Here is a 57671-nt window from a genome sequence, read left to right as displayed (position 1 = left end):
TTTTATTCACTGAAAAATAACGGAACGCAATCTATACTCCTTTCTGTTGTTATATGTGTTTCTGAATTTCATACAAAACTCATCTCTTCATACCAATACTGTGCTGCATGAAGCACGTCTGGCTATGTAAAAGAAGAAGTAAAAATAAAATTACAAACCTTATTTTGTCCAGGGCTCACCTGCACGCCTCATACATCAGAGCGGAAAAAATGAAAAAAATACTCGACCGAATTAATCTGCCAGCGAAATTCCTGTTACTGGGATCTTTTGCGCTGGTCCTGTTTATATTACCTACATTTTTGTTTATTCAGACAGGCAATCAGCTTATCAATACAAAAAAAGTTGAGCTCACCGGTATTCCGGTTGAGAAAAAAGTCCTTCAGTTACTGAACCTGCTACAGCGTCATCGGGCTGAAAGCGCAATCGCAATCGGTCAGAACAAACCGGATAATCCGCCGCGTATGGCGTTGGTGACCCAGATTAACAGTTTGTCTGAGAGCATTGCTGACGATTTGCGTCAAAGCGATGAGCAGGCACAGCCATTAAAGCGACTTGAGAAGGTTAATCAGGAATGGCGTCAGCTGCAAGAGGAGCTCAATGGTGGCCGACTGACGCTGGCGAGCAGCCTGGTGCAGCACACTCATCTGATTCAGGTGCTGCTGGACACTAATCAGGATGTGCTGGATTTCTATCAGCTGTCGCTGGATGCTGACTTAAATACCTATCAACTGATTGTTAGCATTTTTGGCCGACTGCCGCTGCTGACTGAAACGCTGGGTCAGATTCGCGGAAATGGTGCTTCATTGATTGCCAGCGGTAAAGCCTCTGATGCTGATCGCAGCCGGCTGGCATTTCAGATTGATAATGGCAAAACGGTACTGTCGCAGTTCAGCAGTAATATGGATAAGGTGTTTATGATTGAACCTGATCTAAAGGCGACTTTTGGTGACCTTGCGCAGAATGCAAAACAACAGGCCCTGAGTGCATTACAGCTGGCTGAAGGTGCCATCATAACCGGACAGGTCAGTATTACGCCGGTTGAATATGTGAGGGTCTTAACCGAGGCGATTAACCGCTACGCCATGCTGGGCAATCAGAGTAGTGGTCGACTGCAGGAACTACTGCAATCTCAAATTGATGAACGTCGTCAGGCGCAATACCTGCTGCTGGCAGGCCTGCTCACCGTCGCGCTGCTGGCTATTCTGCTGGCTGTCATGATCACCCGTTCAGTCACCCGTCCGGTCAAAGAAGCGGTCGAAGTTGCCAGCCGTGTTGCGGCCGGCGATCTGACGGCAGCGCTGACTGTTTCCGGCAGCAATGAAATGGCTGAACTATTGAATGCGCTGATGCGGATGCAGCAGCGTCTTGCCCAGCTGGTTTCGGATATCAAAGGTAACGCAGCCACTATCGCCAATTCCTCTGAAGAGATTGCTCGTGGCAATGGCGACCTTTCATCACGCACCGAACAGCAGGCTGCATCTCTGGCTGAAACAGCGGCCAGTATGGAACAACTGGCATCAATCATTCAGCAGAATGCGGATAACACCCGCTTTGCCTCTGATCGCGCAGAATCAGCCACTCAGGCGGCACTGTTAAGCGGTGCGGCGATGGATTCCGTGATGCAGACGATGCAGAAAATCCGGGGCAGTTCTGGACAGATTGAAGAGATCACCTCCGTCATTGACAGCATCGCTTTCCAGACCAATATCCTGGCACTGAATGCGGCCGTTGAAGCGGCACGTGCGGGTGAGCAGGGCAAAGGCTTTGCGGTTGTCGCGTCGGAAGTGCGTGCGCTGGCACAACGTTCAGCCAGTGCAGCGAAAGAAATCAAGAGCCTGATCGAGCAGTCGGTGACGCATGCGCATGAAGGGATCGCGATGGCCCAGAACGCAGGCGACAAAGTGAAGCAGAGCGTCAGCGCGATTGAACAGACCTCTCAGCTGATGCGCGATATCTCTGCTTCATCTGAAGAGCAGAGCAGCGGTATTTCGCAGGTTAATATTGCGGTGAACCAGATGGATCAGGTGACGCAGCAGAACGCCGTGCTGGTCGAAGAGTCTGCCTCCTCTGCAGAGGAGCTGGCTTCGCGCGCAGGTCAGTTGCGTACGATGGTCGCGGTATTCCAGACCGCATAAGTGAGTTAAAACAGCCGCCACCTGTGGGCGGCTGTTCTCTTCTCCGTGTTTATCGTCCGCTACGCCTGATGTTCCTGCAGACAGGCCAGATACTTCTCTCCTGACCGCATCACTTTCTCTTTTGCCTGATGATGAATATCCTGACCTTCGAACGCGCCATAAAGCTGTCCGAACGTCACGCCGGAAAGCCGATGCATGATGTCACTCACGGTCGCGGCTGACAGTGGCAGCATATTCGGGTAGCTCCACAAAAACGACACGCCATGCGCACCCGGCGTGACCTGAATAATATCACCCGCCAGCATCACGCCTTCGCCTTCATCCCAGTGCAGCACGCAGCCGCCGGGAAAATGACCGCCCAGCCGTAACAGCGTCACACCGGGCATCAGCGTCAGCGACTCACCCTGCCAGAGCTGGATATGCGGACTCTGCCGCACAATCCATTGCCTGTCGCGGGCATGCAGATGAATAGGCGCGTTAAAGACCTCAGCCCACTCCTGCATGGTGGTGTAGTAATGCGGATGTGAAATCGCGATAGCATCAATGCCACCCAGCGCGGCAATAAGCGTATAAGTTGCATCATCCAGGTTGGCAATACAGTCCCATAGCACGTTGCCATGCGGCGTACGCAGCAGAAAAGCGCGCTGGTTGATGGCAAACTCAGGCACAGTTTTAAGGCTTAATAGCGCATCGCTATGGGCCGTCCACTTATTGGCGTGGCTGCCGCGCAGTTCATCAAATGCGATCCAGCGCTGACCCGCAGCCGGAACATACTGGCGTTCATCCTCACAGATTTTACAGTGCTCATCAGGGGCAGCAGAGGGATAAGCGGTTCCACAGGCGGTACATAACATCGTCATAGTGATCTCCTTTGTTTCACTCAAGCTTATGCACACCTGCGAAAACCGCACTTTCGTGAGGCTATTTCGTCACGCGATTAGGGCTGGCGGCGCAGGGTAATCCGGGTCAGTTCGGAGGGACGACCCAGCCTGACCGCCATGCCTGGCCAGAGTGCCGTGCCGTTATTCACATAGAGCTGCATTCCGTCGACCTGATAAAGCCCGGACACAAAACCGCCATTGGGTTTAGCAAACAGCCGGTCCAGCCCGATAATCAGTCCGCCATGCGTATGGCCGGAGAGCTGCACATCTACCCCCTGCGCCGCGTTCTGGCGGGCATTTCGTGGCTGATGATCCAGCAGAATCACCGGCGCGCTTTCAGGTGCCTGTTCCAGTGCGCGGGCCAGATCCGGACCGGTCGCGTTCCTGCCTGGCGCGGAGGCGTCCGGCAGGCCAGCAATCACCAGCTTTGCGGCTCCGCGCTCAATAACGGTATGGTTGTTGAGCAGAGGCTGTAGCCCCAGTGAGGCCAGATGCGCCGTCCAGATTGCCTGATGGAAGAAATATTCGTGATTGCCGGTGATGGCCCATACGCCGTCGCGCGCGGCCAGCTTCCGCAGCGGCGCGACGTCATGCCGACGATGCTCCAGGCTGCCATCGATCACATCGCCTGTCACCACAATCAGATCGGCTTTAAGAGACATCGCTCTTTCAACCATCCTGGCGGTCCAGGCGGCATTAAATAACCGGGTGATGTGAAGATCGGTCAGCTGAAGCAGCTGATAGCCATCGAACTCTGGAGGCAGGTTGGGTAGCACCAGCGTCACCTCTTTGACCGGGGGCACCCGTATCGCCTGCTGAACACCAAAGGCAGCCAGCGCCATTGCCAGCACGACGGCCAGATAGCGAATACCGGGAACCAGCTCCAGCGGATGCCGTAACAGCAGGGCAATCAGCATGACCGCATCCATCAGCATCTGCAGCAGCGCCAGCAACAGTACGGTGCTGTATGCCCAGTTAAACAGGATGATGATGATGCGGGGCATTTCGGCGGAAAAAATTCCGCCTGAGGTAAAGCGGCTTACCAGCAGATACTGTGAAGCCAGCAGCACCAGTGCGGAGAGCAGGATCTTGATGGCCAGAGGCATAGATAATGGAATAATGACGCGCGCAATAACATACCAGCTGGGTAAGCTGAAAATCAGGTGAAACATGGCATTTTTCCGGTAGGGCGCTGAATATCCGCGCAGGCAAAAAAGAGACAAGGGTTTATAGAGCCGTTTTCAGCACTGTAGTGTATACGATGCTGCCGTCAGGGTTACTTCACGCCAGGTGCTTTAACGGGGATAAAGCAGAGAGAAAGGATGAGCAAAAACATCTCTGCAGGGCGGAAAAACAAAAAAGCGTGACCGGTGCACCGGCCACGCTGACAACATTCATATTCTGACATGTCCGATTAGCGTAGAACGCCTGAGGTCATCTGCGTCTCGTCGGTGACGCGCGTCATGGAGATAGGAATGCTTTTATAAGCGGGGATACCGCTTTTGGTATCGTGGCTGTCGAGCGGAACCATCACATTCGCTTCCGGATAGTAAGCGCCAACCGAACCTGAGGCCATATCGATAATCACGATAGTCAGGTTTTTCATCTGGCGAGAAGTGGGATTGCCATCCGGGTCCAGCGCCATCAGATCGACACGGTCACCGACCCGCAGCTGGCGTTTTTCCGCCTCTTCAGCATTGATAAATAGCACGTCACGCCGGCCCGTCACGCCCCGATAGCGGTCATTCAGGCCGTACAGCGTGGTGTTATACTGGTCGTGACTGCGCAGGGTGGTGAGTACCAGATCATGGCATTTCAGCGAGCGGGGATCTTCATTGATGCCCTGCATCACCTTAAACTGAGCACGGCCAGATGGCGTCAGCCAGACGCGTTCTGACGCAGCGTTATGAAGCCGGAATCCTCCCGGATGCTTAATCCTCTCATTGAAGTTTTCAAACGCCGGGAACACCGCTTCAATGGCATCACGGATGCGGCTGTAATCGGCCGCCATGGCTGACCAGTCAACCACGCTGTCTGGCAGAGTTGCCCTGGCAAGGGAGGCCACCAGCGCCGGTTCAGATTTGAGATGAGGCGAAGCCGGGTCCAGCGAGCCGCGTGAGGCATGCACCATCGACATTGAATCTTCAACAGTCACGCTTTGAACACCGGTAGCCTGAACATCGCTTTCAGTACGCCCCAGTACTGGTAGCAGATAGTTGTGCTTACCGAGTAACAGGTGTGAGCGGTTGAGTTTGGTGGCCATATGCACCACCAGATCCAGTTTGCGCATCGCCGGGAACGTGACCTGTGGGTCGGAAATCGCCTCTGCCAGATTGCCGCCCAGACAGAGCAGCGCTTTAGCTTTGCCGTCGCGCATCGCCTTAATCGCCTCAACTGCGCCGTGACCATGCTTCTGCGGCGGGTGGAACCCAAACACCTTCTCTATGCCATCCAGCAGCGACTGCGGCGGGATCTCCGTGATGCCCACCGTGCGATCGCCCTGCACATTGGAGTGACCGCGTAACGGACAAATACCTGCGCCAGGCTTACCGATGTTGCCGCGCATCAGCAGCAGGTTGGCAATTTGCTGCACGTTCTGGGTGCCATACTGGTGCTGGGTAATCCCCATGCCGTAACAGATGATGGTGCGTTCAGCACTGGCGTAGAGCCGGGCGATATGCTGGATCTCTTCGCGCGCCATGCCGGAGACGTTCAGAATATGCTCCCAGTCGGTACTCTCCAGGTCGGCTTTCAGGGCGTCAAAACCTTCAGTGTGTTCAGTGATAAAGGCTTCATCAATGACGCCGGGTTCGCCTTTGCTCAGCGCCTCCTCGTGCATAGTGAGCAGGATCTTCATCACCCCTTTCAGCATCGCCGCGTCGCCGCCTACCCGCACTTTGTAGTAGGTCGATGCCAGCTCAGTGGAGCTCATTGACAGCATCTCAATCGGGCTCTGCGGTGAAGTAAAACGCTCCAGTCCGCGTTCACGCAGCGGGTTGATCGCCACGATAGTCGCACCGCGTTTAGAGACTTCACGCAGCGTGCCCAGCATGCGCGGATGGTTGGTACCTGGGTTGTGGCCGATACAAAGCACCAGGTCGCAGTGATCAAAATCTTCCAGTTCTACCGTGCCTTTGCCGACACCAATTGATTCCGGCAGCCCGACGCTGGTCGGTTCGTGACACATATTTGAGCAATCGGGGAAGTTATTGGTGCCATATTCGCGGGCGAAAAGCTGCCACAGGAACGCCGCTTCATTCGAGGCGCGACCCGAGGTATAAAACTCCACGCTGTCCGGATCGTCATAGCTGCGCAGATGCTCACCAATTTCCCGGAATGCCGTATCCCATTCAATAGGCTGATAGGTGTCGGTAGCGGCATCGTACTTCATCGGATGGGTCAGCCGTCCTTCGCCCTCCAGATGGAGTGCGCTGCGCTCCCACAGTTCAGTCACGGTATGAGCCGCAAAGAACTCTGGCGTGGTGCGCTTGCTGGTCGCTTCCCACGAGACGGCTTTTGCGCCGTTTTCGCAGAACTCAAAGGAGGAAGCATGTTGCGGGTCGGGCCAGGCGCATCCCGGACAGTCGAAGCCCTGCGGCTGGTTGACTTTAAACAGGGCGATCACATCCTGCTTTACTGACATCTGGCCGCGGATCGCATCCGCAACTGCCTTAAGTGCGCCCCAGCCACCGGCAGCCCCCCCATAAGGAGCGATGCCATTTGTGCGATTTTGCTCTTTCATAATGCTCCACAGTGTCTCTATTGTTATCCGATAAGCCTGGTACAGAAACAGTGGCAACAACGTGGAAACTGGCTGTAATTCAGGGAAATTATTTCTCAAAATGTTTCGACAGCCCGAAACGTAAGCCGCACATCAGATGAAGCGCAGCGCATCCGGGCTGTTGCAGAGTAAGCTGCGCCCGAGTTCCGCCGACAGGATGATGAGGCAGGGAAAGGAGGAAGGATAAATCTTTACCATCAGGCAACGGCGGGTAAGTGAGCCCGTTTATTATGGCTGGACGGCGATTGCAGTAACGCACGCCATGTCTGAATAGATGCACCATAATCCGGAGAGCAACCTTATGAAAAGAGCCTTACTTTTGCTGGTTTTACTTTCCACTTATAGTCTGATGCCCGTTAAAGCCAGTGGCCCGGATCGGGCTGGAGAGCTGCGTCCCATGAAGATTATTATGACGATCAACCATCAGTCGTATGAGATTGCGCTGGCGGATAACCCCACCGCGAAAGCATTTTTACAGCAACTTCCGCTCACCATGACGATGGAGGAGCTGAACGGCAACGAGAAGTTTGCAGACCTGCCTGCTGCCCTTAAAAACGATCCGCATAAACCCGGCACGATCCAGCAGGGCGATGTGATGCTGTATGGCAATAAGACGCTGGTGCTTTTTTACGAGACATTCCAGACCTCCTATAGTTACACGCCGATAGGAAAGATGCTGTCGACAGGTAGCCTCAAAAAGAGTGTCGGTGAGGGGGGGATTGATGTACGGTTCACCCGGTCATGACGGATATCAAAATCTGAAATAACCGGCTGGTACAGGATTCATATCGCGCGGAGTCTGGTGAGGGTGGCATCTGGCATGACGGACTACGGTGCGTTGTGGCCGCGGCCAGACGTTGAGATCCTCTTCGGGAAGCGAGACTGTCGGGCCGATCGGCCAGCCTGACAGTTAAGCCATTACTTCTTCTTATTCAGCATCGACTTCAGGTCAGCAAAGGGGTTGTAGGTAGCCTCACCGACATCTTTTTGTGCATCCTCGCCTGCCACTACGCGGGTGCCATACTGGTCAGCCTCGGTGTACTTTGAGTGCTCATGGTCATGACAATAGAGACACAGCAATTCCCAGTTACTGCCATCTTCCGGATTGTTGGTGTGGTCGTGATCGATATGGTGAACCGTCAGCTCGCGCAGGTTTGAATAGACAAACTCGCGTGAGCAGCGTCCACACACCCATGGATAGATTTTAAGTGCTTTCTCACGATAGCCGCCTTCCAGCCGCGTATAGTTTTTGGGGATCAGAGCCATTGCCGGGAATACCTGTTATTCAGAGTAAATGTCACGAGAGTGCAGCTAATATATCCCACAACGGAACCGAAGGAGAAATCATCGTGTTCCGCGGGAAGGGAAGCGATACAATCCGGTATGACTATGCCACCTGGCTAACGAGGCCTGTTTTTAATCTTTATGCGCTTAAGCTCCACCGCCAGCCTGATAATCATCCCTTTGCATGCGTCTTGCTTTCCTCTCTGTCAGCGTTTTACCCGCCGCAGTTCATCATCTCCAGTCCGGCATAAAAGCGACGGTTTTACCCGGCTGCTCAGATCAGCTCAGAGAATCACCATCCTGCCAGCGCTAACCTGGCTTGTCAGCAGCTAAGGGGCAAAATATCGCTGCATTCAGCCTGGTGTAAGAAAAGGTAATGTCAGGATGTTTATCCGAAAGGTACAACCTATAATCAACGCAGTTTGTTGGCCCGCAGGAATGCAGGTCTTGCCCCCGCCCAAAGGAAGAGATCCCGCTGATGTTTTCTCGTTTTTTTATTTATCGTCCCGTCTTTGCATGGGTTGTTGCCATTTTAATTATGCTGCTTGGCGCACTCTCTATCACCCTGTTACCGGTAGAACAGTATCCCGATGTTGCACCGCCCTCAGTGAATATCAGCGCAACTTACACCGGGGCGTCAGCGGAAACGCTGGAGAACAGCGTCACGCAGGTGATTGAACAGCAATTGACCGGGCTGGATAACCTGCTCTATTTCACCTCCAGCAGCAGCTCGCAGGGGAACGTGTCAGTCACTGTAACGTTCAGCCAGGGCACGGATCCCGACACCGCTCAGGTGCAGGTACAGAATAAGGTGCAGCAGGCGCTTTCCCGTCTGCCCAGCGAGGTGCAGCAGCTTGGTGTCACCGTGACGAAATCGCAGTCAAATTTTCTGCTGGTGATGGGGCTGTATGACACCACGGGTAAAAGCAACAGCACAGATATCGGTGACTGGCTGGTCAGTAATATGCAGGAGCCGCTGGCCAGGACCGAAGGGGTCGGCGACATCCAGGTGTTCGGCGGTCAGTACGCGATGCGCATCTGGCTCGATCCTTTCAAACTAAACGCTTATGCGTTGCAGCCGTCTGACGTGTCGGCGGCGATACGCTCGCAAAACATTCAGGTCTCAGCCGGTAAAATCGGCGGCCTGCCATCACCCGATAATCAGCAACTCACCGCCACGGTCAGAGCGCAGTCGCGACTGCAGACGCCAGAGCAGTTCCGCAATATCATCGTCAAAAGTGATAAAAGCGGCGCGATCGTGCGGGTGGGTGATGTGGCGCGGGTGGAACTGGGCGGCGAATCCTATGACATGACCACACGACTTAACGGGCATCCTGCAGCCGGGGTCGGGGTGATGCTGGCACCGGGCGCGAATGCGCTGGCCACCGCGACGCTGGTGAAAAACAAAGTTGAAGAGTATCGCCACTCAATGCCGCAAGGCTACGAAGTGGCCTATGCGCTCGACAGCACCGATTTCATCAAAATCTCCGTTGAGGATGTGGTGATCACCCTGATCGAAGCGATCGCGCTGGTCGTGGTAGTGATGTACCTGTTCCTGCAGAACATACGCGCGACGCTGATCCCGGCGCTGGCGGTGCCGGTCGTGCTGCTCGGCACCTTCGGTGTACTGGCGTTATGCGGCTACACCATCAACACCCTGACGCTTTTTGCCATGGTGCTGGCCATCGGGTTGCTGGTGGACGATGCAATCGTAGTGGTCGAGAACGTCGAACGCATCATGCATGACGAAGGTTTGCCGGCACGAGAGGCAACGGAAAAGTCGATGAAAGAGATCTCCGGCGCGCTGGTGGCTATCGCGCTGGTGCTCTCGGCAGTCTTTCTGCCGATGGCGTTTTTCGCCGGATCGACCGGCGTGATTTACCGGCAGTTCTCCATCACCATCATTGCGGCTATGACCTTCTCCGTGGTGGTGGCGCTGACCCTGACGCCCGCGCTGTGTGGCATGCTGCTGCGGCCAACAACACCGCATCGTAAAGGCTTCTTTGGCGGTTTTAACCGCTTTTATGCCGCCACCGAGCGCCAGTATCGCCACAAAGTGGTCAGCACCTTGCGTCGTCCGCTGGTCATGGTGTCGCTTTATGCGGCAATGGGCGTGGTGCTGTTTGTGATGTTCACCCGATTACCAGGCAGTTTCCTGCCGACCGAAGATCAGGGCAGTATCATGCTTCAGGCTACATTGCCAGCGGGCGCTACGGCCAGTCGTACAGAGGCCGTCAACCAGCAAATAGTTGACTGGTTTCTGACTGAAGAAAAACAGAATGTTGATGTGATCTTCACCATTAACGGCTTTAATTTCAGCGGTGCTGCGCAGAATGCCGGTATGGCGTTTATCAAGCTTAAAAACTGGGACCAGCGACCCGGCAGTGAGAACTCCGCCGAGGCGATTGCCGGACGCGCGACCTATGCGCTGGCGTCGATTCGGGATGCGCAGATCTTTGCACTGACGCCGCCATCGGTGCCAGGTCTGGGACAGAACAACGGCTTCACCTATGAGCTGCTGGCCAGCGGTGGCACCACGCGTGAACAATTGGGTAACCTGCGCGATCAGCTATTACAACGCGCAGCGCAAAGCCCGGAGTTAACGGGCGTGCGGGCGAATATCCTGCCGCAGACCCCGCAGTTGCAGGTTGACATTGATACCAGCAAAGCGGTGGCGCTGGGACTGAATTTGGATGATGTGACCGATACGCTAACCAGCGCCTGGGGTGGTGCTTATATCAATGACTTCATCGATCGTGGACGGGTGAAGCGGGTCTATGTGCAGGGCGACAGTCAGTATCGTTCAGCACCGTCAGATCTGAATAAGTGGTACATCCGGAACAGTGAAGGCACTATGACGCCATTCTCGGCCTTTGCCTCGACCCGGTGGACCATGGGACCAGAAAGCCTTGATCGTTATAACGGCTCTGCCGCCTATGAAATTCAGGGTCAGAATGCCGAAGGGTTTAGCTCCGGCGATGCCATGAATACGATTGAGCGGCTGGCTAATCAATTACCTGCAGGCACGACGGGCGCGTGGAGCGGGCTTTCGCTGCAGGAAAAACAGGCGGGCGGGCAATCGACTACGCTTTATGCGATCTCGATTCTGGTGGTTTTCCTCTGTCTGGCTGCGCTGTATGAAAGCTGGTCGGTGCCGTTCTCAGTGCTGCTGGCGGTGCCGCTTGGTGTGTTGGGTACCGTGCTGGCAGTGGCGCTGCGGGGATTGAGCAACGATATCTATTTCCAGGTGGCGTTGCTGACCACGGTCGGACTGACCTCTAAAAACGCGATATTAATCATCGAATTTGCAGAAGATGCAGTGCGCCGGGGCAGTTCGCTGAGTGCAGCTGCATTGCAGGCAGCACGAACCCGTTTGCGGCCGATTATGATGACGTCACTCGCCTTTATTGCTGGCGTGATCCCGCTGGCGGTGGCAACCGGTGCGGGTGCTAATAGCCGCATTGCCATCGGGACCGGCATCATCGGTGGCACGCTGGCAGGCACGGTCCTGGCGTTGTTCTTTGTTCCGCTGTTCTTTGTGCTGGTGAAGCATTATCTGACCCGCCATCGCAAAGGCTAATCACGCAGACAGCCCGTCTGCAGTTTTCTGCAGACGGGCTGGAGTCGATGAGCAGAAGATTACAGATTCTGTTTAAAGAAAGCCGTCAGTTTGGCGAACGGGATCAGATCAGTGCGATCATAAAGGTCGACATGACCTGCATCAGGTACGATATACAGCTCTTTGGGCTGAGCTGCGCGCTGGAAAGCATCTTCACTGAACTCGCGTGAGTGCGCTTTATCACCGGTGATGAAGAGCATTGGGCGCGGAGAGATGGTCTCAATATCATTGAACGGATAGAAGTTCATGAACTTCACATTGCTGGTGAGCGTCGGGTGCGTGGTTAGTGCAGCTGACGAGCTTTTTGGGGTGAACTCGCCCCGAGGTGTCCGGTAAAAATCATAAAACTCTTTAGCAACTGGCGGTGAATCAGCATCAATTTTGTGTGGTGTACCGCCTGTGTAAGCGATTTTACCCCCGGTAAATTCCGCATAACGTTGCTGTGCTGCTGCTTCAATGATCTGCTTGCGCTGAGCCAGCGTCTGGCTTTTATTCAGCGCATTACGGTTGGCTGATCCCATGTCATACATGCTGACGGTAGCTATCGCTTTCATGCGGGGATCGATCTTTGCCGCGCTGATGACGAAACTGCCACTGCCACAGATGCCCAGCACACCAATCCGATTGCGGTCGACAAATTCGCGTGTCCCCAGGTAATCGACTGCGGCACTGAAGTCTTCGGCATAGATATCCGGAGAAACCGCATTACGTGGCTGGCCTTCACTTTCGCCCCAGAATGAGAGATCGATTGCCAGGGTAACAAAGCCCTGCTCAGCCATCTTTTGCGCATAGAGACTGGCGCTCTGCTCTTTGACTGCGCCCATCGGATGCCCCACCACTATCGCCGGAAGACGCGCTGTTTTACTCGCTTCTTTAGGTCTGAACAGGGTGCCGGTGACGCCCATCTGATACTGGTTTTTAAACGTCACTTTTTCGCGGGTCACTTTATCGCTTTGATAAAAGTTGTCGGCGCCGCGTGACATATCGGCAGCGCTGGCTGCAAATGAACTGATCAACAGTCCAAACATCAGGGTTAATGCTCTCATGAAAGGATCCTCAGGGTTGACGAGAAGTGGGCAACAGGCTGCCCGGTTAAACAATGAATCTGCTATCAGGCGGCGCTTTCTTTGCGCGCAGTGATCAACGCCAGTCCAGCGGCAGCGATGAGTAATGTGGCGCTGATGGCAAAGGTGAGCTGCCAGCCTGCATGGTCAAAGGCCAGACCGCCCAGCGTCGATCCCAGAGCAATCGACAGCTGGACAATGGCAACCATTAATCCGCCACCCGTCTCCGCGTTATCCGGGAAGGTTCTGGCGACCCAGGCCCACCATCCGGTGGGTGCGGCAGTTGCCACCAGTCCCCAGATGCCCAGCAACGGTGCCACCAGCCACAGCTGATGACCGAATACCATGAGCAGCCCTGCGACTGACGCCATGATCAGTGGAATAATCATCAGGGTGAGATAAAATCCACGCTGCAGAACAACCCCGACGATCAGTGTTCCGATAAAACCGGCAACGCCAATGGTCAGCAGCACCAGCGATAGCGTAGAAACGTCAACCTGCGTGACGGTTTCCAGAAACGGACGGAGATAGGTAAAGAGGGTGAATTGCCCCATAAAGAGCAGTCCGCAGGCGGCAAGACCTATTGTTACCAGCGGTGAACGCAGCAGCTGCAGGAGGTTTGCGCTTCGCTGCCGTGCTTTATCGACGGGCATTGACGGCAGCGTAACTCCTTGCCAGAGCAGGGCGAGCAAGGCCACCGGCACCAGGCTGAAAAAAGCGCCACGCCAGCCGATGACAGAACCGAGATAGCTCCCCAGCGGTGCAGCGATAACTGTCGCCAGCGCATTACCGCCGTTAAAAATAGCCAGTGCACGCGGCACCTGCCCGGTGGGGACCAGCCGGATAGCCACCGCAGCTGACATCGACCAGAACCCGCCAATCACCACGCCAATCAACGCCCGGCCAGTCATGTAGGTGAGATAGTTGGGTGCCATCGCGACCATCAATCCGGATAGCGCCATTAGAAGTGTCAGCGTCAGCAACAGGATTTTGCGGTCGAGATTGCCTGCAATACGGGTGATCAACAGGCTTGTCATCACCGCCAATGCGCCGGAGATAGCAATGCCCTGTCCGGCCTGACCTTCACTGACCGCCAAATCACATGATAACGGTGATAAGAGGCTGACTGGCATAAATTCAGATGCGATCAACGCGAATACGCAAAGCGTCATCGCCCAGACGCCACCCCAATGAGCGACGTTGTGCTGAGGGGAATATGCTGTTGTTTCCGGAGAAGTCATGCTGAATCCTGTTTCATTGTTGGGGGTCATGATGAACTCAGGAAATTTTACGGTTTAACTTTATATTGACTAGCTAATGAATCCTTAATGGGGTTATAACCAGCGGTTATGAATCCACCAATGGGAGCGCAACATGAAGCGCAACATGAATGATCTGCAGGCTTTTATTACCGTAGCGCGTGAGGGCAGCTTTACCCGTGCAGCGGCACTGCTGGGCGTTACGCAGCCCGCGCTGAGTCAGACGATTACTGCCCTGGAAAACCGGATGGAAATTCGGCTGCTGACCCGCACGACGCGGAACGTCTCACCGACCGCAGCAGGTGAACGGTTAATCCTGGCGATTGGCAATCGATTCGATGAAATTGAGGCGGAGCTGGATATGCTGACTGCGATGCGTGACAAGCCCGCCGGCACGGTACGCATCACTTGTGGCCCGCATATTCTCAGTTCACTCCTGCTGCCAAAACTGACGCCACTGCTGGAGGCTTATCCGGATATCCGACTCGAATTCGATGCGAATCATGGCTTGCGAAACATCGTGGCCGATCGGTTTGATGCCGGAGTCAGAATGGGTGACACAATTGATAAAGATATGGTGGCGATGCCCATAACCCCACCGTTACGAATGGCTGCGGTGGCGGCGCCAGACTATTTTCGTCGTCATGCTGCGCCTCAGGTCCCACACGATCTGCTGCATCACAACTGCATTAATATGCGACAGGCAACAGCGGGTGGGTTGTATGTCTGGGATTTTGACGGAGAAGAAGGGCCGTTGAATGTGCGGGTAAATGGACAGTTAACCTTCAACACTTCGGCACACATTGCAGAAGCGGCAGTGGCCGGTTTGGGAATTGCTTTTCTGCCTGAACAGGAAGTCGCAGAAGGGCTGGAGCAGGGCACGCTGATCCGGGTGCTGGAGCGCTGGTGCGAACCGTTTCCCGGTTATTATCTCTATTATCCCAGCCGCAAGCAGCATTCACCGGCTTTTAACCTGGTCAGAGAGGCGTTAAGGCTAAAAGAGGGGGAATGATGAACCTATTCTGAGTGTTAACGGAAGAGATGCCACTCCATGGCGTAATACGTCCTAAAGCGCTTTATTCAGAATTACTTAGAAGGACGTCGACTAATCTTGCCTCCTTTCCGACCGGCTTCCCTGGCCTTTTCAGGATCGTTTCTGAAGTTGCCCCCACTGACCTTGCCTCCTGCACTGCCAGCTTCACTCGCTCGTTCTGGATCGTTGGCAAAATTGCCGGCACCACCTCTGTACTTCTGTTGTGTCATAGGAAGACCTCATATCAATGTTCCATTAGATAAAAAGGACTAGCTAGTCACACCAGGAAGCATAGTCGTCCGCTTCGTTTATGCAAATGCACAGACTGAAGTTGTTGATAATGCTGACATTAATTTTTAATAAAGCGCTGGCGTCGGCATGGTAAGGAGAGATGAACTGCGCATAAAGGCCTGACGAAAAAGGAGAATGTTATGAGTAAAGCGACCTTGCTCGACACGCGGGGAGATTGGCGGGGATCTGCCCGCCGTAGCACGCAAACGCTGCGAAAAGCAGAGGCAACAGATGAGTGACAGATAAACAGGAATAGTGCCAGGCCCTCATTCTGGCTTATTTTATGCTACTAAAATGTAACAACTTCATTCATTAAACCAACTACAGCAATTGCTAAAGGTTTTCCCGCTAGTGGCGATAACCCAATGGCGTTGAGCGCGCCGATCAATGATGAACCCGGTACTCAGCGACGAGTTCTGAACGCGAACGGACCTGCATTTAGCCCTCCTTTTAAAAAACACCAGCAAGCGCGAGTTTAAGCGCAACCTACTCTGATAAAAGCGAAAATAATAATATGTCGATCATTAAGACGATCAAAAGTCGCCTGCCTGTTGCCCGTCTCAGGCGTAGCAGCCAGCCAGCGAATGGCACCTGGGATTGTCGTGCGCTGCCGGAATCACTCTCTTCCATCGGGTTAAGCTCGCGCGCGGGCGGGATCCTGATGACTTTTGTTCCGCCTGAAGCCGATTTTCAGCGGGTCAGTCAGGCCTGGCAACGCTTTAATTCCGCCGATTTGACCGTGCTGACACTCTCTTCCAACGGTGCGCTGAGCAGCAGCCGATCGCAAAGTACTTACTGTGATGGCAATGGCCCGGAGGGAAGTTATCTCTGGCTGCCTGACACGCTGATCGCCAGCCATGAGACGCACATTGTCGACCTGCATGTCGCGGACACTCAGACTGCCAGCCAGCGTATTACCGCCATCCAGCAGGAACTGATGCGGTTGCAGGTGCGGATGCCACTTTCGGCAGACCGTACTTTCGCGATGATTTATTGCGACGGATTGTCCGCGTCCGAAGGTTTTCTGATGCAGGCCTGGTACAACTGCGGACGTTTCCCATGCCTGGCGATTGGCGGTTCAGCGGGCGGTAAAATTACCTTTGATGGCACCTGGATCGGTACTGGTGGCAAGGTGCTGCAGGGCAAAGCTGTGATTATGTTCTGTCAGATGGCACCCGGAAAATCATTTGCTCCGTTTAAAAGTCAGAACTTTACGCCACGCGAACAGAGCTGGCTGATTGCCGAAGCCGATCCGGTTGCGCGCACCGTCACCTCTGTGTTTAATCGCCAGGGTCAGCAGCAGCCGTTTGTCGCATCGCTGTGTGAACACCTTAACTGCACTGAAGCGCAGCTGACCGAACGGCTGAAAGGGTTAACCTTTGGCGTTAAAGTCGGCGGGGAATACTTCATTCGCTCGATCGCCAGAATTGAATCGGGTGGCGTGCAGTTTTTTTGTGACCTCGAGTTTGGTGACCGGCTGTTCCTGATGGAGGAGAAAGACTTCAAACAAGCGACGCAGCAGGAGTGGCAGGCTTTTACCGCGCAGCATGGCAAACCGGCGGCGATTCTGATGAACGACTGTATCCTGCGTCGTGTCGGTAATGCTGATAAGCTTCACAGCGCCCACTTTTTTAAAGGCATCGCTGCCGCCGGCTTCTCCAGCTTTGGCGAAATTCTGGGCGTGCCAATCAATCAGACGCTCTCTGCACTGGTGTTCTTTAATCATGACGTTAAAGCGATGAGCCAGTTCCCGGTGGAGTATGCCGGTTACGCCGCACATTACGCGCAGCGTGCGTTGCGTCGCTGGGAAGCGCTAAACAGTATTCAGACGCGGGTCCTTGATCGGGTTATCAACTATCAGCAGGCATTGACGCCGCTGATGGAAGCGTTGCCAGTGCTGGAAACGGCTACCCAGAGCCAGGGTGAAACGTTGAGCCTGGCAGAAAGCAGCATCCGTAATATCAGCAATATCGCCACTGAGAGTCAGCAGGCTCAGGGACGACTGGACGATGGGTTGGACGATCTGGAAAAAATCTCCAACGGCATCAATGAGATTACGCATGGCATCAGCAATATTGCTTTCCAGACCAACATTCTGGCGCTGAATGCCGCAGTAGAAGCGGCACGTGCGGGCGAGGCTGGCCGCGGATTTGCCGTGGTCGCGGGCGAAGTCCGGCGTCTGGCGCATTCATCGAAAGAGCAGGCTGAAGCCACAGCCAGTAACATCGGTGAGGCAGTCAGCACCATCTCACGCATCCGGCTGGTGGCCAGTGATTCGGCGCAGACCGCCGCGCAGATGGCAGAGCGCAGTATTTCAGCAGCCGATACGCTGGCGGCGATGAACCAGCAGACGCGTCATGAGCGCGCCGACATCGCGAAGCACCTCGGCAGCCTGCGCGAACTGACGCAGGGAATGGATGCGATGCAGGAAGCCGTTGCGCAGCTCAAGGTGTTACAAACTCTTTCAGGTGCGCAGGTTAAAGGCTGAATTATCTGAATAAAAAACAAAAAAGTGCGGTGTAAGCGCAACGGCCAGGCAAGGCCGGCTTTCAGTTGTTACACTTGTCTGTGATTAATCACGCAGAGGTATGAATGAAAATTAAAAGTTATGCAGCCATGCAGGCTGGCCAGGCCCTTGAACTCTATGAGTACGATGCCGCCGAGCTGGCAGCCGAAGAAGTCGAAGTCCAGGTCGAATATTGTGGCGTCTGCCACTCAGACCTGTCGATGATCGATAACGAGTGGGGCATCTCTCAGTTCCCGGTGATTGCAGGACATGAAGTAATTGGTCGGGTTTCTGCCCTGGGCGAAGCGGCCAAAAATAAAGGTCTTTCAATCGGCCAGCGTGTAGGAATCGGCTGGACAGCAAAAAGCTGTCAGCACTGCGATGCCTGTATTAACGGCGAGCAGGTTAACTGTCAGCAGGGCAGCATCCCGACCATCATGAACAAAGGTGGTTTTGCCGAGAAGCTGCGCGCCGACTGGCAATGGGTTATCCCGCTGCCAGAAAAACTGGATGTAGCAAGCGCCGGTCCGCTGCTGTGTGGTGGTATCACCGTGTTTAAACCACTGCTGATGAGTAACATCACGGCGACCAGCCGCGTCGGTGTGATCGGTATCGGTGGGCTGGGTCATATTGCCATCAAAATCCTGCACGCGATGGGTGCAGAAGTCGTGGCATTCAGCTCAACGCCAGATAAGAAGCAGTCAATCCTGGATATGGGCGCAGATGAAGTGGTTAACAGCCGCGATCCTGAAGCCCTGAAGCAGCAGGCGGGTCGCTTTGACCTGATTCTGAGCACTGTGGCGGTCGATCTGGACTGGAAACCTTATTTCGCCGCGCTGGCACCTCAGGGTAAATTCCACACCGTGGGCGCAGTGATGAAGCCGATTGAAGTGAGTGCTTTTGATCTGATTCTGGGCGACAAAGCGGTAACCGGTTCATCAACCGGCTCACCAGGTCAGCTGCGCTCGCTGCTGCGTCTTGCTTCCCGTGCAGATATCGCCCCACAGGTTGAGTTCTTCCCGATGTCGGACATCAATAAAGCGCTGGATCACGTCCGCGCCGGTAAAGCCAATTACCGTGTCGTACTGAAAGCCGATTTCTGATGGGAATCTAAATGATATGCCGCAGCCTGCTGCGGCATTTTTTTTGCCTTTATTTTGTCAGCAGTCCATCAGACAGGCCAGCCGCAATCACGCTGATTGGGTTTAAGGGTCAACAGTTTAAAAAACCACGCTAAGATTATAATGTATTGTTTTTATTAACAAGTATTCGTTCAGAAAACCCGGCAAGCGCCAGGTTTGTTCTGAGGATTAATGTCCTGAATTTTTTGCGGTTTCTTGTCTGACTTCGTCAATCGTGTCACGCATATTGCTCAGACATTTTGCAGCAGCAGCTCCAGCTTTTTCCAGCACGGGTTCTGCCTTCGCGAAATACTCCTCAATTTTCATCTGATTTGCATGTGTGATTAAAGGTATACCGCATACCATTGATGTGCCAAATCGCTGCTTTAAGGCGTCGGTACTTTTGTCCAGCGAGTTGGCTGCGTTAATTACAGATATTGGATCTTTAATTAACGCCATGCTAAGAGCTGTGGTCAATTCCTCTGTATGAGCAGCGTCAAGGGTATCACCAATACTGTCAATTTTTCCCGGAAACGCATGGAGCGTTTTGTTGTCTGCCTGCTCAATCAGTTGGATATAAGCTTTCCATTCATTTGATGATGCTATGCAGGAGGACGGAATAGTGCAGGCGATCAGCAAGATGATTCGCAAAATCATCTCACTACCTCCAGCGTTTTATCTGTTGACTGAATGATTTTTGTGCGAATAACCGGCCCAAGGATTATGCAACCCTCAGAAGCGAATCCATGTACTTTCGGCGGCTTCCTTTCACCGTGTATACGAAATAAAGAGCGGCCATAACTTTCGCCAGAGGTTTGTGTCAAAATTATGGTAAATGGTCCCTTTGAACTGGTATGTCCGCCAATATGCCAGGTACCGCGAGGAATTGGCCCCATACCTTTAACGTGTTGACGATCCGGGTTTTTTTTTGGGTCAGGCTCCCTGAATAACCTTTACCCATTAACTTACCGCGGTGCCACAGTTCGCCGGTACTCTGGTGGTATATCCATGCCATATGTTGTTCTCCTATGCCGCGCTACGCTCTTTCCAGGAATCAGAGTGAATAATATTGCCGTCCAGATATTTCCAGGTGATTTTTTCATACGTCATTTCGAGCACTTCAAGGTGATCGTGACGTTCGTAATCCCGGTCCTTAACATCTTCCATAAAGGGTACGACACAGGTAATGCGGACATTTTCAATAAATACGTTAAAATATTCTTCTTTCTGTCCGGCGTAATTAATGCGATAGAATTTAAGCTCGGCAGACTTTAAAAGCTTTCCGGCGCTGACGAACTGATAAAGGTATGGACTTGAAGAGTCCAGCGCTTTGGTCAGCATAAAGGGCGCATGCTCGCGAGTGGCCGTTATCTTACCGGACAGATTATCCGTAGGGAGTCATATGCCGTGAGCCAGTGCGGTTATTTCTATACTTCCTTCTCGTTGCTGCACATCAACAGAGCCTTTGACGGGATTTCCACCATCATCCTTCAGCCATAAATAAACAGGGATAGCCATTCTGTGAACTCCTGTTTCGTGATTAAAGAGCAGGGATTATCGCCTTCTGTTCCTTTATGGCGGAAATGCCAATTGAGTTTTTATTGATTTAAATCAATGGAATGAATTGGTTTTAATTTTCGTTTCGGACGGAAATATGTGGCGCGGGATATGCCCGTTTTCTCTGCCGCTGTTTTAAATGACTGCCCCGGGCGGATGAATCTCAGTGCTGATAATGTCGCACTGTGTGGTTTTCAGCCGAACTTCACAGCGGACTCCCTTGCAGCAGCCCGACCGTCATTGGTCCGCTCTTTGAGACCAGTTCTCCCACCTGCCAAAAGATAATTTCACATTTTGGCCCGATCCCATCGAATGCTGACCTTTGGGCCTGTCATGCACACGATGAACAGTGACGTAAAGTAATCGCATAAGCGCCAGTAAAGCTGGCTGATTTTACTGAAACTGTTTATGGAGCCTGGCATGAAGCTAACCCAAATTCGCAACGCTACGCTGTTACTGGAGTATGCAGGAAAAAAATTCCTTATCGATCCTATGCTGGCCGAAAAAGAGGCCTGGCCAGGCTTTGCCGGCAATGCCCGACCTCACCTCAGAAATCCGATGGTAGATCTGCCAGTCCCGCTGGACGAACTGCTGGCAGTAGATGCGGTCATCATCACCCACACCCATGCCGATCACTGGGATGAAGCTGCGCAACAGCAGGTGCCAAAGAATATGATGATTTACAGCCAGAATGAAAGTGATGCTGCGCTGCTTCGGTCACAGGGTTTTGAAAACGTGCGGATGCTGCAGGATGAAAACCGTTTCATCGATGGTCTCACTCTATATAAAACCGATGGGCAGCATGGCAGTAATGCATTGTATGCTGACAAAGCAATGGGCGAGATTCTGGGTGATGCCTGTGGTCTGGTGTTTACTCATCCGGCAGAAAAAACGCTGTATGTTGCTGGCGATACGGTGTGGGTCAAACCTTATGTCAGAAGTCTGCAACGTTTCCAGCCGCAGGTTGTGGTGTTAAATATTGGCAATGCTACCAACGATCTCTATGGTCCGATTATTATGGGCAAAGAGGATACGCTGCGTACCCTGAACATCCTCCCTGGCGTGATAGTTGTTGCTTCTCATATGGAAGCCATCAACCACTGCCTGTTGACACGTGCTGAACTGCGCGCCTATACCTCAGAACAGGGTATTGCTGACAAAGTGCTGATCCCGGAAGATGGTGACTCCATGACGTTCTAATCGGCCCTTCACTAAACACAGGCGCTTTGTGAACGGCTTGTGCTTTACAATCGGTTTCCACCGCCATGCGTGTACAGTGAGGGAAGATAATGGCTGGGCTCAGAGTCGCAGTGCTGGCAACCGCAGGTTTTAGTCTATTTCACTTTTCAGTTCCCTGCATTTTATTTGGATCGGCTATGCCACAGCAGGCGCTGTTTCAGGTTGATGTTTTTGCAGAAAAACCTGGCGTGGTTCGTTCCGATATGGGACTGTCAATCACCGTAGAGCATGGCCCTGAACTCCTTGATCAGGCGGCGATTATTATAGTTCCCTACTGGCACAATCCGGCTGAAAAACCGGCGCAGGTGCTGCTTAATAAGCTGGTAGCGGCCTGGCAGCGTGGTGCGGAAGTCGTTGGACTGTGTCTGGGCACATATGTACTGGCTTATGCAGGTTTACTTGATCAGCACCGGGCTGCCACACACTGGGAATTTGAGCAGGACTTCAGTTCCCGCTTTCCGGCCGTTCAGCTCGATAGCAACGCGCTCTATGCCCGTGACGATCGTCTGATAACCTCTGCTGGTACCGCTGCAGGGATCGACTGCTGTCTGGATATCATCCGTCATCACTATGGTAGTGCCATTGCCAATCGGGTAGCGAGACGAATGGTGGTGCCGCCCTACCGTGAAGGCGGTCAGGCGCAGTTTATTAAGCGTCCGGTTCCGGAAACAACGCGTGACAGTAAGATTAATGCACTGCTGGCGTCACTGCGGGAGAATCTGCATAAGCCGCAGAATCTTGATTCCCTCTCGCGCAGGCTCAGCATGAGCCGGCGAACGCTGACCCGTCACTTCCAAAGAGCAACGGGCATGTCTCTGGGGGAGTGGCTGACGGCTGAGCGCCTTCAACGCAGCCAGTGGCTATTGGAAACAACCACTATGAATATTGAAAGTGTGGCCGAAAAGGTGGGTTTTGAGTCGCCGGTTTCATTTCGTCAGCGTTTTAAATCGCGGTTTGGTGTTTCACCCAGTGAGTGGCGTCGAACGTTTCGTGGTTCTGAGCCAGTGATGGCCAATAATAAAGTGGGAAAGAAGGACGCCAGGACACCAGGATAAATATCTGTGCCATGGGACGTTGCGGACCGGAATATTGCCGCCCATTGGCGGTCAACATTCCGGCAAGAAATTAGCGCGATTAAATCAGGAAATCATCCAGTGACTGGCCATTTTCGATCGCAGTTTTAATGGCTGAAGGGGTTCGGCCCTGACCCGTCCAGTAACGAACCTGACCGTTTTCATCATTGTAACGATATTTAGCCGGACGCTTCGCCCGTTTCTTTTTGCCGGTTACCAAAGGAGAAGCGCTATTTACCAGTTCCAACGGATTAATTCCTTCTTCCATCAGCAACTCCTGATAAAACGCCAGCTTTTCAGCTTTCTCACGGGCTTCTGCCTCTCGTGCACTTTCCTCTTCACGACGCTCATTTACCACTGTTTCTAATTTCTGGTGTAGCTCTGCCAGCAGATCCAGCGTCATATTGCGTGCCTCAGCACGCATTGTGCGGATATTATTCAGGCTGCTCAGATTCTTACTCATACCAATCCTCAAATACTCAAGTTAATCAATAAAGTGCAAATTATTCAGCCAGCAAGGGTAACATTTCCGTACGCGGTATTTGAAGGGCCAATGCGGGTTTATTCGCTGTTTATCAGGTGAGAATGGTGGTATCTAATCCAGTAAATCGTACAGTTTAAGCGTAATCTGCTGGCTAATGCCTGGTTTTCGTTATAGAAGCGGCGCTGGGTTTAGCATTTTCTTTTTTATTAACTGTGCGTGAATCAGAAATGAGGTTTTATTCAGGACAGGCATGATGCCTTGCCATGATAGTGGTTGGCCATCGCCAGAAATTCGTCGTGGTTTTGAAGCATTATCCTTTGAGATGTTCTGCTCAACATCTTGCAGTGCTGCGCTGGTGCGGGTGCAATCTGACAACAGTAAAGATACGCCGCCGGGTCCCTTTGGTTATATTGGTGTGGCCTTTACCCGTCGTGAAGGGATAGATGTCAACGTTGCCCGCGCACGGCTTGACGGTGTTTTGCCTAAGGGACGCTCAGCAATCTGATGCACCAATGGGTAACCGGGCGTTTTTTCCGACCCTGATGGCAATACGCGTGAACTCTCTTATAGTCAGCAGATCGGCCTGGAAATTATCAGCGCTCGTAACATGTAAGCGCTGAATAAATAAATCAGCTCAGGGGAAGAATGAAGCCGGGTGTCTGTTGCGGAAGATGTTCAGCAACTAAGTGTAGTGAAACGCCTGGGAAGAACTGTAGATTGACGGATGAAACAAATTGCAGAAGGGCGGGGTAAGGGCCGACGGATAATGTCAGAGCTACTACCGGATGTCGATGTGATATAAAACAGCCTGCTTAAAGCAGGCTGTTTTCATGTATGCAGACTGAGTTAAATCAGGAAATCATCCAGTGATTTACCTGCATCAACGGCTGATTTAATAGCTGAGGGTGTACGGCCCTGGCCAGTCCATTGCTTAACTTCACCATTTTCGTCGGTGTACTGATATTTAGCTGGTCGAGGTGCGCGTTTTTTCTTCTCAGCGGGTGCAGTTGGCATACCATTTAACAGTTCATTAGGATCGATACCCTCCTGCAACAGTAACTCGCGATATTTTGCCAGTTTCTCGGCTTTTTCACGATTAGCTGCTTCCGAAGCCTGAGCTTCTTCCCGACGCTCACTCACTACAACTGACAGTTTTTCCAGCATTTCTTCCAGGGCAGCCAGGTCAAGCTCGCGAGCGTTTGCGCGAAGGGTACGGATATTATTCAAGCTGTTGAGAGTGTCACTCATCAAAGTCACCATAGTCATGTTCAGATAATAAAATACAGAGCGGGTTCACGCTGATGCTTTTCGTCAGACCTGCTTTTTTAGAATGCTTGCCTTCGAAGAATCAAAATACAGAACCGATAGTTCAACGCTAACATATTAATCGCTTTCTACAAGAGTTTAAACTGTAATTACCGTATCACCCTTAAATTGAAGCAGAGTTACTCTTTGCGGTGCTCTTAGCTCAAAATGTCAAAAAAAACGACATCTGAAAAGTTAGTTAATTGGGAGCGGGTATAGGGAAATTGTGCTTTAACGCTGTTTTCAGCAAAGTCGCTTCGCAAATCCTGTACACGCATTGCTCTGAAAATTAAAGGTAATGATTCAGGGCAGACAGCTAAAACTGGATAAGATCATGATGTTAATCGTAATTTTGTTGAATGACTGGCACGGTGACGCTTTAAATAATTAGCCCACTGATTAACTGTGGTTATTTGTAACGCCATGATAATGGGTTGTTTTTTTCTTATGCAGCGCATAGGGTTATTTAAGAGCGGGCCGGCCTGCGTTATGGCTGATTTAAGCGTTTGCATCCACCTACAGCCATCAAATAAATGGATACAAACTCGTCAAAACGAGAGCCACCCGTTGTGGGCTAAAGTCAATTATTTACAAGAGTCATGATTTTTGAAGCTCTGTAAAGATTCAAAGAGGGAGGTAGTTTACAACGTAATCATAGACAGCATTATTTCCCCACGTTATTACCCTGTTGTCATTGATGCTGATAACGGAAGCGATAGCATTTTTCATCGATATTCATTCAGCTCAGTCCGTGAACCATGTGATTTTGCAATCACCTCGCCAGCCTGTCCCAAAACACATCGATGGACATGCTGCCAGACACTGAACTGAAAACGGTGTGCCAGGAAGCGGCTATTATTAACCTGGCTAATTAATTCGTCGTCAGCAGCGCATAATGCCAAAAACCTGTAATAGATATTTCACAGTACAATGTCAGAGCAAATGGGGTCGTCGAAGAATAATCATAGAACAAGAGAGTATGAAAAAAAGCAGTCTGCTAACTTTGCCGCCCATTGTCATCAGTTATCCAGTGCGACGGTTAGCTATACTGTATATGGCATAGGCTTTGTCAGTGTCCTGGGTTTTCTGGAGGATTGACGTGTTCAAAGGCAATAAAAAGTCACTACCGGTGCGCTACTGCAAAACGTGTAACAAACCGATGTCATGGCGAAAAAAATGGGAAAGGTGCTGGGAAGAGGTTCTGTATTGCTCGGAACGGTGCCGTCGGCAGCGTACTGCACAGCAGCAGCAGGATGATGCCCGAATAAATTCCGGCCACAATCGATAAAACCTGTCGGGTCAGTGCTGGCCAGGATTTTACCTGGCCTCTGACAGTTCAATGTCGTTAGTGCTGAATCTCAATCTGTTGCCAGCCTTGTTTGAACATACAGTCTTTCACCAATATGTCTCGCTGACTTTCATTAGCATCGCTGGTTGAGTAATTCGTATCAGTTGTCTTGTGTTTCTTGTCTTTTGAGGTGTATTTACCGCTAACGACATTGTCTGGCGGTAAATCCCTGAGTGCCTGAGCTTTACAGGCTGTTTCTGCCACGAACTCCTGCTGCTCAGATGCGTCAGGCTTGACCCATTTATACTGGACACATCCTGTCAGACAAAGGGTAAATAACATCAACATGAGTGGTTTCATCATCTGTTTCTCACTGCTTTCCGTCAGAGTCATAACGAAAAATGGGTAAAGAAACCGATCAGTCAAGCTGGCTGGTTTCCTCACCCTATAGAAGAGGAGCGTTATCTGATATTAAAATGTCAGGCCGCCACCAATGTAAGGCCCATCGATCAGGGTATGGCCCGGGCGTCCATCTTTGCCATCAACACCTGCATAACGGTAGCCGGCTTTCAAGACCAGCGGCCCCAGCGGTGACCAGCTTATGCCGGCGTTCGCTTCCACAAAATTCTTAACGCTGTTAGTCAGTTGTTCCGGAGCAGAATATCCCTCACCATAAATCGCAAAATCAGCGGGCAGATTGATTTTCACACCGCCACCGACAGGAAATGCGACGCCGTTATCCCCTTTCTTGCCACCAAGATAAGCGGCTTTGGCGCCAGCTGTCAGCATTACCGGACCAAGTTCAAGATTATAACCGGTACCCGCCTGACCAATCTGAACACCATCCGCCGTATTTTTGATCCACTGGCTATCCAGATAAATTCCGCTGGATGAGCGGCCAATTTCTGCGTCCAGCGCAGTGGTATTTTTACCTTGCTCCACATTCAAGCCAATGGCCATTGCAGACGAAGAGACGCACAGCAGCATACCCATGCTGATTACAGAAAGTTTCATTGTTCAGTTCCACTGCTTTTAAATTTTAAAATTAATGATTACGATTGCTGGCTGAATTGATTTATTTTTGTACAATTTCTTTAACGTCGTGCTGCTGCAACTGATGCATATTTCCGTCTGCATCTTTATACGAGATCATGCCAGTTTGTTTATCTTTGGCGGGTTTACCATGAGTCGTGATCATGTGCCCGTCATTGGTAGAGATGACATAATTGCTTGAGCAGGCGGTCATGGATATTACTGCAGCCGTCATCACAATAGCGCAGACGAATTTTTTGCCAGAATTGAAAGATGTCATTTCACTGTCCTGTCATTAGTTTTTAAGAAGATGTGGCATTATTAGCTAAAATTGTTAAACGACACGATAACAATTCCAGCCTTCGGAAAATTATCTGCCAAAAGACTGATGCAGATCAATTGTAATGTGTTGGGGTGTATGATGATTAAGCATGTTTTGTTAAAAAGCTGCAACAGAAAATCAAACATGTATTTGCGATAAATGAAACTTTCAATTCAGATAAAGAAAATCCTGAATGTGCCTCTGATTATAAAATGAACGACGCACTATTTAAATAAGCTGAACTTAAATTTATAACCGCTTTTCTCAGATGATAAAAAATCGGGATGTGAAGGGAATAAGTGTTAGCCGTTCCACAGGAAAATGGAAAGTATAATTTATATTAAGTGATAAAAGAGCAATAACGCGACAGGTTAGTTACAACACCCTGTTAAATTAGTTTCAATAACACGAGAAGGCCTGCTGATTTTGTGTGTTTATTGACGTACTAAAAACAAAGTTATTCTGGAATTCCGAGTGCCTTTTGACTAGCCGCCCCCGCGCCCCGAAGGGGCGTACATAGACGTGATAGACTTATGTATGATGTAACTAATTTTCTGCAAGATCCTGTTTAAGTGCTATTATTGGGTTCTGATTTTTCCCTTTAAATTGATGAATGTATTAACTTTTAGCAGCGATCCCGTAACTGTCCTCTAATCCTTAACAGCTACAACATTAAAACTTGCGTAAGGCTCATATCAGCAAACTATAAATACGTTCCAGCTAACTTCAACGGCGGTATAATCAGCCCTTAAACGCATAGGCCGTAGCCTCAAAGGGCATGTTTCGGTTTTGGCTCTGCCGTTTTATCAATGGGAGGATTAAGACTTGCTACATGCCATGATAATCAACCGTAAATGCCCTTGCAGCAAATAAAAGAGGGAAGATCAGTGTGTTTTTTCACTACTCAGAAACGATATCATCTGAATCGACAAAAACCACAGTTTTATAATCGGTAAGATTCTTTTACGAAGTCCAGTGAAGCTGGAGAAGCGTCATTTTTAACAGAGTGTCCGGGAATATTGTAGTGGTTACACATCCGTAATGCGCACTCCCCATAAATCAATACCGTGAACCGCTGGTGTATCCGCCATTTAAACTACGGTTATAGAGGATGAATTATAAAAATAACTTTTCAATAAAGCTCAAAGGTGGTTAAAAGACAAATTCCTCAGCCTTATTTCGAATGTAAGGCTGATGACGTTTATTGCCTCTCTGACCTCAATAGTGCAGTGGAGACGTCTGAAATGGCGCTGCCTGACCTGATAGATGGCTTAATGCTCAATTTACTGCATCATCCGAATGGTCTGTTTCAAATGCTAAGCTACTACCGGAACCTGATTAAGCCTACTTAGTTACTGTGTTCGGATACCCGTTTTTTACATCTCAAGGGTTCGTAAAAGCCAATCTCTGGATTTAGAGATGAGTGCAGGCAACCCTGAAAATTGCCAGATGTCACCTGAAGGACGGCATCGGCCACCATACCGCCCGCTGTAAATAAGCTAAAAATTATCGAGTGAAACTACCATCACCCACCTGCGCCTGTTCGTACCATGCCATCAGTTCCATGGTGCCAGGCTCATTCTCGGCGGGTGCCCATGGGGCAAGATCCTGTTCAGTAACTGGCTGGTAACCGCCATGCTTTACCTCAAAAATAACCCCGCCTTTATCCATGGAGAGTACCGCATGCCAGATGCCGGCATCCGTTTCGAGCACCTTGCACTCTTCACCCAGCATCACCCGCTGGGTCACATAACCATTGTCATCAAAATTTAATACCAGGAAGCGTCCTCGAAGAGGCATCAGCAATTCAAAAGTATGCGGATGGCGGTGTGGGCGCACATAAGTGCCCGGCTCCATAGCGATGGCCAGACGTTGAACCGGATCGCTTAATTCGGGATGTAGATTACGATTAGCTCGCAAGCGAGGAGAGTGTGCAGCCTGTTCGCTTTGTTTCTGGAGGTCACTCAACGTAATTTGTTTCATATAATCCTTATTGATCCAGGGCTGCTCTCTACCCCAAGGTTACCGTAAGATTTTGTGCCATTCATTATGGCCGAATAGCCTCTGTAGTTGCCTGACATTGTCACCGCTTATGATGCAGGTCTGACTCAGTGGCAACAAGCCATGATGTCTCTATTTACACGTATCAGGCCATCTCACCCGTCACCAGGCTCCTGTGAAAGGATACGTTTTCTTCCACATACGCATTGACGACATGTTTTCTCTCGATTGCTCATTCCAGATCAAAAAGCGAAACGCTTATCATTTATAAAATGAGTGCTTCTTACCTTGAGGCAGAGCGTGTTATGGCAATTAACATGGGCAGTACCTATCGAATTCTTGGCTATAAGCCGTCTGTAAATTTCGCCTGGCGTCAGAAATTACTGACGATGGGCATGCTTCCCGGCGCCGTTTTTGAGACGGTTCGCGTGGCGCCAATGGGGGACCCTGTGCAAATTCGCACGCGCCGTATCAGTCTGGCAGTTCGACAGCGGGACCTGTCCTCTATGATCCTGGAGGAAATCGTCTGATGAAAAAGATCACCATCGGGCTGATTGGAAATCCTAACACCGGCAAAACCACGCTATTTAATCAGCTTACCGGAGCCCGGCAGCAGGTCGGTAACTGGGCGGGTGTGACAGTTGAGCGTAAAGAAGGGCAATTTTTTACTGCACAGTCAGATGTCAGGCTCATCGACCTGCCCGGAACTCGTTCGCTGACGACGCTGTCTGCTGAAAGAGCCATTGATGAGAGCATCGCCTGCCAGTATCTCTATCAGGATCACGCCGATATGGTGATTAACGTGGTCGATGCATCCAGTCTGGAAAGTAATCTGTTCCTGACCCTGCAGCTACTGGAGCTTGGCGTGCCCTGCATTATCGCCCTTAACATGCAGGACGTTGCCGCCAGTCAGAACATCACTACTGATATTCAGGCGTTATCTGCACGTCTTGGCTGTCCGGTTGTTTCCGTGACCTCAACCCGGGGCGATGGTATTGCCCAGCTCAAAATCCTGATCGATCAGGCTCATGTTTACTGCGCTCCGGAACGGGTGCGTTACCCGGCCGCGATTAACTCAGCAATTGAGCAGCTGTGTCTGCAAATGCCCGAAACGATAGCGCCTCAAAAACGTTACTGGCTGGCATTGCAGCTGCTGGAGGGTGATATTAACAGCCAGAAGCTTTGCCCGGAGCTGCTCCCGCATTTGCCTGAGATGATGAAGCAGGCGGGCAACGACACCGGCGTACAGATTGCCGATTACCGTTATCGTGCCATCAACGCACTTTGCGCAGCCGTGAGTAATATTCATCAGGTATTACCTGCCGGTCGGACCCGTCAGATTGATAGTATCGTGCTGAATCGCTGGCTGGGCATTCCGATATTCCTGGCAGTGATGTATGTGATGTTTGTGCTCTCAATTAATATCGGTGCCGCACTGCAGCCACTTTTCGACAGTGGTTCTGTGGCCATATTTATTCATGGCATGCAATGGCTGGGCTATGTCGGCCACTTCCCGGACTGGCTGACCGTTTTTCTGGCCCAGGGCATCGGATCCGGCATAAATACCGTGCTGCCGATCATTCCTCAGATTGGCCTGATGTTCCTGTTCCTTTCTTTTCTGGAGGATTCAGGCTACATGGCGCGCGCTGCTTTTGTGATAGATCGGCTTATGCAGTCGCTGGGCCTGCCGGGTAAATCCTTTGTGCCGCTAATCGTCGGCTTTGGCTGTAATGTACCGTCAGTCATGGGCACCCGGACACTCGACACACCGCGTGAGCGCTTGCTTACGGTCCTGATTGCACCTTTTATGTCGTGCGGGGCGCGGCTGGCGATTTTTGCGGTTTTCGCTGCAGCATTTTTTGACGCGCATAGCTCCAGCCTGGTTTTCTCACTCTATTTGCTGGGCATTGTTGTTGCGATCATCACCGGGTTGGTACTCAGGCACACCCTGCTGAGCGGGGAAGCATCCCCGTTTATCATGGAAATGCCGGTCTATCACCGGCCTCATCTGAAAAGTCTGCTGTTGCAGACCTGGCAGCGGCTGAAAATGTTTGTCGTCCGGGCCGGACAGGTCATCATTTTGGTGAGCATGCTGGTTGGCGTACTGAGCAGCTTTGCATTTAATGGCCAGCTGGTCGAAGACATTAACCATTCTGCACTGGCGGCATCCAGTAAAGCGATTACACCTGCGTTGTTGCCGATTGGTATCACTCAGGATAACTGGCAGGCGACCGTTGGACTGGTGAGTGGCATTATGGCTAAAGAGGTCGTGGTCGGCACACTCAACAGCCTTTACACCACTGAAGCGCTCCAGAACAACGCGTTTGATCCGCAGACTTTTAACCTTAAAGCTGAGCTGACCGATGCGCTGACACAGACCTGGGCGGGGTTAACAGCTGCATTGAGAATTGATGCACTGGCTCATCCCATCGATGCCAGCAAAGGTGATGGTGAGATGGCATCCGGCTCTATGGGCATCATGTCAGCCAAATTTGGCAGTGGCTTCGCCGCATACAGTTACTTAATCTTTGTCCTGCTCTATGTGCCCTGTGTTTCAGTCATGGGCGCTATTGCGCGCGAAGCCGGCAGAAAGTGGATGATGTTCTCATTCTTCTGGGGACTGAATATTGCTTACACCACGGCCACGCTGTTTTATCAGACCGTCACGTTTACCGAGCATCCTGCATTTAGCGCAACCTGCCTGATTGGCATACTGTTGCTTAACATGGTCATTCTGTTTGCACTGCGAAAAGCAGGAAGCCGGGTGCAGGCAATACCAGGCATGATGCAGGAGGGAAAGGGACGTTGTCACGGCTGCCACGGCAGCTGCGATAAACAGAAAGGCTACGCACAATAAAAAGAAACAACAGATTCAATTACTTTATCCGCTGGGTGACGGGCTTTTCAGCGCCACAGCGGATAAGTGACGTTGATGATATTGTTCAGACAGATGTAAGCTGAATTAAAGTTATCTGGAGTGATGTAAACCGCCTGAGAAGACCTATTAACAACCCCTGTCAGGAGACATGATTTTCCAGTGTGGGAAGCTGATGTTATAGAAGGGTGTGATGCTGGCAGCATCCCTGATCCTGGCTTCTGAAGCGAAATATTTTTCCAGAACAGATGAGCCTAAAACAGCATACCTGGTGAATAAATGCTTTAAATCAGCGAGATAATGGGAACAAAGGCCAGATAACGACCTATTCAGTACAGGCTTACACACAGGCTGTCCACTTTTTCTGTGGATAACTTTAGCCTGAATATAGCTTCAGATGGCCTTTTTAGAAGCTATCAGTCAGATAAGTCAGTGTCAGCATACTGGTCCATAAACTCTACCATTGCGCCTTTATGTGCATCCACATGACGGATATACCGCATCAGGGTTTCCGGTTTTTTCCATGTGCCTTCCTGCATAATACGGGCAATCGGATAACCATTATCCGCCATATCCTGAGCGGCACCCACCCTGGCACTGTGGCCACTCCAGCCACTGTAGCGATTTTTGTTAGCTTTCACCGCGCCAACGTTCCCAGCGCTGCGCCATGCACGGTTAAAGATCTGTTCCAGAGCCCGGGTACTCATTGGCTTTTCGGCAACCAGTACGCGGCCAGATCGATGAACTGCGGTAAACAGATAAGCATCGGGCTGATTAGAGAGTCCGGAGGCTTCTATCCACTGTTCCAGACGTTGGGTTGAGCGGGTGCCGAGCGCCTTGATTAATCCACCGGTCTGAACAATCGTTTTTGTCCAGGCAACATCCAGAATGATACGGCCATCAACGGCGTGCATCACATCACGCACCCTTAATCGCGACAGTTCACTGATACGGAGTAGCGTGGCATAGGCTACGTGTAAAAAGGCCAAATCGCGCACTAACTGAAGGTTTTCAGATCCTGACCATTTTCCATCCAGTACCAGCAGGTCAGTAAGCCTGAAGGGAACAGCCTGGCCAGCACGTTCACCGTTCATCACGGCCACGCGATTTATCTTCTTTATGGTACGAAAAACCAAAGGAGATACATTCGGCACCGGCAATCCGGCGTTACGGTGTAACATCGAGATCAGGGCCGCGTGTGAAGTAATCGTTGAAGAAGCCCGACCACTTTGAGCAAGAAACGAGAGATAGTCGCGCAGGTCATCAGCGCTCATCGGCAGGAAGCTGCGCTGGTTATCTTCCGACCAGCGATTACAGATCCGCATGACGCTAATCAGCTGCCGCCAGGTGTTAGGTGAGAAAGCCTCTTTATCCTGGACGAATTGCCTGAGGCGTTCTGTGATGTCGCTGTTCGGATCCACACTCAAATAGGTGACAGGCTCTAACTCATTCATTTTTGCTCACTTATCAACCAAAACATGTCCAGACAACGCTACGTGAATTCTGAGAAGTTAGCAGGGGGATTACCTGCCAGAATTCACGTAGCGTTGTCATCTATCGGTGTGGCATTGTTATAGTTTCCATCATAACCCGGCAGCATCAGCCTGTCATAACTTCGTATAAGAATAATTATACGAAGTAAGAATGTCTGATACCGTTCAACGTATTGTTAGCCCTGCCGAGGGTGGGATCATGGGACGAGGAGATCTGCATCGCCTCATAGAGCAGTAAATCTCATACTCACTGAAGCATTTGTAGGTGCATCAGCTATGCGGCGAAAAATTGATGACTGTAAGTCATTAACGCTAATAAACATTCTGTAATACTGAATATTTAATTAATAACCCTATGAGCCATCATAAAAAAATAGTTGATAAAATTAAGGATGAAAACAGATTACAATTACGCTCTTGATTGAATTTATTTAATTATTCTATTGTCGCGCTAATGTGCAAAATAATTATGCGTTTTTCACATGGACTTGGATATTTCTTTATTACCTCACTTAGCACAGGCGGTGACTCCAGCCAATGGCGTGGTACAGCGATTACGCTGGAAAAAAATGAGGTGTCAAAATAATGAAAAAAAGTATACTCGCACTGTGCCTGCTGGGCTTTATCACTGCACCAGCGATTACGTTAGCACAGCAACCGGTTACCTGTATAAAAGTGTCTGAACAGGATGTCGCCAGCCTGTTTGATAAATGGAACGATTCTCTGGCAACCGGCGACGCGACAAAAGTCTCTGAGTTATATGTCAGCGATGCCGTTTTACTGCCAACCATTTCAAATAAAGTACGATTAACCGATCAGGAACGTATTGATTATTTCAAAGACTTCCTGAAAAAAGGTCCAAGCGGCAAAATCGATTCGCGCACCATCAGAATGGGTTGTAATAAGGCTATTGATACCGGCGTTTATACTTTCACCTTCAAGGACCATACGCACGTCACAGCACGTTATACGTTTACTTATGTCTGGGATGGTCAGGGCTGGAAGATTTCAACTCACCACTCCTCAGCAATGCCAGAGCCTGTGAGCCTGCCTTAACAGCACGTTCGGCAGGATGATAACCAGCTTCGCATTGCGAAGCTGGTTTTTTAACTCCGGCACTGCAGGATTATCATATAACTGCCCCCGTTCCCGGCAGGCAGTTAATTAATGACACAATCCAATTAAATTAATTTAACACCTGAAACTTATAAAAACCATTGGAGCTTAAAATCCTGGTGCGAATCTTTTTTTGCGGATTGCATCTGTAAAGCGAAAATAAACGCCAGATAGCGTTCGAATTAATTATCAGACTGAACGTTACTGCCGCACCCCATTTTCTATCGACAATATATTTAATCGCCGTTACCAATCTGCCAGATAAACGTCGGATCGTTACCGTTTACCTCCCAGTCACCCACGTTACGTATTTTGTAGATCACTGGATTATGTGATGAGACCGTCCGGGCATTGCGCCAGTGCCGGTCCAGCACCTTGCTGACACGGGTGTCGGAAGCGCCAAGGGCATTGAAGAATTCCGTGGCGGCACGCGTCACTAACTCAACCGCGACCACCTGCGCCCGGGCGGACTCCACCTCTGCCTGTACGTTAGCCGCGTGAAGCTCTGCTTCTTCAACACCGCTTTGTTGCAGTTCAAATGCCCGCTGTAATGAGTGGGTAGCCCGATCCACGGCGGCTTCAGCAGCCCAGGTCCAGCTGCTGATCTGACCGACCACCTGTAAAACCTGCACATCCTGTTTGACCTGAGACGCGTTGCCGTGGCTGTAAATCCTCTTACGGTGCGCAACACCCTGAGACACATCACGAACTATGGCCCGACCTATACCCGCCAGCGTGGCTAATAATACATGCTGATAAAATGCGGTCTGGTAACGAAAGCGCTCACTGAAATCATAAACGTGCGGCTGCTCCACATAGGCATGATTAAAGCGTGTTGTGCCGCTACCTGTCAGACGCTGCCCGAAGCCATCCCAGTCGTCATCACATTCCACCTCACTCTGATGGGTGTTTACCAGAGCAATCACGTCACGACCGTTGTCAGTATGCTTTGCATAGACATCAATCCAGTCCGCATAAAGTGTGCCGGTGCTGTAAAACTTTTCGCCACTGATCCGCCATCCTCCCTCTGTGGGTGAGACCTGAGTGTTGACCTCACCCAGCTTAACCGCCCCGATCTCGCTCCAGCCGCTACCCACCAACTCACCATCCACGAAACGTCGAAACCAGCGCCGCCGATCTTCACTTTCTGGCTGGTTCAGACGATCTTCGATAAAGGCAAAGTGCGCGCGCAGGGCCTGCGGCAGATTCGAATCAGCCTCGGCCAGGCCAGTCAGCAGGGAAAAGAGCTGCGGCAATGAAACACCAAAACCACCTTCCTCTTTTGGGATACGCAGGGTGCCGAATCGCGCCGCTTTCAGCCAGCGAATCGGCTCATGCAGCAGAGTGCGATCGGCTTCACGTGCGGCGGCACCCTCAGCAATGCGGATAAACAGTGGCCTGAACTGTTCGGTCAATGCGGCAAATTCAGTGCGACTTAATTCAGACATGATTTTCTCCTGATTCGGGGTGTTCATCAATGTCCTGTCGGGTCGGTTCAAACCGGATAATCAACAGGAAAATAATGGGAATAAGGGCGGCGAGAGATACGATCCAGAACATATTAGTGCCATAACGAGCCTGCAAAACTGGCAGGATAAACAACGCCAGCGCACTTCCGATGCCAGAGAGCGAGCGACTAAAACCAACACCGGTTGCACGAATGTGGGTCGGATAGGAGAGCGCCGGATAGATCATTAACTGCGCGCCAGGTCCAAATCCTTCGGCAAACAGCCAGAGTCCCAGCAACAATACAGCAAACACCACACCGAGGGTGGCCTGCGGATGACCGATCAGTGCCAGCGAAATCAACGCGATAAACTGCAGCGCAAAGCCGGCAATCGCTACATGCCGTGAAGGGAATTTCCAGGCCAGCCGCATGCCAAGCAAACCGCCGGTAAAAGCAAACAACGCATTCAGACCCAGCGAAGCGGAAATCGTCTCAAAGACGCCCGCCCCAAGGAACTGCGCCAGAATGGAGGGCAGGAAGAAAGCAATGGCAGTGTACTCAAACGAGATACAGACGTTCATCACTGCGCTGACGACGGTACGTTCCAGGTAAGGCTTCTGAAACAGTACGCGGATACGCACTTTCGGTGTCGCTTTAATAGTTTCGGCTTTAGCGGGCTGCTCCTCATGCGCAACAATGCCGTAGGAGTCACGCAGAATACGCACGGCACCGCTCAGATCGCCCTGATTAGCTGCCCACAGTGGTGACTCATTCATAAACTTACTGCGCACCGCGATAATCAGCAGCGCCGGTACGGCGCCAAACAGCAGCGAGGCACGCCACAGCCAGTCGATGTGTTCAGCGGGCAGCAGGAAATAGAGTGCAAAAATAATAAAGAAGCAGACTGATGAGGCGGCATACCACATCGGACACCACGCCGCGAGACGCGACGCTTTGTTTCCCTTGCCGGAGAATTTAGAGAACTCCGCCAGATAAGCCATGGCCACCGGCAGATCGATTCCTACTCCGACTCCCATCAGAAAGCGCGCTCCGATCAACACCCAGACATTGGGTGCCAGGCCCGCAGCTATAGCCGAAACCACAAAGAACAGCATGTCCGCCATAAACACTGAGTAGCGGCCATATTTATCAGTCAGCCAGCCGCCGACCAGATTACCGACGATGGTGCCAATCATAATCGAAGAGGTCACCAGTCCGGTCAGGACTGGGGTTAAGCCAAACTCTTTCACTACATCGTCAATACCATAGGAGAGCGTTGTGAGATCGTAAGCGTCGAGAAACACGCCCCCCAGTGCCAGGAAAACGATCCAGCGGGCATAGCTATTTTTCTCTGTATGACTGTTGATAAGCCGGGCCACATCACTCACCGAACCAACCGGTGAGGAGTGAGGCGGCGGGGCGGTCAGGGTGTCGTCAATATTTAATGTACTCATCGTATCCTCGTTATTATATTCAGCAGGTAACGAGGGTTTTATAGGCATTTGCGGCCCAGCTAACAAGCAACAAATAAAGATAACTATTTCAATATATTCAATAAGTTATTCACTCAAACTAATCACGAAAAAAGCCGGATGAATAGCTGGATTCATCCGGTAAGAAGCAAAGCATTTGTGTTTTTAAAACCTGAAAATCACGGTTTACTGCCAGCCCATAAAGCGTGGGTTCAGGCGTGACACCAGGCAGTGAACGTCCCGTCTCATCCCGACATTTCGGCGCTGTTTATCTGCTGTTCTGTGTCCGCGGTCCGACGATAACCGGCTCCGGGATGCGGCAAGGCCAGTCGTGGCCCCTGTCCAAACAACTTTTCACGCAGCGTGCGGGGCTGATAGTCCTGTTTGTAGACGCCACGCTTTTGCAGTTCCGGCACCAGCAATTCCACCACATCGGTGAAGGTTTCATGGGTCACGGCGTAGGCGAGGTTAAACCCGTCAACGTCGGTTTCTTCAATCCAGCTCTGCAATTCATCAGCCACGGTTTCGGCGCTGCCTGCCAGCAGCGGACCAAAGCCGCCAATGCCCACCCAGTCTGCCAGACCCTGCACCGTCCACTGCCGATGAGGATCGGCAGTAGAGAATGTCTCAACCGCCGACTGAATGGCATTGGTATGGAGATGCTTCAGTACCTGATCCGGCTGATACTGCCCGAAATCGATACCTGTCCAGCCCGAGATCAGCGCCAGCGCGCCTTCGTAACTGACATAGCTTTTGTACTCCTGCCATTTCGCCTGCGCCGCCAGGTCGGTTTCACCCACAATAACCGTCTGCAGATTGAAGATCAGTATTGAACGCGGATCGCGTCCTGCCTCTGCTGCCCTTTGTCGAATATCCGCTACGGTTTTCTTTAGCAGCACTTTTGACGGTGCCGCGACAAATACACATTCAGCATGCTCCGCTGCAAAGGCTTTACCGCGGCTGGAGGCGCCGGCCTGATAAAGCACAGGCGTGCGCTGCGGTGACGGCTCGCAAAGATGAATGCCCGGCACCTGGAAAAACGTGCCCTGATGATTAATCGGATGGATTTTTTTAGGGTCGCTGAAAATTTGACGTTCACGATCACGCAGGACAGCACCGTCTTCCCAGCTACCTTCCAGCAGCTTATAGATGACCTGCAGATACTCATCGGCATAGTCGTAGCGCGCATCGTGGTCGGTCTGAGCCTGATGCCCGATATTGCGCGCACCACTTTCCAGATAGGAGGTCACAATATTCCAGCCAATGCGACCTTTGGTCAGATGATCCAGGGTCGAGATCCGCCGCGCAAACGGGTAGGGATGTTCAAAGGAGAGCGAGGCAGTCAGGCCAAAGCCCAGGTGTTCTGTCACCATGGCCATCGGCGTGATCAACGCCAGCGGATCGTTTACCGGCACCTGCGTAGCCTGACGGATAGCGGCATGGTTATTGCCGTTGAGCACGTCATAGACACCCAGCACGTCAGCAATAAACAACCCATCAAACTTACCGCGCTCCAGCAGGCGCGCTAAATCGGTCCAGTACTCCAGGTCTTTGTACTGCCATGAGCGGTCACGGGGATGCGCCCACAAGCCGGGTGACTGATGACCGACACAGTTCATATCGAAAGCATTCAGGCGAATTTCACGTTGCGATGACATAGCGACTCCTGAGCGGATGCGGCAATCGCTTGCCGCCCACTATTAATAATGTGGTTTAAGGTCGGGGATTTAGTAAGTCAGTGAGCCAGGACATCGCTCGCTGAGCGACAGCGGCGAGGTGCTAAGCAGTTGCCGTGCGACAGATTCAGCATGTTCCGCCACCTGCGGTAATCCCATCAGCTCGCCAAAACGACCCCGAGCGGCAGGCCCGGCGACGTAAAGACTGGAATTCGCTTCACCGTTAACATTCAGCGTCTGTGACAGCGCATTAACATGGATTCCCAGCGCCAGCGGATCGGGCTGAATCACGCCGTCACCCTGCAGCTGTCTCAACAGCGCGTTGCTGTTAAGCAAAGCGTTGTGCGCGGGGCCGGTGGTGACAATCACTCTCTCCACCTCAAGCATGTGCGATTGCGCGCCACGCAGGCGCAGCGTCAGCCGGAGCGTTTCGCCACCCGATTCGGCTGCGATCAGGCGCGCCGCCAGCAACGACAGCTGACCGCTGGCCTGCTGCTGGCTGAGAACCTGGCTCACCTGCGGTGCAATCCGGTAGCGATGGACGTCCCACCAGGGGCGAAGATGATGCAGAAAGCGTTGCTGCTCGTGCAGCGACAGACTCTGCCAGATGCGCTGACCGTTACGGCGGATGTCATCCAGTACCAGCTGCCAGGGCAGATTCATCGCCGCCGCATTTCTGACTTCCTGACGCACCCGATGTAACCAACTGCGCGCGGTAGCAGTCTGCGGCTGACTGTAATCCAGCGTGTAGTTCTCTGAACTGCCACTGAGGTTTGCACGCGGAAGCTGTCCACGGCGGGAGAAAGCGGTGATCGCTCCACGATGCTTCTGACGATGTAGCGACGCCACCACATCTGACATCGTCAGACCTGACCCGATGATTGCGACCCGATCGTAAGGGGCGACTTGTGCCAGCGCATCGCTCTGCCACGGATTAGCAATCAATCCCGGATGGTCCTGAAGCGACTTCAGCAGAACAGGAAGGTCCGGCGGTGGATGGCTGATCGCCAGCACGACCTGATCGGCCCGGATCTGCTGCCCTGAAGCCGTGGTCACCACCCCATTCTTAAAAGCGACCGCACTGTCACGAAGATGGTTAAGTTTCACTGGTGAGCGCTGCTGTTGAGACTCAAACTGCGCATTGACCCAGCGACCAAACTCACCACGTTGCGGATAGACGTTATCGTCATGCCAGAGTGCCTGCAGATCGGCGCTAAAAGCCGGTGATGCGCGATAGTCGCGGTCGAATGCGCCCTCGTCATCACCTGCCAGCTGCATTCTGGCGGCTGGCACATTAATGCGGTGAGCTGGATCGGTAGTGCCATATGCCACGCCCTGCGCAAGCTGCGCGCGCGGTTCAATGACCGTTACCTGCAATCCCGACTCACCCAGCCGGGCCAGATGGATCGCCAGCGCGGTACCGGTGAACCCACCGCCGATAATGACAATCTGCTGTTGTAACATACACAAGCCTTCTCTTCTTTTAACTGGCTAACTGGCGCTGGCCTGTTTGTCAGGACGACGGTCACCGCCAATGGTTTCACCAAACGGACCTGTGTTCACGCTGCGCTGTTTCTTTTCGGTGTTGGCGGCCAGCGGCAATAGCGGCATCACCAGTTCAGCAAAGCGGTGTGCCTCTTCGAGATGCGGATAGCCCGAGAAAATAAAGTTCCCGATGCCCAGCGCCTGATACTCCCGGATGCGATCGGCAACCTGCTGCGGATTGCCCACCAGCGCGGTTCCGGCACCGCCGCGCACAAGACCGACGCCTGCCCAGAGATTAGGGGCGATGCGCAGGCTCTCTCGCGAGCCCTGATGTAATGCACTCATCCGTGCCTGTCCGGCTGAATCCATACGCGCAAAGATTTTCTGCGCGGCGGCGATAGTCTCTTCATCCAGATGAGAGATCAGCCGATCCGCAGCCGCCCAGGCCTCCTCTTCGGTTTCACGGACAATGACATGCAACCGGATGCCATAAGAGAGAGTACGGCCGCTCTCCTGCGGCCGTTGACGCACCACCGCCAGCTTTTCCGCCACCTGTTCAACCGGCTCGCCCCATGTCAGATAGGTGTCGATCTGATTCGCTGCAACATCGATTGCCGCATCCGACGATCCACCAAAATAGAGCGGCGGCCCCTTTTCCTGCACCGGCGGGAAGAGAATTTCTGCGCCTTCTACGCGGATATGCTCGCCCGCAAAGTCGACCTTCTCGCCTTTCATCAGGCGGGAGTAAACCTCAAGAAACTCCCGGGTCACTGTATAACGCTCTTCATGGCTCAGAAAGATACCGTCACCTTTGTTCTCCACCGGATCGCCACCTGTAACCACGTTAATCAGCAGACGTCCGCCGGATAGACGATCCAGCGTGGCCGCCATCCGCGCCGCCAGGCTCGGCGGTTGCAGACCAGGGCGAACCGCCACTAAATAGCGCAGCGTTTTGGTGACCGGCGCCAGGGCCGAGGCAACCAGCCATGAATCCTCGCAGCTTTTACCGGTCGGGATTAATACACCGTAGTAGCCCAGATTATCTGCCGCCAGCGCAATCTGCTGTAAATAGGGTAAATCAACCGCTCTGCCGCCTTCTGTGGTGCCCAGATAGCGCCCATCACCGTGGGTGGGCAGAAACCAGAAAAGGTTAAGATTTTCCTTTGTCGCATGGCTCATTAGCAGATTCCTTTATAACGATATTTTAATTTATTACATAGGGACTAACGCTTTGGTTATATCGCTATTTGCAGAATGTGTGCCAGTGTGTATTTTGTTTTTTTATCATTAAAATTCAATTGTTTATAACAAACAGGAATTGCGCTATCCTGCTGCATTTGCGGCAGATAAAGCTGCAGACTGCTGCAATGGCAACAACCCGGCTCGTTTCGCCCCCTCGTTTCCGCCACTGCCACGCGGTATGGTCATGGCTTTCCTGTTAATCCGGTAAACAAGATGCAGATATCCAGCCCTGAGTTAATTGATCCCGCATCGCGCGCCTTTAAAAGCGTACTGGATCAGCTCGCGCCTACCGATGCAACGGTATTGATCATCGGTGAAACCGGCACCGGCAAAGAGGTGATGGCGCGCTATCTGCATCATCATAGCGCCCGCAGCCGGCAGCCATTTCTGGCGGTCAATTGCGGGGCACTCACCGAGAGCCTGGCGGAGTCAGAGCTGTTCGGTCATGAGAAAGGGGCCTTTACCGGCGCGCAGGATCGCCATCGTGGCTGGTTTGAAGCAGCAGAAGGCGGCACGCTGCTGCTGGATGAAGTCGGTGAACTCAGTCCGTCGCTGCAGGTGAAGCTCCTGCGCGTACTACAGGAGCGCGATATCACTCGCGTGGGCTCGTCTAAAGCGATAAAGGTCAATGTGCGGGTAATTGCGGCCACCAACCGGGATCTGGCTGTGGCGATTCGTGAACGGCGGTTCCGGGAAGACCTCTACTACCGTCTCAATGTCGCCAGCGTCACATTGCCGCCGCTGCGCCAGCGCTGCGAAGATATTCCGGTGCTGGCCAGTCATTTTCTGCAACTCTATGCGCGACGTCTGGGACGTCCTCAGTTACGGCTGAGTGAAGATGCTGTCGCCACGCTAATGGACTACAGCTGGCCGGGTAACATCCGTGAGCTGGAGAACACGCTGCACAATGCGGTGCTACTCAGCAGGACCTCGCTGGTCACGCCGCAACAGCTGCGGCTGAACGCCATTGCTGGCAGCGATTTACCCTCCGGAGAGGAGGCGCTCGACCAGTTTTTACGTCAGCAGATGCAGCAGAGTGAGACGCCACTCTATCCACGAGTGATCGCCGCGCTGGTAAAAAATGCGCTGGAACTCACGCAGGGTAATCAGTTACAGGCGGCCGCGCTGCTGGGCATCAGCCGTCATACACTGCGTACCCAGCTGGGGCATCTGGGTGTGATTAAACCCCGCCGTACCTCATTGCGTCAGCGCGAGGCCTCTCCTCATCATCAGCCTCAGCAGGAGCGTGAACTGCGTATCGGTTATCAGAAGTTTGGCAACCTTGGCATTCTGAAAGCGCGTCAGTCGCTGGAGCAGCAGCTGAGCGATCAGGGCGTCAGCGTGCTGTGGAGCGAGTTTCCAGCGGGTCCACAGCTCCTCCATGCGCTGAACAATAAGGAGGTCGATTTCGGGACCACCGGCGAAGTTCCTCCCTTGTTTGCGCAAGCCAGCAACAGCCCGATGGTCTACGTCGCCTGGGAACCTGCCGCTCCGCAGAGCGTGGCGCTGCTGGTACCCACTAATAGCCCGGTTCAGCAGATTGGCGATCTCAGAGGCAAACGCATCGCCGTGAATCGTGGTTCTAATGTCCACTATCTGCTGCTGCAAATCCTGGATGAGGCGGGATTAGCGCTGGATGAGGTGCGCATTGTCTATGCACCCCCCAAATATCCACTGACGCCCAGCGACCTCAGCGCGGTAGATGCCTGGATGATGTGGGATCCGCTCCTCAGTGATGCTGAGAACAGCGGACAGTTCAGGGTAATTGCGGATGGCACTGGCCGGGTCAATAATCATCAGTTTTACCTTGCCGAACGCGGATTTGCGGCGCAGTCGGGCGATCTGTTGCAGATCCTGCTCACCGCCCTGGAACAGACGGGCCGCTACATTGATGCACACCATACTGAAGCCGCCGCGTTGCTCTCCAGCGAACTCGGCATTTCTGCGACCTCACTAATGCACGCCTTAGCCCGGCGCAGCCATCAGACTCAGCGAATGAACCTGGCCATCATCCGGGAACAGCAAACCATCGCTGACCGCTTTTATGCGCTGGGGTTATTCAGTCGGGCCATTCGCGTACGCGAGTCAGTCTGGCATCCATAGCGTTTTTTTAGCTAAGCATCGAACATTTCCTCGCTAAGCGCTTCAATCCGCGTTTGTTATGTTGCGCTGACAACAAACAAACTCAGGAATGAGAAATGAAAAAAGTTTTATTCAGCGCAATGATTATTGCCGCCCAGGCGGGTTTTGCATTTAACGCCCGGGCAGCTGCAGAGAAACCCGATACAGTGAATATCGGTTTTCAAAAAGCCAATATCTTCGCGCTGCTGAAGTATCGCGGCACGCTGGATCAGGAATTTAAGAAGCAGGGGATTGCGGTGCACTGGATTGAATTCCCAGCCGGGCCGCAGATGCTGGAGGGCTTAAACATCGGCAGTATCGATCTGGCTGCCACCGGCGATGCGCCACCGACATTTGCCCAGGCCGCACAGGCCGATCTGGTTTATCTGGGACACTCGCCAGCTAACCCTAAAACCGAAGCGATTGTGGTGCCTGCAGACTCCCCGATTAAAAGCGTGGCGGATCTTAAAGGCAAGCGGGTGGCGCTGAATAAAGGCTCTGACGTTAACTATTTGTTGGTCACGGCGCTGGAGAAGGCAGGGCTGAGCTACAAGGACATTACACCCGTCTATCTGCCGCCTGCCGATGCGCGCGCGGCCTTCCAGCGTGGCGCGGTGGATGCCTGGGTCATCTGGGATCCTTACTACGCCGAAGTGGAAACCACCGCTAAAGCCCGGCTGATTAAAAATGCCGAGGGACTGGTGCCGCACTACACCTTCTATCTTGCCAGTCGCAAGTTCGCAGATACTTATCCTCAAATCGCCGCTCAGGTGGTGGATGAGCTGGACACGCTGAGCTCGTGGGCCAATCAGCATCATGAAGAGGCGGCTAAAATCATGTCCTCCTCAACCGGTCTGCCCCAGCCGATCTGGCAGCAGGCGCTGGCAAGGATGCCGTTTGGTGCAGAGCGGATGACGCCTGAAGTCTTTACGCAGCAGCAGGCACTGGCGGATACCTTTACCCGGATTGGTCTGTTGCCGGTGAAGGTGGATATCCGCAGCGCGACCTGGTCGCTGGATAAGAAGTAAGTAAGGGCCGGGCGTAGTTTGGGTTGAGCGAATTGAAGTCGGTGATTATGTCTGCTTGCCCTTTATATGCCGGCGGCGGATTCTGCGGAAATTACGAGAAAGGATTAACCGGTTAGGGTCTGACGGCAAATCCGGTGTACCTCTACATGGATTTAATGTTTTTTTGATGTGCTTTAAGATTGTCTAATGGGAATGAAATGCAATCAAAATCAGATGCACTGAGCTCTGCTCAGAGTCCGTGAAAGAGTTGCTGGCCAACAGTGCCAGTCAATCAGAAACGGACGCAGCAAGAGCGGTTTCCCTTTAACTGATGCCTACAAAAGAATAAAGTTATCTCAACATTTTCTCATTGATGAACCTGAAGGGAAGCTCCATGATCAATCTGATAATTAAGTCCAATGATGATGACTGGATGGTTCCAGTGGGCGAACTTGCCCATAGCTCGATGCCCCTGAGCCGCTATCTGGAATACACAAGTGAATCGCTCTCGGTCGTCTTCAGAGAGGTAAATGAAAAGGTCCTCGCAAACCTGAAACTCATTCCCTGCGTGCTGATGACCGAGTTCGATAATGAGCAACACCAGGACGGGCGTTCACACCTGTATTCCAATGTCCGGGTGGCCATGATTGAAAGCATTAGAGTCAGCGGGAAAAATTTAGAATATGCAGCGCGCATACACTATGATTTCGGGAGAGTGATCGTTGATAACTACAAAGCGCTGGCCGACCGCTTCTTCTATCATCAGTTTGAAGCACAACGAACCCACTGGGCTATCAAAGATGTTAGCCTTCCTGAGGTCATGCACGCTTTCGGGTTAACAATCCCGGTTCCCCGCCCGCAAGGACCAGTTCTGGTCCCGCCACTGCCTCCTCCAGCCCCGTCGCTTCCAGGAGTGACAGAGCGTGAAGAGAGCGTGACGTCAGTTGAGAAGTTTCTGCAGAAAATTGACGAATTTCAGGCACAGGATGGTCATGAGGTGTTTTACCGGGGGCACAGTAATTTTAAATATAAGCTTGAACCATCCCTGTTCCGCGAAGAAGATGCCGTGCCGTTGTACAGGTTTAAAGAAAGGCACATGATTAACGAGATTCTGACTGCTCATCCGTCCGAGTTTTATCAGGACCATTTCATGCTCGATAAGCTGGTCCGCATGCAGCACTACGGCCTGCCTACGCGGCTGCTGGACGTCACGGCCAATCCGCTTGTCGCCCTCTATTTCTGCTGCGCAGACATGCTCGATAAAAACGAGGAAGATGAGAAGGTCGGGGATGTGAAAATTTTTTCCGTCCGGACGGATGACATCAAATTTTATAATTCTGACACCGTCAGCAGCATCGCTAACCTGTCCCTGCTTAATATGGAAGATAAAAATAAGGTCATACCTGAAACGGACGTCCCCCTAAATGAGCGAGGAGAAGAATCGCCAGAGATGAAAAGGCTCATTCATTTTATCCGGGCGGAAAAACCGTACTTTGAAAACGCCATTCGACCGGGTGATTTGAGCCGCATCCTGTTTGTCCGCGGCAGGATTGCCAACCAGCGGATCTCCTCTCAGTCCGGCGCGTTTCTGCTGTTCGGGCATGAGGCCGTGCTGCCGGATACCGGGCACAGCGGCCTAACAGTTAAGCGCATATACGTCAGCAATAAGAAGGCGATCCTGCAGGAGCTCAGCCGGCTCAACATCAAGCCCAGCACCATTTACCCCGGCATTGAAGAGACGGCGAGAGAAATTGCCCGCCGGACGAAAGGCGAAGAGATCCTGAACCGGGTGAAATAAAAAAAGCCGCAAGTGCGGCTTTTGGTGCAGAGTGGGCGGGGTTCCGCTCCGGTGGGGCGATGGCTTTGAGACCCTGTTTGGCCTTATGTAAGTATAATTATATAAGGTTTGCGGAAAGTAACAGTCTTTGGCACGAGAGAGATATGAGGCAATCAGAGTTTGTAAGGATTATTGATAAATGAAGTTATAATTGCACTCTGACTGCTTTAAGTGACTGAGTCAGAGTGCTAAGCTTGATGGTAATCAGGCATAACTATAGACTGTTTAGGTTTTAGTTTAAAGTTAGCTTAAAAATCAAAATAAAATAAGATTTAAGTACAATATCTATACATTTAAGTTATAGAATTAATATTTTAAGAAAGAATGTACTAGTCTGTATAATGATAGCTTACTCTGATCTTGAGATTGATTTTAAAGAATTGTAATGGCTTTAGTGATTAATTAAGTCATTAGCAAGTTAAAAAATAGGAATGTAGATGGCTCTTACAAAAAGACCTGAAAATATAGTTCAGGATTCGAACAATGAACTTTTATCAATCCATTCATCATGGAACCGGGTTAAACTTGGTGATGTATCATCCATTACAAATGGATATGCATTTAAGTCAAGCTTATTTTCAACTAAATATCAGTCGGGCATCCCATTAATTAGAATTAGAGACATAACAAATAATGAAAACACAACCTATTACGTTGGGGAATATGATGAAAAATATTTAATTTTCAGTGGTGACATTTTAATAGGCATGGATGGTGATTTTAAAGTAGCTATATGGGGTGGCCCTACATCATTACTAAACCAGAGAGTATGTAAAATTTCAGTTGATGAGGAAAAATATAATAAAAAATTTTTCTTCTATGTGCTTCAACCATATTTAGATGCTATTAATGCTGAAACTTCTTCGGTGACAGTAAAACATCTTTCATCTAAATCTTTAGCTCAAATTCCACTTCCTCAGCCACCGCTTGAAATTCAAAAAATAATCTCAGATAAAATAGATGAGCTGTATGAAAAAATTGATAGGGGTACTGGCAAGTCTGAATTAGCCCTAACTAAGCTAGAAGAATACAAGAAATTAATATTGAACAGTTACACCCTCGGTATTTATAAATGTGAACTACCTAACAACGAACGAAATGGTGCTCTGCCAGAGGGTTGGAAATGGACAAAGTTAAGTTCGATTGGTGAAGTAAGTGGTGGCTTAACAAAAAGCAAAAAGAGAGAGAGTTACAAATTAAGCATTCCTTATCTCAGGGTTGCTAATGTTTATTCAAATGAGCTCAGGTTGGATGATGTTCATAGTATTGGAGTGTCTGATTCCGAACTAACTAGAGTATTACTCCAAAAAAATGATTTACTTATTGTGGAGGGTAATGGCAGTGCAGACCAAATTGGACGCATGGCATTATGGGATGATTCTATAAGACCATGCGCACACCAAAATCATATTATTAAAGTACGCATTAAAAAATCGCAATTATCGATGTTTCTTATTTATTGGTTTATGTCTACAAAAGGTAGAGAACAGATCGAAAGAGATTCTAGCTCAACCTCCGGACTGTATACTTTGAGCATAAGCAAAGTATCAAAATTCCTTGTTCCACTACCACCAATTGATGAAGCGGAAAAAATATCCGAATTAATAAAGGAAAAGCTTTTTCGGATAGAAAAAATCAAAGAAAAAATAATTGAAAAAAAATTTTTATCATCAAAGTTAAAGTGTGAAATTTTAAAAAAGGCGGTGACTGGCAAGTTAATATCTGGCACGGCCATTTACGAAATAAAAAATAATAAAAATAAAGAATTGAGCCATGACGCAGAATTTGAAAAGAAGGTGAAGGAGATAGAAATTACCCAAAACAGGGTTGAGATTAAGGGTATGAAAAACTTGAGTTTATTTGATCTATTAAACGAGCGGGGGAAATTGACAACAGTTGAAGAGCTATTTTCAATTTCAAAATATCAAGAAACATTAAGTATTTTATCGATTGAAGAGTTTTATGAAGAATTGAAGCTCTTAGTCGATAGCGGCAAAATTGAATATTTGCGAGATGAAAATGGAGACTTTTTGATTTCTAAGGATAAAATATGAAACTTGATAAATTGTGGATTAGTGAATTTAAAAACCTGAAGGATGTGTTGGTCGATTTTGAGCAAGACGAATTGGTCACAGTTATTATTGGGTGGAATGGCTCTGGAAAGTCAAATATAATTGAAGCACTTGTAATAATTTTCAGCTCGCTTGATTTACGAAAAGAACCAACCTTTTCCTATCGAATTGAATATTCTTGCAGAAATTATGTCATTAAAATTGATGCAAAAGAAACAAGCATAAAAAAAGAACAATATAAGATTGAAGTCTTTGAAAAAGGCAACCTTAAGAACAATATCCTTAAAAACTCAAATTCATTCTTCAAAGAAACAAGTAGAAAATACCTGCCATCGAATGTTTTCGGATATTATTCTGGCCCTAGCGATAGATTGGCAATGCATTTCTATGAGCACCAGCGTAAATTTCGTGACCAATTGCTATATCCAAATAAATATGGATTAGATGAAAAAACTTTGCCTTTACGCCCTCTATTTTATGCTCAAAAAGTACATAGCAATTTTGTACTTCTTGCATTTTTCTTGGGTGACGATAATAAAGTAAATGAATTTTTAAAAGAAAAACTTTTTATTGAAGAAATTGAATCTGTTCTTTTTGTACTTAATAAGCCAGATTGGACGAGTAAAGAAGGTGACCCGCGTTTTTGGAACGCTACTGGTGTAGTTAGACCATTCTTGGATAGACTTTATAACGCATCATTAGCTCCGATGTATAAAACAATTCCAATCCCACATCCAATGAAGCGCAAGCCGGATAATATGGAGGCATTATTCCTTTATTTAAAAGATTTAAATGCTTTAAAAGATGTTGGAAACTGCACTACTGAAAAGGACTTTTTTAAATTACTTGAAAGTATATATTTTTCAAATTTAGTTCATGAAGTAAGGATTAAGGTAAAGGTAAAAAATAAAAACGGAACGAACGAAACGCTTACTTTTAGAGAGTTAAGTGAAGGTGAGCAACAGTTATTGACAGTGCTGGGCCTTCTCCGTTTTACTCGTGATGATGAATCTTTATTTTTACTCGATGAGCCTGATACACATTTAAATCCAGCTTGGAGCATGGAATACATTAGATATTTAAAAGAAATTGCAGGATTTAAACTTGATGATGGCCTAAACACTAATGGCGCTGTAGAAAATAGCCATATTGTCTTAGCTACACATGACCCAATAGTGATTTCTACTTTAAAAAAATCTCAAATTCAAATTATGAAAAGAGATGAAGAGAGTTTGAAGGTTTATTCTTCAACCCCTCTATATGAACCCAAAGGAATGGGGTTTTCGGGGATTTTAATGAGTGATATGTTTGGTCTAAGATCTGATGTTGATGTTGAAACTTTGGAAAAACTTGATGAACATGCAGTATTGTTAGCCTCTGAAAATAGAACTCAGAAACAAGAAGAGCGATTTGAATCCCTCCAATCACAACTGTCTGAGCTAGGTTTTCTTGAATCCTACTCAGACCCATACTTTTCTGCCTTCGTCAAAGCATGGTCACGTAAACATGGTGATAAGTTAAATACCAATACATTCCTAACAGACAGTGACCGTGAAGAATTAGCTAGAATGACCGATGATATACTATCACAACTTGACGAAGAAGATGGTAAAAAATAATGCGCTATATCGAACTTGATGAATTAGAACTTAATCTGCCTGACGACTGGGAGAAGACTGTTGACAATGCATGGGTTTATGTAAACAAAAAAATAAATGAGGCAGAACAAAAAACCCTTCAAAAGTCAGTTAGAGAAGCTTGGGATATTAATAGATTAAATGCCGAGTTGGAGACTGCAAAGACTAATGCTCGTAAAAGGGCAATCTCTGCTAAGAGTGATGTGTGGTCTCAGTTAGGCGAACAAATGTCAAAAATATCGAACGGAAAATGTTGGTATTGCGAGACAAATGAACTGAGGTCAGATAAACCAATTGATCATTTTAGACCTAAAAATTCAGTAGCGGAGTGCCCAGATCACCCTGGTTATTGGTGGTTAGCATTTGAGTGGAGAAACTACAGGTTTTGTTGTACTTATTGTAACTCTAGAAGGGTAGACGTTAAAACTGCTGGAGGGAAACAAGATCACTTCCCTATAATCACTCCTCCACATTGGAACACATGTAAAACGGATGTAAACAGAGAACGTCCTAAACTTCTCGATCCTACTAATCAGAATGATTACAGTTTGCTCACCTTTGACAAAAATGGTCAGGCATGTCCTAATAGTAATGATGAAAATTCAGAAGATTATTTGAGAGCCAAAGAATCTATAGAAAAGTATCATTTAAATCATAAGCCTACTAAAATGGCACGCCAAGCTATAAGGCAACGAATCGACCAGTTAGTTGCGAGCACAAATGAATCATTTAAAAATGGCCACCAAGTCAGCTCTGAGCAAATTACGACCAATATAAAAGAAATAATAAAGTTGATACGTTTCACATGGCCAGATTCTAAATTTATTACTGCAGCGAAATTGTACTTGAGGCAGCATTACCATGAACCGTGGGTAAAAACAATACTTGATAGAGAATAAAATGACTAATATCAGTACAACAGACATTGTCAATCGCGTTTGGAACTATGCGCATGTCTTAAGAGATGAGGGGATAGGCTATGGTGACTATGTAGAACAGCTAACTTTCCTTATATTTCTTAAAATGGCTTCAGCTATCAATGAATCTACGCCTGGCTTAAATGTTGAGGTCGTAGACGTCTGGGGTTGTCTATTAGACTGTGATAAAAACAGTATTATTAATTACTACTCAGAATCTCTAAAAAAATTAAGTGGTGAAAAAGGAAGTATAGGGGTTATTTTTAAAAATGCTGAAAACAAAATCAGAGATGAAGCCAACCTTAGGAAGTTAATTAACCTCATTGATAAGGAATCTTGGTCTTCTCTAAGCTTCGATATTAAAGGTGCTATTTATGAAGGTTTATTGCAGCGGTCTGCTGAAAGCGAAAAAAAAGGAGCTGGACAATACTTCACTCCTAGACCAATAATTGAAGCCATTGTTGATGTAATTAAACCTAAACCTAATGAGTCAATTTCTGATCCAGCATGTGGGACGGGTGGTTTTTTAATTGTTGCACATGACTTTCTGTTGAATGATATTGACAGGAAGTCGGGGTTAAGAAAACCAAAAATTCTTAGCGATAAAGAAACAAATTTTATAAACAATCATACCTTCACTGGCAATGATATTTCTCATTCAGTTACACGATTGTGTGCGATGAATTTATATTTGAATGGTATAAACCTAAATAGCTTTCCAATTTCTAACACTGATGCATTATTGAATAGACCTAAGAGTAAAGTTGATATAGTTCTTGCCAATCCACCTTTTGGTAAAAAAAGCAGTTTGACTTTTACCAACATTATGGAGAATAAATCTCAAAAGGATAAATCATTCTATAATCGTGATGACTTCTGGACAACAACTTCAAACAAACAGTTGAATTTTATCCAACATATTGCAAACATGCTGAAAGTGGAAGGTAGAGCTGCAGTTATTGTTCCAGATAATGTGCTATTTGAAGGCGGACCTGGTGAGATAATCAGAAAGAAATTATTAGATAAGTTCAATTTACACACAATATTACGCTTGCCAAGTGGCATATTTTATGCTCAAGGCGTTACCGCAAATGTCATTTTCTTTGACGCATGTAAGCCCGGATTAAAGCCTGGAACCAAGTCTGTTTGGATATATGATCTAAGGACAAATATTCATAAAACACTAAGAAAAAATAAATTAACATGGAATGATTTTGAAGAGTTCATCACTTTGTATAAACCATCTGATTACAGATCAAGAATTGCAAACTGGAGTGCATCCCAATCTGATGATGGGTCGATGGGGCCAAGTGGCAGGTGGCGAGAGTTCACTTATGATGAAATTATGTCTAGGGAAAGAACAAATTTAGATATTTTTTGGATTAATAATGATCTTTCAGATTCTTCACTTACTTTAAGTGCTGAACAAATATCATCTGAAATTATAGAGCTATTAACGTCCGCTCTTGGTGACTTTAAAGATGTTGAAGATTTACTGTCTGATGACTGATTATTTCTTTCATTATATTTTCTGACTTGAAAGACATCGCACCATGGAAGGTGATTTAAATGTGTCACTAAGGACATATACATCGAACAATATTATTTAACATAATAAGTATTATGCGCATAACTAATTTTCTGAATCACATCAGGTTTTCCAGTTTGATTTCTAACTATCGCAGCACTCGATATTGAGCAATCCTCACCGGTGTTCTACCTTCAGAGAGCGTCTTTAACGCCTCACCTGTCACATCCATTAAACCAACCGGAGGCACGATGACCGACAGTCATAACCCCGCACCCTACAGCGGCACCCTGTTTTTTGATGTCAATGAGACCCTGCTGGATACCACTGAGCTGAACCGGGTTGTCGCGCAGCGACTCGGTGACCGACCGGAGCGTGCTGAAGCCTGGTTTACCTCGCTATTACATCATTCACTCGTGGAGTCGGTGACCGGCAGCTGGCATAACTTTGGTGATATCGCCGAAGCAGTGCTGCAGATGACCGCCACACGCTATGGTATTACTCTGCCTGCAGACGCAACACCGCTGGCTGACATTATCGCAGCCATGCCAGCCCATCCTGATGTCGCCGCAGGACTGAGTGCTCTGCAGCAACAGGGATTTACACTGGTCGCGCTGACCAACTCTTCTGCGGCACTGGCCGAAAAGCAGCTCAGTTCTGCCGGACTGGCTCGGCTGTTCACGCGCATTCTCAGCGTGGAACAGGTTCAGGTTTATAAGCCCGATCTGAAAGTGTATCAGTGGGCAATGCAGGAAATGGATCAGCCTGCATCACAGTGCATGATGGTGGCCGCTCATGGCTGGGATGTGGGTGGAGCAAAACGCGCAGGAATGAAAACCGCATTTGTTACCCGCAAAGGACAGGCACTTTACCCGCTGGCACCTGCACCGGATTTGATTGTCAGCGATATAGGTACGCTGGCTGCAAAACTTAAACCGCTCTGCTAAATGCAGTGCTCAGCGACCTCACATGACACCTGAATACTTAGTCTGTGTGGGTCTCAAACGCTGACCTGACCGCTTCCACAATCTGTTGTGCAGTAGTTGTATCATCCAGCAGCGGGAACGTTTTTTTGAGCTTGCCAGAAATCTGCCAGCCATTTTCTTTCAGCGAACGGATAATACGACTGGCGTCCTGATCAGGCATCTCAACGACCTCCTTCAACTGCTGTTGAGCGCGCTGAAATATCACCAATACGCGCGCTTCATCAGCCATTTCAGTCCGGACCGTGTGCTCGATGACTCTGCAGGTATAAAGCACATGCTCGGTTAAGTCGGGATAACGCCAGGCGAAACGGGCATCCTCATACTCGGTGAAAGTGAAATTACTCCGCGTGCCATCTTCATAGGTTTTCAACTCGCCAAACCGATAGCAGCCTGCATAGCGCCGCATTAGCCGTTTAGAAAATACGTCCAGCGTGCGATCGTAACCGACCCGAAAATCCATCGAACTGGTAATGGTGGCTGAAACAGGCAGGATCACGCCATCCGGTATCGCTCCATCACGAATCAGTGTGTCATTGATTAAAAAACGGTGGATGCGGCCATTGCCGTCGCGCATCGGATGGATATAGACAAAGCCAAACGCGATAACCCCCGCACGAGCCAGTGGTGCGGCCCCCCGCGTAGCCTGTTCAAAGACTTTAAGCCCATTCATAAAGCGCGGAACGTCATCATAGTGTGGTGCAATATAGTGGACGATATCTTCACGCATGGTCGACTGTCCGACAAACACGGGCGAACGTCGCAGCCCCAATCCCAGCGCATCCTGGCCAAGAATGCCCTGCTGTATGGTATGCAGGCTGGCATCGCTGAGCGGATCCTCAAGCTGGCCGCAATACTGCGCGATAACGTGGGCAAATCGCTGGATACGATCGCCCTGGTCCGCCTCTTTCTCAATCAGGAAACTGGCACGTGACTCTTTAAATGTCAGCCAGCTGGCGGTGCGCATCAGAATATCCGCGCCAAAGGTGTTATCCAGATCATGCAAAGCATCGTTGAGATCGAACGTGAGCGCCTGCTCAATGGCTGCGGTTTTGCGTACCAGTGGGCAGAAATCAGCGGATCCTGGCAGATTATTATTGATGCGCCAGCGCCTGTTACGGTTCACGGTCGTTCGGGTCAGATACGCTTTGGATGAAATCGCCTCAACATAGCCTCCGTTGGTGACGTCCGGTACCTGTAAGGTATTACCAGTCAGCCATTCATAGAGAAAGCCGGCCCGTCGCGCATACTGTCCGAACGGTTCCTGCCGACACCACGCTTCCAAAGGTTGTGGTCCGATGGTCGTAAACAGGCGTGCGAAAAACTCCAGATGGATCTCTTCGTACTTGAGACCAAAGGCAAAGTGACCCGCAAAATCATCTTCCGGCTGATAGCCTGGTGGATAATGATTTTCTACCTGTCCCTGGCCCTCATGATGTGAGCGTACGGTTCCAATAGCTGACTTTACGCGTAAGGGCTGCGCCAGTTTGATAGCATAACGTTCGCACAGTGCGCTAAAGCCAACCAGCATGTCGAATCCTTTATCCGTCGCCCGAAAACGATAACAAAATGGATATTTATCATGAAAACGCTAAACAATCCATCATGACGGCATTAACTACCGCCCGGAAACGTTAATAAAACGGTGTTCATTGCGGAAATGGTAAAAGACGGAATGTTCAGGGCTTAACAACAATGCACAGTAGCCCGATTAAAATAATCACCACACCAGCTAAGCTACGCCAGCTAAATGCTTCGTGAAATACCGGTAAGCAAACCGCCACCAGCCAGACCAGCACGTAACTCAGGCTGAGCAGTGGATAGACCCGATTAAGCGGAAAATAGTGCAGCGCCCGAATCCAGCAGAGCATGGAAACAGCATAAGCTCCCAACCCGGCCAGCAGCAACAAGGCAGGCAGTATGGCAACTGTTGGCAGCGACGTCAGGCTACTGACATCAGGCAGGCGCGGCATCGCCCAGCGCATCATCAGCTGTGCCGCTGAGACCAGCAGCACGCTGCACGTAACCCATCCATATCCTTTCATAGCTGGCTCGCCATTAGCGCGACGCCCGTCACCACCAGCAGCGTGCCTGCAATCTGACGAAGCGTTAGCCGTTCGCGCCACAAAATGCGTCCGGCCAGCGCAACGAAGATGAAATTAAGGCTCAGCATGGGATACGCCTGGCTGACGGGCACCCGCTGCAGCACCAGCAGCCAGAGGAGCATCGCGATACCCAACAGCAGCACGCTTACGCCAATCCAGCTTAAGCGGATGCGGCCTGATACCGCGTGGGTCGCCTGTTTCTGACACAGCTGCGCGCTGCAGCTGAGCAGACTCACCAGCACAATCAGCAGCAGCATTTACTTCATCTGACCGTAATAAAGGCAGACAAGCCTGCCCTGGCGATAGACCGCATCCGGAACCGGCACATCCTCGCCGATATCACTGTGTGGGGAATCAACCAGTAACAGCAGGGACACGCTTCCCATGCGGCGATGATCGGCAAGCCAGCCGCCAAAATCCGCCTGAGAGACAAAGCGGGATTGCGCATCCGGGTAGCTCAGCCCATATTGCAGCTCACCTTTATTATCATAGAAGCCGATATCACTGCGTTGCAGGTGCCAGGCTGCGGCAGATGCCACGCCCGGATTGTCCGCCAGAATAAAATGACTGGATGCCAGACGCTCGCTGATCACAGAGACAAAGTGTTGCGGCTGTTTGGCATCACGGATTTTATCCGGGATAGCTGAGCCAATAAACAGAGCGACCCCCAGCGGGCAAAGCGCGGCCACCAGCCAGCGGCGTTGTGAAAATCGGCAGCTGTATGCGCCCGCCAGTCCCCAGATGAGAAACGCCAGCGCTCCCAGTCCCAGCTTCAGCATCTCATGAGTGGCAAACAGGGGGTGATGCGTTACGCTCCAGGGCGCGAGTACCAATAGCACGGTTGCCAGCGTGAGGATGCCGAAAATCAGGTTGATCCAGCCATTAACGGTTAATGCGCGCCCTGCCCGCTGCGCCGCGTTCAGCCCATAATGGGCCATAAGCAGCGACAGCGGCACAAAACAGGGCAGGATATAGGTCGGCAGCTTGCCTTTTGCCAGACTGAAAAACAACAGCGGCATCACCGTCCAGCTCAACAGATACAGTGCGCCGGGATTCTGCTGACGCTCGCGCCAGCCGGTTATCAATGCACCCGGTAACAGCGCCAGCCACGGCAGCGTTCCCAGCAGCAGAACCGGCAGGTAGTACCAGAAAGGGGCTTTGTGCTGTGCATTCTCTTCTGCAAAGCGCTGAATATGCTCAACCCAGAAGAAGTAGTGCCAGAAATCAGGGGCCTGATGATAGATCGCCAGCGCCCAGGGTGCACTGATTGCTGCGGCAGAGAGAATCGCCAGCGGCCCGAAGCAAAGCAGCTCAGGTATTCTCTTTCGCCAGATCACCCATGGCAGAATCGCCAGCACCGGTAGCGCCAGTGCCAGAAATCCT

The 57671-nt window shown here is 50.3% G+C and carries 45 protein-coding genes and 2 pseudogenes (1 of these 47 only partly in view); 21 read left to right on the top strand and 26 right to left on the bottom strand.

The genetic code is table 11. The features are described from left to right. The first annotated feature begins 209 nt into the window (after positions 1-209). On the top strand, positions 210-2135 hold the full coding sequence (locus tag EE896_RS21780) for a methyl-accepting chemotaxis protein (RefSeq protein WP_003850672.1): 1926 nt from the start codon (positions 210-212) through the stop codon (positions 2133-2135). Between the two features lie 59 nt (positions 2136-2194). Here EE896_RS21780 and EE896_RS21775 read toward each other — a convergent pair whose 3' ends face one another. The 3 genes from EE896_RS21775 to EE896_RS21765 all read right to left on the bottom strand — a co-directional run bounded on the left by EE896_RS21775 (position 2195) and on the right by EE896_RS21765 (position 6758). Then, entirely contained in the window at positions 2195-2995 is an 801-nt protein-coding gene (locus EE896_RS21775) for an MBL fold metallo-hydrolase (RefSeq protein ID WP_003850675.1), read from the bottom strand. Between the two features lie 77 nt (positions 2996-3072). Then, a complete protein-coding gene (locus tag EE896_RS21770; RefSeq protein ID WP_039661930.1) occupies positions 3073-4188 on the bottom strand; it encodes a metallophosphoesterase in 1116 nt (371 codons plus the stop codon). 242 nt (positions 4189-4430) lie between these two features. Beyond that, positions 4431-6758 (bottom strand): FdhF/YdeP family oxidoreductase, encoded by a 2328-nt coding sequence (locus tag EE896_RS21765; protein ID WP_110412150.1) that lies wholly within the window; start codon positions 6756-6758, stop codon positions 4431-4433. A gap of 340 nt (positions 6759-7098) precedes the next feature. Here EE896_RS21765 and EE896_RS21760 point away from each other — a divergent pair, with 340 nt between their 5' ends. Beyond that, entirely contained in the window at positions 7099-7542 is a 444-nt protein-coding gene (locus EE896_RS21760) for a cyclophilin-like fold protein (protein WP_110412151.1), read from the top strand. A 173-nt stretch (positions 7543-7715) separates the two neighbouring features. On the opposite strand, the gene yajD is transcribed toward EE896_RS21760, so the two are convergent. Further along, positions 7716-8063: an HNH nuclease YajD gene (yajD, locus tag EE896_RS21755; protein WP_008926775.1), complete on the bottom strand. Its 348-nt coding sequence runs from the start codon at positions 8061-8063 to the stop codon at positions 7716-7718. Positions 8064-8559: 496 nt separating this feature from the next. Between yajD and EE896_RS21750 the strand changes: the two genes are divergently transcribed. Next, positions 8560-11661 (top strand): efflux RND transporter permease subunit, encoded by a 3102-nt coding sequence (locus EE896_RS21750; RefSeq protein ID WP_105100061.1) that lies wholly within the window; start codon positions 8560-8562, stop codon positions 11659-11661. 59 nt (positions 11662-11720) lie between these two features. Here the strand turns inward: EE896_RS21750 and EE896_RS21745 are convergent, their stop codons facing one another. Both EE896_RS21745 and EE896_RS21740 read right to left on the bottom strand, forming a co-directional pair. Then, positions 11721-12746, bottom strand: a complete 1026-nt coding sequence (locus EE896_RS21745; protein WP_105100062.1) for an alpha/beta hydrolase — start codon at positions 12744-12746, stop codon at positions 11721-11723. Positions 12747-12811: 65 nt separating this feature from the next. Further along, the gene (locus EE896_RS21740; RefSeq protein ID WP_231001661.1) at positions 12812-13936 is read right to left on the bottom strand and encodes an MFS transporter; all 1125 of its coding nucleotides are present in this window, start codon (positions 13934-13936) and stop codon (positions 12812-12814) included. Positions 13937-14138: 202 nt separating this feature from the next. Here EE896_RS21740 and EE896_RS21735 point away from each other — a divergent pair, with 202 nt between their 5' ends. Beyond that, a complete protein-coding gene (locus tag EE896_RS21735) occupies positions 14139-15035 on the top strand; it encodes a LysR family transcriptional regulator (protein ID WP_039661915.1) in 897 nt (298 codons plus the stop codon). Between the two features lie 74 nt (positions 15036-15109). Here EE896_RS21735 and EE896_RS21730 read toward each other — a convergent pair whose 3' ends face one another. Beyond that, entirely contained in the window at positions 15110-15286 is a 177-nt protein-coding gene (locus EE896_RS21730; RefSeq protein WP_008926846.1) for a con-10 family general stress protein, read from the bottom strand. 575 nt (positions 15287-15861) lie between these two features. Here EE896_RS21730 and EE896_RS21725 point away from each other — a divergent pair. Together EE896_RS21725 and ahr are read left to right on the top strand one after the other, a co-directional pair. Then, complete coding sequence (locus EE896_RS21725; RefSeq protein ID WP_008926845.1) at positions 15862-17835, top strand: methyl-accepting chemotaxis protein; 1974 nt, start codon at positions 15862-15864, stop codon at positions 17833-17835. 104 nt (positions 17836-17939) lie between these two features. Continuing rightward, the gene (gene ahr, locus EE896_RS21720; protein WP_039661912.1) at positions 17940-18956 is read left to right on the top strand and encodes an NADPH-dependent aldehyde reductase Ahr; all 1017 of its coding nucleotides are present in this window, start codon (positions 17940-17942) and stop codon (positions 18954-18956) included. A 207-nt stretch (positions 18957-19163) separates the two neighbouring features. Here the strand turns inward: ahr and EE896_RS21715 are convergent, their stop codons facing one another. The 3 genes and pseudogenes from EE896_RS21715 to EE896_RS21705 all read right to left on the bottom strand — a co-directional run bounded on the left by EE896_RS21715 (position 19164) and on the right by EE896_RS21705 (position 20492). Beyond that, a complete protein-coding gene (locus EE896_RS21715; protein ID WP_140915419.1) occupies positions 19164-19631 on the bottom strand; it encodes a hypothetical protein in 468 nt (155 codons plus the stop codon). Beyond that, positions 19628-19989: pseudogene (locus tag EE896_RS22755) on the bottom strand (tlde1 domain-containing protein). Before EE896_RS22755 ends, EE896_RS21715 begins: the two are co-directional and overlap by 4 nt. 11 nt (positions 19990-20000) lie before the next feature. Then, positions 20001-20492, bottom strand: a pseudogene (locus EE896_RS21705) (Hcp family type VI secretion system effector). A gap of 459 nt (positions 20493-20951) precedes the next feature. Between EE896_RS21705 and EE896_RS21700 the strand changes: the two are divergent. Then, positions 20952-21731, top strand: coding sequence for an MBL fold metallo-hydrolase (locus EE896_RS21700; RefSeq protein WP_140915420.1), 780 nt, complete (start codon positions 20952-20954; stop codon positions 21729-21731). Between the two features lie 89 nt (positions 21732-21820). Then, positions 21821-22825 carry a GlxA family transcriptional regulator gene (locus EE896_RS21695; RefSeq protein WP_140915421.1) on the top strand — a complete coding sequence of 335 codons (1005 nt, stop codon included), beginning with the start codon at positions 21821-21823 and terminating at the stop codon, positions 22823-22825. Between the two features lie 79 nt (positions 22826-22904). Here EE896_RS21695 and EE896_RS21690 read toward each other — a convergent pair whose 3' ends face one another. Beyond that, a complete protein-coding gene (locus EE896_RS21690; protein WP_003850526.1) occupies positions 22905-23306 on the bottom strand; it encodes an H-NS family histone-like protein in 402 nt (133 codons plus the stop codon). 271 nt (positions 23307-23577) lie between these two features. On the opposite strand from EE896_RS21690, the gene EE896_RS21685 reads away from it, so the two are divergent. Continuing rightward, positions 23578-23832, top strand: a complete 255-nt coding sequence (locus EE896_RS21685) for a hypothetical protein (protein ID WP_128755155.1) — start codon at positions 23578-23580, stop codon at positions 23830-23832. 341 nt (positions 23833-24173) lie between these two features. Here the strand turns inward: EE896_RS21685 and EE896_RS21680 are convergent, their stop codons facing one another. After that, positions 24174-24575, bottom strand: coding sequence for an H-NS family histone-like protein (locus EE896_RS21680; protein ID WP_003850529.1), 402 nt, complete (start codon positions 24573-24575; stop codon positions 24174-24176). Positions 24576-25731: 1156 nt separating this feature from the next. Here EE896_RS21680 and EE896_RS21675 point away from each other — a divergent pair. Next, complete coding sequence (locus EE896_RS21675) at positions 25732-25920, top strand: DUF2256 domain-containing protein (protein WP_072040393.1); 189 nt, start codon at positions 25732-25734, stop codon at positions 25918-25920. 57 nt (positions 25921-25977) lie between these two features. On the opposite strand, the gene EE896_RS21670 is transcribed toward EE896_RS21675, so the two are convergent. The 4 genes from EE896_RS21670 to EE896_RS21655 all read right to left on the bottom strand — a co-directional run bounded on the left by EE896_RS21670 (position 25978) and on the right by EE896_RS21655 (position 29257). Continuing rightward, positions 25978-26283, bottom strand: a complete 306-nt coding sequence (locus EE896_RS21670; RefSeq protein WP_008926834.1) for a hypothetical protein — start codon at positions 26281-26283, stop codon at positions 25978-25980. Between the two features lie 108 nt (positions 26284-26391). Next, entirely contained in the window at positions 26392-26934 is a 543-nt protein-coding gene (locus tag EE896_RS21665) for a YfaZ family outer membrane protein (RefSeq protein WP_140915422.1), read from the bottom strand. A 61-nt stretch (positions 26935-26995) separates the two neighbouring features. Beyond that, complete coding sequence (locus tag EE896_RS21660; RefSeq protein ID WP_003850536.1) at positions 26996-27232, bottom strand: YgdI/YgdR family lipoprotein; 237 nt, start codon at positions 27230-27232, stop codon at positions 26996-26998. 1548 nt (positions 27233-28780) lie between these two features. Next, complete coding sequence (locus EE896_RS21655) at positions 28781-29257, bottom strand: WbuC family cupin fold metalloprotein (RefSeq protein ID WP_003850539.1); 477 nt, start codon at positions 29255-29257, stop codon at positions 28781-28783. A 323-nt stretch (positions 29258-29580) separates the two neighbouring features. On the opposite strand from EE896_RS21655, the gene EE896_RS21650 reads away from it, so the two are divergent. After that, a complete protein-coding gene (locus tag EE896_RS21650; RefSeq protein ID WP_008926832.1) occupies positions 29581-29805 on the top strand; it encodes a FeoA domain-containing protein in 225 nt (74 codons plus the stop codon). Continuing rightward, on the top strand, positions 29805-32132 hold the full coding sequence (gene feoB, locus EE896_RS21645; protein ID WP_140915500.1) for a Fe(2+) transporter permease subunit FeoB: 2328 nt from the start codon (positions 29805-29807) through the stop codon (positions 32130-32132). The genes EE896_RS21650 and feoB overlap by 1 nt, the downstream gene beginning before the upstream one ends. A 434-nt stretch (positions 32133-32566) precedes the next feature. On the opposite strand, the gene EE896_RS21640 is transcribed toward feoB, so the two are convergent. After that, a complete protein-coding gene (locus tag EE896_RS21640) occupies positions 32567-33604 on the bottom strand; it encodes a tyrosine-type recombinase/integrase (protein WP_003850543.1) in 1038 nt (345 codons plus the stop codon). A gap of 624 nt (positions 33605-34228) precedes the next feature. Between EE896_RS21640 and EE896_RS21635 the strand changes: the two genes are divergently transcribed. After that, entirely contained in the window at positions 34229-34699 is a 471-nt protein-coding gene (locus EE896_RS21635) for an SgcJ/EcaC family oxidoreductase (protein WP_140915786.1), read from the top strand. A gap of 296 nt (positions 34700-34995) precedes the next feature. Here EE896_RS21635 and EE896_RS21630 read toward each other — a convergent pair whose 3' ends face one another. The 5 genes from EE896_RS21630 to ssuD all read right to left on the bottom strand — a co-directional run bounded on the left by EE896_RS21630 (position 34996) and on the right by ssuD (position 42018). Beyond that, positions 34996-36207 carry an acyl-CoA dehydrogenase family protein gene (locus EE896_RS21630; RefSeq protein WP_039662020.1) on the bottom strand — a complete coding sequence of 404 codons (1212 nt, stop codon included), beginning with the start codon at positions 36205-36207 and terminating at the stop codon, positions 34996-34998. Beyond that, positions 36200-37660 (bottom strand): MFS transporter, encoded by a 1461-nt coding sequence (locus EE896_RS21625; RefSeq protein ID WP_008926827.1) that lies wholly within the window; start codon positions 37658-37660, stop codon positions 36200-36202. The genes EE896_RS21630 and EE896_RS21625 overlap by 8 nt, the downstream gene beginning before the upstream one ends. 263 nt (positions 37661-37923) lie before the next feature. Beyond that, positions 37924-39336: an LLM class flavin-dependent oxidoreductase gene (locus tag EE896_RS21620; RefSeq protein WP_140915785.1), complete on the bottom strand. Its 1413-nt coding sequence runs from the start codon at positions 39334-39336 to the stop codon at positions 37924-37926. Positions 39337-39405: 69 nt separating this feature from the next. Continuing rightward, positions 39406-40818 carry an FAD/NAD(P)-binding protein gene (locus EE896_RS21615; RefSeq protein ID WP_140915784.1) on the bottom strand — a complete coding sequence of 471 codons (1413 nt, stop codon included), beginning with the start codon at positions 40816-40818 and terminating at the stop codon, positions 39406-39408. Between the two features lie 27 nt (positions 40819-40845). After that, entirely contained in the window at positions 40846-42018 is a 1173-nt protein-coding gene (ssuD, locus tag EE896_RS21610; protein WP_153574589.1) for an FMNH2-dependent alkanesulfonate monooxygenase, read from the bottom strand. A gap of 276 nt (positions 42019-42294) precedes the next feature. On the opposite strand from ssuD, the gene EE896_RS21605 reads away from it, so the two are divergent. The 8 genes from EE896_RS21605 to EE896_RS21570 all read left to right on the top strand — a co-directional run bounded on the left by EE896_RS21605 (position 42295) and on the right by EE896_RS21570 (position 54147). After that, positions 42295-44184, top strand: coding sequence for a sigma-54-dependent Fis family transcriptional regulator (locus EE896_RS21605; protein ID WP_140915526.1), 1890 nt, complete (start codon positions 42295-42297; stop codon positions 44182-44184). A gap of 119 nt (positions 44185-44303) precedes the next feature. Continuing rightward, positions 44304-45230 carry a sulfonate ABC transporter substrate-binding protein gene (locus EE896_RS21600; protein ID WP_238343257.1) on the top strand — a complete coding sequence of 309 codons (927 nt, stop codon included), beginning with the start codon at positions 44304-44306 and terminating at the stop codon, positions 45228-45230. Between the two features lie 373 nt (positions 45231-45603). Continuing rightward, positions 45604-47007, top strand: coding sequence for an FRG domain-containing protein (locus tag EE896_RS21595; protein ID WP_167518490.1), 1404 nt, complete (start codon positions 45604-45606; stop codon positions 47005-47007). Between the two features lie 476 nt (positions 47008-47483). Then, a complete protein-coding gene (locus EE896_RS21590) occupies positions 47484-49100 on the top strand; it encodes a restriction endonuclease subunit S (protein ID WP_140915504.1) in 1617 nt (538 codons plus the stop codon). Beyond that, positions 49097-50737, top strand: a complete 1641-nt coding sequence (locus tag EE896_RS21585) for an AAA family ATPase (protein WP_153574588.1) — start codon at positions 49097-49099, stop codon at positions 50735-50737. Before EE896_RS21590 ends, EE896_RS21585 begins: the two co-directional genes overlap by 4 nt. After that, on the top strand, positions 50737-51654 hold the full coding sequence (locus tag EE896_RS21580; RefSeq protein ID WP_140915412.1) for an HNH endonuclease family protein: 918 nt from the start codon (positions 50737-50739) through the stop codon (positions 51652-51654). The genes EE896_RS21585 and EE896_RS21580 overlap by 1 nt, the downstream gene beginning before the upstream one ends. A gap of 1 nt (position 51655) precedes the next feature. Then, positions 51656-53182 (top strand): class I SAM-dependent DNA methyltransferase, encoded by a 1527-nt coding sequence (locus tag EE896_RS21575; RefSeq protein WP_153574587.1) that lies wholly within the window; start codon positions 51656-51658, stop codon positions 53180-53182. A 269-nt stretch (positions 53183-53451) separates the two neighbouring features. Then, on the top strand, positions 53452-54147 hold the full coding sequence (locus EE896_RS21570; RefSeq protein WP_140915794.1) for a haloacid dehalogenase type II: 696 nt from the start codon (positions 53452-53454) through the stop codon (positions 54145-54147). A gap of 37 nt (positions 54148-54184) precedes the next feature. On the opposite strand, the gene EE896_RS21565 is transcribed toward EE896_RS21570, so the two are convergent. The 4 genes from EE896_RS21565 to arnT all read right to left on the bottom strand — a co-directional run. Then, positions 54185-55714 carry a Fic family protein gene (locus EE896_RS21565; protein ID WP_140915795.1) on the bottom strand — a complete coding sequence of 510 codons (1530 nt, stop codon included), beginning with the start codon at positions 55712-55714 and terminating at the stop codon, positions 54185-54187. 148 nt (positions 55715-55862) lie between these two features. After that, positions 55863-56228: a 4-amino-4-deoxy-L-arabinose-phosphoundecaprenol flippase subunit ArnF gene (gene arnF, locus EE896_RS21560; RefSeq protein WP_140915796.1), complete on the bottom strand. Its 366-nt coding sequence runs from the start codon at positions 56226-56228 to the stop codon at positions 55863-55865. Continuing rightward, positions 56225-56545: a 4-amino-4-deoxy-L-arabinose-phosphoundecaprenol flippase subunit ArnE gene (gene arnE, locus EE896_RS21555; protein WP_003850557.1), complete on the bottom strand. Its 321-nt coding sequence runs from the start codon at positions 56543-56545 to the stop codon at positions 56225-56227. The genes arnF and arnE overlap by 4 nt, the downstream gene beginning before the upstream one ends. Further along, on the bottom strand, positions 56546-57671 hold the 3' portion of the coding sequence (gene arnT, locus EE896_RS21550; RefSeq protein ID WP_140915797.1) for a lipid IV(A) 4-amino-4-deoxy-L-arabinosyltransferase. The gene runs 542 nt beyond the window's last position; the window shows 1126 of its 1668 coding nt (coding positions 543-1668); its start codon lies beyond the right edge, outside the window; the stop codon is at positions 56546-56548.

It is taken from the genome of Pantoea eucalypti, assembly GCF_009646115.1.
Lineage (GTDB): Bacteria > Pseudomonadota > Gammaproteobacteria > Enterobacterales > Enterobacteriaceae > Pantoea > Pantoea eucalypti.
Note: the sequence above shows the minus strand (reverse complement) of the source record. Positions and strands in the feature narration are given on the sequence as shown.

Bases quoted from the DNA above. Each gene is read 5' to 3' on its own strand.
- ssuD (WP_153574589.1), bottom strand. From the start codon at position 42,018: ATGAGCCATGCGACAAAGGAAAATCTTAACCTTTTCTGGTTTCTGCCC.
- EE896_RS21780 (WP_003850672.1), top strand. From the start codon at position 210: ATGAAAAAAATACTCGACCGAATTAATCTGCCAGCGAAATTCCTGTTA.
- EE896_RS21715 (WP_140915419.1), bottom strand. From the start codon at position 19,631: ATGATTTTGCGAATCATCTTGCTGATCGCCTGCACTATTCCGTCCTCC.
- yajD (WP_008926775.1), bottom strand. From the start codon at position 8,063: ATGGCTCTGATCCCCAAAAACTATACGCGGCTGGAAGGCGGCTATCGT.
- EE896_RS21670 (WP_008926834.1), bottom strand. From the start codon at position 26,283: ATGATGAAACCACTCATGTTGATGTTATTTACCCTTTGTCTGACAGGA.
- EE896_RS21580 (WP_140915412.1), top strand. From the start codon at position 50,737: ATGCGCTATATCGAACTTGATGAATTAGAACTTAATCTGCCTGACGAC.
- EE896_RS21665 (WP_140915422.1), bottom strand. From the start codon at position 26,934: ATGAAACTTTCTGTAATCAGCATGGGTATGCTGCTGTGCGTCTCTTCG.
- EE896_RS21570 (WP_140915794.1), top strand. From the start codon at position 53,452: ATGACCGACAGTCATAACCCCGCACCCTACAGCGGCACCCTGTTTTTT.
- arnE (WP_003850557.1), bottom strand. From the start codon at position 56,545: ATGCTGCTGCTGATTGTGCTGGTGAGTCTGCTCAGCTGCAGCGCGCAG.
- EE896_RS21595 (WP_167518490.1), top strand. From the start codon at position 45,604: ATGATCAATCTGATAATTAAGTCCAATGATGATGACTGGATGGTTCCA.
- EE896_RS21630 (WP_039662020.1), bottom strand. From the start codon at position 36,207: ATGTCTGAATTAAGTCGCACTGAATTTGCCGCATTGACCGAACAGTTC.
- EE896_RS21700 (WP_140915420.1), top strand. From the start codon at position 20,952: ATGAAGCTAACCCAAATTCGCAACGCTACGCTGTTACTGGAGTATGCA.
- EE896_RS21615 (WP_140915784.1), bottom strand. From the start codon at position 40,818: ATGTTACAACAGCAGATTGTCATTATCGGCGGTGGGTTCACCGGTACC.
- EE896_RS21625 (WP_008926827.1), bottom strand. From the start codon at position 37,660: ATGAGTACATTAAATATTGACGACACCCTGACCGCCCCGCCGCCTCAC.
- EE896_RS21635 (WP_140915786.1), top strand. From the start codon at position 34,229: ATGAAAAAAAGTATACTCGCACTGTGCCTGCTGGGCTTTATCACTGCA.
- EE896_RS21605 (WP_140915526.1), top strand. From the start codon at position 42,295: ATGCAGATATCCAGCCCTGAGTTAATTGATCCCGCATCGCGCGCCTTT.
- EE896_RS21775 (WP_003850675.1), bottom strand. From the start codon at position 2,995: ATGACGATGTTATGTACCGCCTGTGGAACCGCTTATCCCTCTGCTGCC.
- ahr (WP_039661912.1), top strand. From the start codon at position 17,940: ATGAAAATTAAAAGTTATGCAGCCATGCAGGCTGGCCAGGCCCTTGAA.
- EE896_RS21575 (WP_153574587.1), top strand. From the start codon at position 51,656: ATGACTAATATCAGTACAACAGACATTGTCAATCGCGTTTGGAACTAT.
- EE896_RS21660 (WP_003850536.1), bottom strand. From the start codon at position 27,232: ATGACATCTTTCAATTCTGGCAAAAAATTCGTCTGCGCTATTGTGATG.
- EE896_RS21655 (WP_003850539.1), bottom strand. From the start codon at position 29,257: ATGAAACAAATTACGTTGAGTGACCTCCAGAAACAAAGCGAACAGGCT.
- EE896_RS21690 (WP_003850526.1), bottom strand. From the start codon at position 23,306: ATGAGTAAGAATCTGAGCAGCCTGAATAATATCCGCACAATGCGTGCT.
- EE896_RS21725 (WP_008926845.1), top strand. From the start codon at position 15,862: ATGTCGATCATTAAGACGATCAAAAGTCGCCTGCCTGTTGCCCGTCTC.
- EE896_RS21600 (WP_238343257.1), top strand. From the start codon at position 44,304: ATGATTATTGCCGCCCAGGCGGGTTTTGCATTTAACGCCCGGGCAGCT.
- EE896_RS21750 (WP_105100061.1), top strand. From the start codon at position 8,560: ATGTTTTCTCGTTTTTTTATTTATCGTCCCGTCTTTGCATGGGTTGTT.
- EE896_RS21650 (WP_008926832.1), top strand. From the start codon at position 29,581: ATGGCAATTAACATGGGCAGTACCTATCGAATTCTTGGCTATAAGCCG.
- EE896_RS21745 (WP_105100062.1), bottom strand. From the start codon at position 12,746: ATGAGAGCATTAACCCTGATGTTTGGACTGTTGATCAGTTCATTTGCA.
- EE896_RS21735 (WP_039661915.1), top strand. From the start codon at position 14,139: ATGAAGCGCAACATGAATGATCTGCAGGCTTTTATTACCGTAGCGCGT.
- EE896_RS21590 (WP_140915504.1), top strand. From the start codon at position 47,484: ATGGCTCTTACAAAAAGACCTGAAAATATAGTTCAGGATTCGAACAAT.
- EE896_RS21740 (WP_231001661.1), bottom strand. From the start codon at position 13,936: ATGACGCTTTGCGTATTCGCGTTGATCGCATCTGAATTTATGCCAGTC.
- arnF (WP_140915796.1), bottom strand. From the start codon at position 56,228: ATGAAAGGATATGGATGGGTTACGTGCAGCGTGCTGCTGGTCTCAGCG.
- EE896_RS21770 (WP_039661930.1), bottom strand. From the start codon at position 4,188: ATGTTTCACCTGATTTTCAGCTTACCCAGCTGGTATGTTATTGCGCGC.
- EE896_RS21730 (WP_008926846.1), bottom strand. From the start codon at position 15,286: ATGACACAACAGAAGTACAGAGGTGGTGCCGGCAATTTTGCCAACGAT.
- EE896_RS21765 (WP_110412150.1), bottom strand. From the start codon at position 6,758: ATGAAAGAGCAAAATCGCACAAATGGCATCGCTCCTTATGGGGGGGCT.
- EE896_RS21565 (WP_140915795.1), bottom strand. From the start codon at position 55,714: ATGCTGGTTGGCTTTAGCGCACTGTGCGAACGTTATGCTATCAAACTG.
- EE896_RS21685 (WP_128755155.1), top strand. From the start codon at position 23,578: ATGATGCCTTGCCATGATAGTGGTTGGCCATCGCCAGAAATTCGTCGT.
- EE896_RS21585 (WP_153574588.1), top strand. From the start codon at position 49,097: ATGAAACTTGATAAATTGTGGATTAGTGAATTTAAAAACCTGAAGGAT.
- feoB (WP_140915500.1), top strand. From the start codon at position 29,805: ATGAAAAAGATCACCATCGGGCTGATTGGAAATCCTAACACCGGCAAA.
- EE896_RS21640 (WP_003850543.1), bottom strand. From the start codon at position 33,604: ATGAATGAGTTAGAGCCTGTCACCTATTTGAGTGTGGATCCGAACAGC.
- EE896_RS21620 (WP_140915785.1), bottom strand. From the start codon at position 39,336: ATGTCATCGCAACGTGAAATTCGCCTGAATGCTTTCGATATGAACTGT.
- EE896_RS21760 (WP_110412151.1), top strand. From the start codon at position 7,099: ATGAAAAGAGCCTTACTTTTGCTGGTTTTACTTTCCACTTATAGTCTG.
- EE896_RS21680 (WP_003850529.1), bottom strand. From the start codon at position 24,575: ATGAGTGACACTCTCAACAGCTTGAATAATATCCGTACCCTTCGCGCA.
- EE896_RS21695 (WP_140915421.1), top strand. From the start codon at position 21,821: ATGGCTGGGCTCAGAGTCGCAGTGCTGGCAACCGCAGGTTTTAGTCTA.